Genomic DNA, 57,671 nt, shown 5'->3' on the forward strand with positions numbered 1-57,671 from the left:
GCGGTGTCATCGGCGTACCTCGCTGCCTGCAGATAACACCGTCGCCCACATATCCCGAATCCGTGGAAGGAAGCCCAGGATGATGTCAACGGCACTACCTACTAGCTACGGATTACATGTAGTCGCACTCTCGGACGCCTGGCAGAAGGGCGCACAACAGCTCGATACACAGACGCGAACCAATCTGGCCAACGACCCTCGAAACCTGCGCGCTGTCGACGGGCCCACGAACCAGAAGAAGTCGGATTCCGACGCGGCGTCGTGGCTGCCACCCAACAAGGCCTACCGCTGCCAGTACGTGACTGCTCAAGTGGAAGTCAAAGCGGCATACGGTTTGTGGGTCACCCAAGCCGAACACGACACCATCGCAGACATTCTCGCGACCTGCTGAACTCTTGCGATGATCAGCGGCCCTTGATCAGATACCGCACAATCGCCATTCCGAGCGCGAGGCCCACTACGGTGGCGAGCGCTGCAACCAGACCGTGACCGGTCAGTGCGACGAACACACCGGTGATGACTGCGACGACGGCAATGATCCCCGCGTCCACTCTGCTTTGACCACGTTCAGGCATGGCACTCTCTCGTGCCGTCTGGTCCGTCCGCTCCCCTCGTAGCGGACGGACCCAGCGGCAATCTGTCGAAATGCGCGAACTCCGGTGGCCTCACCGGGCTGACTTTGCGGGCGGTCCTGCGAGGCCGGCACGTCCCCCGGAGCCAACTCACATCGGTTCACGAAGTCCGTACATTCGCAGAATATACCGATTGGTAGGTAATTACCGAGGGCTAAAGTCCCTGGTCATGGACTCATGCGACGAGTGGTCGGAAACTCGAGACGAACGAGCACATCCGCGAGGCGAGCGTTAGCCGAGATAGCAGAGGTCCGTGGCCACGGCCAGAGGCCCATCTGGAATCAGAGCGGAGACGTCTATGACCCGAAAAGTGATCCGAGATCCAACGATCCGACTGACGACACTCGCTTCCAATCAGCGCAATATGCGGTGGTGAAGCGAGAATCCGTCAAGAGAATCGTGACTGTCGCCGGTTCGAGGGTGCTTTCGAACTCGAGGACATTCAATTCACCATCGCCGTCGACCTTCGCTCGGCCGTATATGCACGGCATGTCAGCTGATACGGGCCCAGACGTCGTGTAGGTTCCCGGCAACACCTCCCACGGCACGTCGAACAGTCCGTGACCAGGAATCGTTCCCGGCGCTGCTGAGGCCGCAGACGTCCCGATCATTGCCACACCGACAGCTACTGCTGCAGCGGACGCGAGCAAACTAACCTTGCGCATTTTCCCTACCTTGTTCATACCTGAACCGCAGCGGCGAGTTCGAAGGCTTGTTGATGTAAGAACCCGCGGTTCGCGCAGTTCTTCAACTAACGGTAGTAAAAGGGCACCAGTTTTGGTGAGCTACCTTTTGTGGTTCTGGCCCGATTTACGTGACAGAGACTCCCATTGAGAAAAACTGGGAACGCCGGCGTTGCGGCTCTCGGCATGATTCGAACCTGTCATTCCAGTATTCGATCACACACCCGTCTTCGAGCCGAAACGTCGACGCTCCCCTGCCGTTTGGGTGACTCAGCCTCCGAGTGAGCCCGTCGGCAGCTTCGAGAAGATGTCCCCGAGGCTTCCGGTTCCACCAGGAGTTTCCGGTTCCGTCGGATCCACCGGCTCGACGACGATGACACCAGGCACGGTGACGGTCACGGTCTTGTCCGCAGATTCCGAAGAACTGAACTTCTTGGTACCCAAGAACTTTGCGGTGATGCGATGCTCGCCCTGGTCGCGGAACGGCCAGACCAGTTCTGCATGGCCATTGGAATCGACTGTGGCGCTGCCGATCTTCGTATCGCCGTCGAAGAACTCGACCGTTCCCTCACCCGGGTTCGGGTCGATACTCGCCGCAATCTTGACGTCTTCGCCCGTCAGTGCCTCCAGTGCGACAGCGACCATCGTCTCGGTCTGGTTGGTCGTGAAGACCTCGGTAGTCGAGAGGGCGCTGCGTCCCTCGCCCGCAGCAACACAATACCCAGCGGCATTGACCCACCGGGACTCACCGAAACTCATGCTCGTGTCTTTGATCTTGATACTCGGGCTCGTCGCCCCGGCGCGCAGGTGCGTCGTCGCGTTTCCCTCGTCGGACCGAGCTTCGAGTTTCAATTCGACTGCCGGCAAACGAAAGTCCGTGTTGGCCTTGACTTGCAGCCCTTCCTTGGGCTTGTTGTCGTTCGCACTCGGACCGTCGTTGACTGTCTTGTTGCCGGCACCGGTAATTCGCAGGTACTCACCCGCCGGGTTTGCGTTTCCGTCTGCGCCCACCCGGAGCAGCACCGCAGTCTCGCCGGTCAAGTTGGACGACGAATCACCGACGAGGGAGTACGAAACCAGGGTTGCCCCTTGCGGTAATGCGATGTCGTACTTGATACGACCGGTATCCGAATCCGAACTACGCATGGTGCCTGGATGCAATTTCACTGTGAACTGTTCGCCGGGACGCACGGACGTGGGTGCCGTTACCTCCATGTTGTCGGAGAACGACGAATCCCAATCGGTGGCGCCGTCGACCCGGCACTTGTGTTCGAAGGAAACTGTCCGCGTCACGGTATCGGAAGCCGCTGCCACCGGCGCGGACACAGCGAGGAGTCCGGCCGCGAGTGCTGGTACGACAGCGCAAACTGCCAGAGTGCGGGGGTTCATGTGTTGCCTTTCAGAAGAACTCGGCCATTGAAAGTTCAGTGAGGTAGGACCGTGATCACTTGCCACCGAGCGAACCCGTCGGCAGCTGCGGCAGAACGGACTCGAGGCTGCCGAGACCGCCCGGAGTGCCCGGATCGGTCGGGTCGGGATCGACCGGACCTGTGGTGTCACCGGTCACCGTGAGTACGTGTGCCGCCGACATGTACTTCGCCTCGTCTCCGGTAGCGGTGAATACTGCAGTCACGGACTTGGTACCCGCCTTACCGAAGGTGAGATCCAGGCGCGCAATACCGCGAACCACCGGCCGCGGGTCACCGACGGGTTTGCCGTCGACCATGAACTGTACTGTTCCCGTTGCGTTTTCCGGATCGACGTGAGAAGCAAAAGACACCTTGGTACCGGTCGCGGCGGTAGCCGGTCCTTCGAGCTTAGTCACGATGTCCGCGCCTGGCTCAGGATCAACGGGCCCCAGGTCCCCGTCGATCTTCGTGGATGCCAGGGCGCCGGCACCGGCATTGAGGGGGCCGGTCTCAGCGTCGCGCGGCGAGCAGGATGTGGGCGCCCAGATGGTTCCCGCGAGCCAGTGACCGACCTGAGGGAGGAAGGTCAAAAATGACTCCGGCCCACCGAAAGTACCTGCAGCACCGGAAGTCCGGACATTGGTTTCGACTGCGCCGGAAGGCCCGGCTTTCACGGTGATTCTGATCTTCGGAAAGACGATGTTCGTCTCGGCACCGGACTGAGCATTGATCGCCAGCCCACCGTGCGCACCCGACGACGATGACGGGCTGTTGCCGATCGCTTCGTTTGCGCCGGACAACCGGAGTATCGGACCGTCCGCTGCGGGAGCACCGTCTTCGTTGACACGAATCACCGAAGCAGGTTTCCCGGCAATAACATTGCCCGGATCGGTGACCGTCGCCGAAACGAACTCCGCGTTGGTCGGAATCGGCAGATCGATCTTCAGACGCGAGATCTTCTTGACGCTTGCGCCGCTCACATCGTTCGGGATCTGGACGCTACCCGGATCCACGTCGATGTCGAAGACCTGACCTGGCGCGACTACCGTCGGAGCCGAAACCCGCACCGTGGCAGGCTTTCCGTCTGACGAAGGACCGGAGAACGCACTCGGAACTGCGCGGCACGTGACCTGAAACGTTGTCGACGTGGTTTCTGCAACGGGCGCCGCGGTCGCCGGAATCACGGCCACAGCGGTTCCACCGGCAAGGAGGCCGGTAAGGAGCGCAGCATTCAGTAGGCGTTTTGACATGATGTCCTCTCGGAACAACCTGATTGACGTTTGCCGCCGAACTGTAACGAAGTCAGCGCCCGAGTTGACCCTTTTTCAATAAACAAAAACCACACAGTAGGTAAATGCTTGGTAAGGGTTACTGGTCGTCACATCTGACCTCCACCGCGAGCGTTGCCCCTCTCGATCAATCTCGCGATTCGAAATTCACTGCGGGGAAACACAATTCGACAGAAATCCGCGCCATAGTGAGAACTCCGTTCATACTCTACCTTTACAGGAGGGTAGAGTATGAGAACCTCGTCAGGACGGAATCTCATGGCAGTAACCATCGCTTCATCCACCAACGACAATTCGGTTCGGGCCGCGCTCCGGTCACCTCACCGTCTCAAAACGGAGGTTTTGGCCGGACTGGTCGTGGCGTTGGCACTGATTCCCGAGGCGATCTCGTTCTCGATCATCGCCGGCGTCGATCCGCGGGTAGGACTGTTCGCGTCGTTCACGATGGCAGTGACCATCGCCGTCGTCGGCGGACGACCCGCAATGATCTCCGCAGCTACCGGCGCCGTCGCACTGGTCGTCGCTCCACTGACGCGCGAGTACGGAATCGACTACCTGATTGCGACAGTCCTTCTGGCCGGCCTTCTCCAGATCGTGTTGAGCCTCCTGGGCGTCGCAAGGTTGATGCGCTTCATTCCGCGCAGCGTCATGGTGGGATTCGTCAACGCACTCGCCATCTTGATCTTCATCGCCCAACTCCCCCACCTGATCGATGTTCCGTGGCTCGTCTACCCACTCCTTGCAGTCGCACTTCTGATACTCGTATTCCTGCCGAAACTGACGAACTCCGTCCCGGCTCCACTGGTGGCAATCGTGCTACTGACAACCGCCACAGTCGTTTTCGCGTTCAATGTCCCCAACGTCGGCGACGAGGGCGAGCTTCCGTCGAGCCTACCGACGCTACTGTTCCCCGACGTCCCCCTGGACATGCACACACTGTCGATCATTGCGCCGTACGCATTGGCCATGGCGCTCGTCGGACTCCTCGAATCGTTGATGACGGCCAAGCTCGTCGACGACGTCACGGATACTCACTCGAACAAGACCCGAGAAGGGTGGGGCCAAGGCGTCGCGAACATCGTCACCGGCTTCTTCGGGGGCATGGGAGGGTGCGCGATGATCGGCCAGACCATGATCAACGTCAAGGTCTCCGGCGCTCGCACTCGAATCTCGACTTTCCTGGCGGGCGTGTTCTTGCTGATACTCGTCGTCGGCCTCGGCGATGTGGTGGCATTGATTCCCATGGCCGCATTGGTGGCCGTCATGATCATGGTCTCGGTCGGCACTTTCGATTGGCACAGCATCAATCCGAGGACCCTGCGCCGCATGCCGATCGGCGAGACAGTGGTCATGTTGGTCACCGTGGCAGTCACCGTCGCGACCCACAATCTTGCCTACGGCGTGATCGTCGGAGTGATCACCGCGATGGTCATCTTCGCTCGCCGCGTCGCGCATCTCACCGAAGTGATCGACGTCGCGCATCCGGACGAGGACACCCGTGTCTATGCGGTTCGAGGCGAACTGTTCTTCGCATCCAGCAACGATCTGATCTACCAATTCGACTACGCCGGCGACCCGAAGAACATTGTCATCGATCTGTCCGAGTCTCATGTCTGGGACGCGTCGACCGTCGCGACACTGGACGCCATCACCACCAAGTACGCGGCCAGAGGCAAGAATGTCGAGATCGTGGGGCTCGACGACGCATCGGCCGAGCGCCACCTGCGCCTGTCCGGTCGCCTGGGTGACGGTCACTGAGAGTATGGAAGCCCAGCGCGAGGAAAGTGGGAGTGATGTCTGAGCCGGAACATGCGGGCCAAGGGCCGAACATGCAGATCGGACAGGTTGCCGAACGCACCGAACTGTCGATCAAGACGATTCGTCATTACGACGAGGTCGGTCTGGTTACTCCGTCCGAGCGGAGCGCCGGAGGATTCCGCCTCTATACCGACGCCGATGTCCAACGGCTACTGGTAATCCGACGAATGAAGCCGCTCGGATTCAGTCTCGAAGAAATGAAACAACTTCTCGATTCTCTGGCAGTGCTCGGCGACGAAGCTTCGGACGCGCCAACGCGCACCGCTGCAACCGAATTCGTCACCGACTGCCACACCCGGGCGGAAGAAAGCTGCACACACTTACGTAAGCAACTCGCCTACGCCGAAGAGCTGACGGGTTTGCTCGCCGACCACAGTCTCAACGGTGAACGGCATTCGTGATCTGCAAGCTGAACTAAGCTGAGTTGATGGCCCGATACTTCGACGTTCACCCGGAAAACCCGCAGCCGCGCGCGATCAGCCAGATCGTCGAAATGCTGCGCAACGACGCGGTCATCGCCTACCCCACCGACTCCTGCTACGCCCTGGGCGCCCGAATGGACAATCACTCGGGCACCGATCGGATCCGCGAGATCCGTCATCTGCGTTCGGACCATCACTTCACGCTGGTCTGTGCCGATTTCGCGCAGCTCGGGCACTTCGTCCACGTCACCAACTCGGCGTTCCGCGCGGTGAAAGCGGCTACGCCTGGGCAGTACACGTTCATCCTTCCCGCCACGAAGGAAGTTCCGCGTCGGCTGGCACACGCCAAGAAGAAGACCGTCGGAGTGCGTATCCCCAGCCACCCGGTAGTGCGGGCACTCTTGCAAGAGTTGGGTGAACCCATCCTCTCCAGCACCCTTCTCCTGCCCGGCGCCGAGGAACCGATGACGGACGGCTGGCAGATCAAGGAAGAACTCGACCACCAACTCGACGCCGTCATCGACTCGGGTGACTGCGGAACCGAACCCACCACAGTCGTCGACTATTCGTCCGGTGTTCCCGAAATCGTGCGCGTCGGCGCGGGAGATCCTTCTCGTTTCGAATGATCCCCCGCCCGGGCCACATCATGGAGTCGACCAGTCACGGCGTGACGATATCGAACCACAGATCGAAGTCCTCCAGCAGCGAGATGAACGTCTCCAGTTCGGACTGATCTCCCACAGCTTTTGCCGTTCCGGCCTTGATGGATTCGGTGAGCGAGGTCGTTCCCAGATACACCTCGTTGAACACGGCACGGGTCAAGGTCAGAGTCAGAGCGGCCGAAGCATCTGCCTTGTCCATGTCGTAGTTCAGCACGCCGTTGCGCACTGTGACCAGGACGTTGTCCGCGGTGTCCGACAACACGAATCGCAACGACAGGTCGACGTCGGCGGCCTTCGGGCCATCGAGGCGAACTGCCCAGAAATCCAGCATCTGTTCGAGCGGCATCACTGCGACCACGGCCGGGCCAGTGGGGTTGTTGGACGGCATCGGTGCCAGCGGATGCCGCAATTCCATCGCTCCGACCAGGTAGAAGTTGCGCCACGTACCGTTCTCGGCTTGGTAGCCGAGTTGTTCGTACGTGTCCGCCAACAACTCTCGCGCTTTCTGATTGCTCGGATCGGCGAACACCAGATGGTTCACCAGCTCGGCCGCCCAGCGGTAGTCGCCGTCGTCGAACGCCTGCTTGCCCTTGGTCAAAAGTGCGTCCGGTCCGCCGACGGCTTCGACGTAGCGCTTGCCGTTCTCCACCGGCGGATGGGGATTGAGGTGAGCGGGAACGCCGTCGAACCAACCGAGATAGAAGGTGTAAATCGCTTTGACGTTGTGACTGAGCGAACCGTAGTACCCGCGGTTGTACCACTGCTTTCCGATGGCGTCGGGTACCTCGATCTGGTCGGCAATCTCTACCGGTGTCAGTCCCTTGTTGGCAAGGCGCAACGTCTGATCGTGCAGATACTTGTACAGATCTGCCTGATCCGACATCAGCTTCAAGATCTTGTCGTTGCCCCACGTGGGCCAATGATGCTGCGCAAAGATGATTTCGACGTCGGGGAACAGTTCCAATGCCAGACGCACGTAGTGCGACCACGCTTTGGCGTCGCGAGTCTTGGCGCCGCGCAACGTGTATAGATTGTGCATCGTGTGCGTGACGTCCTCAGCTGACCCGAGCGCCTTGAAATCTGGTAAATAGAAGAGCATTTCGGATGGCGCTTCGGTTCCCGGCGCGAGCATGAACGTCACGCGCACACCGTCGATGACCTCTTCGTGCACCGGTTCGGTGATGACGTCGGTAGGCACGGCGAACGTCGAAGTGCCGTGCGAAGTGGACAGGCCGAGACCACCGGATACCTGCCCTTGTGGCCCCGGACGCAGGAACGATCCGTACATGTACATTCCGCGACGTGTCATCGCCGTGCCGGCAAGTACGTTCTCGGAAATCGCTTCCTCCGTGAAACTGTCTGGTGCGTAGACCTTTACGGCACCGGACTCGATCTCTTCGTCGGTGACAAATCCTTTGACACCGCCGAAGTGATCGCCGTGGGAGTGCGTGAAGATGATTGCCTTGACCGGAACCTTCGGGCGGTGCTGGTAGTACAACTCCAGCGCGAGAGCGGCTGTTTCCGCGGACATCAGAGTGTCACCGATGATCAACCCGGTGTCGCCCTCGATGATCGTCGTGTTCGACAAGTCCTGGCCGATCACCTGGTACAGACGATCAGCCAGCTTGAACAGTCCACCGCCCTTTCCCATCAAAGTGGCTTGGCGCCACAGACTCGGGTTGACGGTATCCGGTGCATCGCCGTCGGCGAACCCGTAGGCGTCGTACGAGAAGATGAACTGCCCTCTGTCACCTTTGACCAGTCCGCCATCGATGAGCGGTGCCACGAGACCTCGAGAAATCAGTTCGAAGTCGAAGGTGTCGCCGAAAGGAAGGTCACGGAGAACCTGGGCATTTGCCAGGCGAGTCGCTTCGGTGGCGGGCTTGGGGTCGAGTTCGGACGGTGTAGTCATCTTCTCTTACGCTCCTCGGGAACTCGCGGTGACCTGTGTCGGGATATCGGTTCATCCTCGATCCCCACGCAGCCCTCGCACATCACCCGGAAGGGATGATCAGGTGGCCCGTCCAGCAATCAACAGCGCAACGACGAACTCACGCACCAACGTCCGCTCGTCGTTCTCGTCCGCCCCCGGCACCATGAGCAGCGAGAGGATCACCCGCACGATCCAGCGTGCCCGCGACGCTGTGCCTGCTCCGAGTTCACCGAGCATCGCGACACCAAGTCCGTTGATGACGTCGGACGAATTGGCGAGTTCACCGGCAAGACTCGCATCGCCCGGGGCGAACCATGCAGCCAACGTCGGAGTGCTACGCACCGCGGACACTGCAGTGAGTATGGCCGTCTCCAGACGCTCACTCGGATCGTCGATGGTCGCTACCGATTCCGCGATCGCAGTTCCCAGCCTGCGAGCTTCGCGGTGAACGAACGCAATGTGAAGAGCCTGCCGATTCTCGAAGTACCGATACAAGGTGGCTCGGGAACATCCTGCAGCAGAGGCTATCTCCGCCATACCGACCGCGTTGACGCCTTTCTCGACGAACAATTGTGCCGCACTGTCGAGGATCTTCTCGGCTGCCGCCAAGGCGCGCCCCTCGCCGAGCCAGTCGTTGCTCATGGCCGAGTCACCGACATCGGAGCCGAGAGCGGACGGCGCACGTAGTTGCCCGGCGCGTATTGCATCGCGTCGATGTCGACATGGAAGTCGGGAATCCGGGAGAGTAACTCTTCCAACGCAACTCGAGCCTGCATCCGAGCTGCCGACGCCCCCAGACAGTGGTGGGCGCCATGGCTGAAGGTGAGGATCTTCTGCGGTCGACGCAAGACGTCCAACTCCGCCGCGTCGGGTCCGTACTTCTCGGGATCACGATTGGCCGCACCGTACATCAGCAGAACCTTACGTCCTGCCGGAATCACTTTGCCACCCAAGGCCACATCTCGCGTCGTGGTGCGTGCCAGTCCTTGGACCGGTGAGGTGAGTCGAAGCAACTCGTCGACCGCGTCGGTGATCAATGCGGGATCGTCCAGCAGGATCTGACGCTGGTCGAGGCGTTCGGTCAGCATCGCCACCGAACCACCCAGCATTCCTGTCGTGGTGTCGTTTCCACCGGCCACCATGGTGAAGGCGAAGCCCAGAATCGACAGCAAGCCGGACATGTCGCCGTCTTCACCGAGTCCAGCGGCGAGTAAGTGCGAAATCGTGTCGTCACCCGGTTCGTCCTTGCGGCGTTCGATCAGCGAAGCGAAGTACATCATCAGCTCACCGGTGGCGGCCTGCGCCGTCGTCGCTGCCGCGGCCACACCACCTGCCGAATTGGCAGCGACAATGGCTTCGGTCCAGCCGTCGAACTGGTCACGGTCCGATTCCGGCACACCCAGATAGTGTGCGACAACCATCGACGGCAACGGTTTGAAGAGCTCGACGACGATATCGCCGCTGCCACGCGCTTTCAGCGCCTCGATACGTTCGACGACAAATTCGCGAACCATCGGCTCGACCGCCGATACCTGACGCGGAGTGAAACCCTTCGACACCATGCGCCGGAACTCCGACTGCACTGGCGGATCCTGCATCACGAACGGCGGATTGTCCTGCATCCCGATCTGTTCGAGTTCACCGTAGACAGTGGTCAATCCCTTTGCCGACGAATACGTCTCGTAGTCGCGAGCGGCGTTGTAGACGTCTTCGTGACGGGTGAGCACCCAGTAGTCGTCCTGCGGCGCAGCTTCCGGCACAACGTTGTGCACCGGGTCGTTCTCGCGCAATGCGTCGTACATGGCCCAGGGCGAACGCCAGGACTCCCCGGTGGAAGGTACAAACCGTGGCGAATGTGACACAGAAGTTGTCATGACTCGACTATGAGACAAATAGCCGAATGTGTCAACGTTCTACGATCAACCGTTCCCACGAGCAGCATTGAGTAACTCGCATACACGCAGAGCACTATCGTGTGTCGGGTGATCACGGATCCGAAGAATCATCCGAACAGCGCTGACGCCGGGCGCCGCGCCGTGGTTGCGGTCCTGCTCCCCCGCGAACATCTCCCCTTCATCAGAGACTGGTGCCTGCACCACATCGAGCAAGGCTGGGAGGTTGTTCTCTACGACAACACCGGTTCCGTCGGGTCCACCCGCAAGACAAGCGCATTCAGCCTCAACCGTTGGCACGGCCGCAGCGAGGACAAGAGAGGCAACTCTTACGGCGCCTTCACCCGATCGATGTCGGACAGTGAAGTTCAGGTCGCATTCCGCAAAGAACTGCACGACCTTCCGGTGACGATCGTCGACTGGCAACCGCGCGACGCGGACGGTCGGATCGTGCACGGACAGGTAGAGGCGTACGTCGATTACGTGAGCCGGTACCGCGACACCGTCGCATGGGCAGCATTCGTCGACGCCGACGAATACCTCCAACACGCACCAGGATTGGACTGGGAGGTTCTACTTGCCGGCGTTACTCAAGCGGGTTCGCACCGCGTCGTTCTCGATGCTCTGGTCTACGAATCCAGGTGGACGCGCGACGGGCAATTGCGAGACGTCGAGGAATTGAAATGCCTTGGGCTACAGAGCCATGGTTGCAAGAACATACTGAGGCTGTCGGAGATTTTGCGAGCAGACGTCCACTGGGGATGGAAGACAAGCGAACCGGACAGCCTGGTGCGGCCCGACCGATCCCTCTTCTACTTCCGCCATTACCGCGGTTCGGAGGCGGCACTCGACTTCACTCCGCTGCCGAACTTCGGACCCCAAGCCCACGAAGAAGGTGCGGATGTTCCGGCGGCAATTGACGTATCACAGAATTGAATGTGCCTGCAAGACACAGGTATTCATCTGCAGACAAACCTCCGGCCCGCATCCACGAAGGCAATACCTTCAGAATGCGGGCCGGGGGCCGTAAATCCGGTTCAGCGAAGCAATCAAGCCTTCGGCTGCGAGCTTCCTGCGCCACCAATTGCGCCGAGAAGACCTGCAACTGCGCCGATGCCGACGAGAACGCCGCCCAGGCCTGCAATGATCTTCTGGAAGTCGCCGAGAGTTGCGAGGTCCGTCTTGCTGCTGCCAGTGGTGAATGCCATGTCTAGCTCCTCATCATGGAATGTGTACGCGGTCCGCGCGCCCGGTATGTAACGGCGCTCACAATATACGTAAGACGACCGAAATTTGAAGCGGTGCCGCTGAGTGGGACGTAACTCACATCTCATCCAGCGGGAACCCACGAGTAACAATGCGCGATTCGGACAACGCTTCGGGAACCGTTGAATGACGAGCAGGAGAACAGCAGTGGGCAAGTTGGATGGAAAAGTGGCCCTGATCACTGGCGCAGGGCAAGGCGTCGGCCAGGGAGTTGCGTTTGCGCTCGCCAAGGAGGGCGCTTCCGTCGCGGTCGCGGGCCGCACTGAGTCGAAACTCGTCGTCACATGTAACGAGATCGCCGAACGCGGAGGCCGTGCCGAACCGGTGCTCATGGATATCGCCGACGCGGATTCCATCACCGGAGCCGTGGCGCGAACGGTGGAACTGTTCGGCGGCGTCGACATTCTGATCAACAACGCCAGCCTCAACCCGCTCGGCAACGTCCTCGACCTCACTCCGGAGCGCCTTGCCGACGGATTGACGTCCGGCCCCGTCGCGACTCTGCGAACCATGCAAGCCTGTTACCCGTTCATGAAGGAGCGCGGCGGCGGGGCAATCATCAACATGGTCAGCTCCGTGGCCGTCCGCTGGGACGCTGCCGGCTACGGCGGCTACGCGGCCGTGAAGGAATCCGTCCGAGCCCTCAGTCGCGCGGCAGCATGCGAATGGGGCGTCGACGGGATCCGGGTCAACGCGGTTGCTCCCCACGCGTCGTCGCCGGGGCTGCAGCGGTGGGCAGATGCACGCCCGGAGGAGGCTGCCGCCTTTGTTGCCGGGATTCCGCTACGGAGGATCGGCGACTGCGAAACGGACATCGGAACCGCGGTGGCTTTCCTGGTCGGCCCGGATGCCGCGTATCTGACTGGAGCAACAATTCCGCTCGACGGTGGTCAGTCACGCTGGGGCTGAGAGCTGGCGTCGTCGAAGGCAAGCACCGCCGACTTGGCTTCGGCGATCGGGCGGCGGAAAACGAAACCGACCAGAACGGATGCCAAAACCAAGGCGGCCAGAACAATGAGCCCGACCATCCACCACATGGTTTTCAGTATGCCCGAACCGACCTCCGCCGGACGCGCGCCACGGCCGCCGGAAAGCGGCGACAGCCTCGAAAAGTGCTGAACACCAGTCAAATTCCGTTTTGCCCGTTTCCTGAGCTTCTTGAGAAGCCGTGATCGATGACACATATTCGGATCCCGAACCGGAACGAGTGCGTGACTACGACGACACCTCGGTGCATCCTGGCAGGTATGGAATCCGCTGTTTCGGCCCAACTCACCGACGGAAGCACCCTCACACACCCGTGGGGCGGGACAAGCAACATCACCGATCTCGGCGGTGACGTTCACTGGATCGACTTCGGCGGTCCCAGCGGAGCGCCGCCCATCGTGCTCGTTCACGGTCTGGGCGGCTCGCACCTGAACTGGGTGCGGGTCGCACCGGCGCTGGCGGCGCGCACGCGCGTGTACGCACTTGACCTCGCCGGATTCGGACTCACCTCTGCCCGTGGGCGACACACCGGCGTCGACGCCAACGCAGTACTTCTGAATCGCTTTCTCGACACAGTGGTGGGTGAGCCCGCCGTCCTGTTCGGCAATTCCATGGGCGGAATGGTCTCGGCAATGTCGACCCATGCCAGTCCCGAATCAGTCGCCGGCCTGGTGCTGGTGGATCCGGCGCTCCCCCTGCCCGTCCAACTTCCCGATCTGACCGTCGCCGCCCAATTCGCGCTCTACTCGATGCCGTACGTCGGTGAGCAGGTTCTCGGCTTCGGACGCCGAAAGATGTCAGACCGGCAGTTGGCCGCTCAGATGACCAGATTGTGTTTTGCCGATCCGACGCGAGCCGACCCCGCGGTCCTCGACGCGGGCGCTGCCTTGACGGCGATTCGCCGCAACGAACCTACCCAGGATGCCGAATTCCTTCAGGCAGCACGGTCACTGCTGATGACCCTCGCCCGTCCTGCCTCCTATCGAAAGACATTGCGAGAGATCACGACTCCGACGCTCCTGATGCACGGCGATCGCGATCGGCTTGTCCCAGTCGAGGCCGCACGGGCAGCCGCTGCTGCACATCCACACTGGACCACCATCATTCTCGGCGACACCGGCCACACCCCACAATTGGAGATTCCGGACGAGTTCACCCGTCATGCGCTCGCGTGGCTCGATCGCACGGGGCTGATCAGGAGCTGACACGTACCAACACTCCCCGGTGGAACGCCCTTGCCGATCGAGCAAGTGCCCCATCAACTTCGGAGTATCAAGAACGATTCGGCGGTCGTCTACGTTGGCAGGTCCGGCCCACCGGGGAACGCGAAACGGACACATACCCCAAAGCTCTCGAACCCTGGGAATGTGTCGGGGTACGCGCGTAGCGTGAGATTCAGGCCTTCCTCGGCCAAGCATTTCCGCGTCCCCTGCTTGTGTATCCGTTTCGGTTAAGGAGAGTTTTCAGATGCCCGCACGCACAGCGCTCGACGGAACACCCTGTTGGATCGACCTCACCAGCTCCGACACCGAGGTTGCCAAATCCTTCTACACCAACGTGTTCGGCTGGCAGGCTGACACAAACGACGACCCGCAGTACGGCGGCTACGCGATCTTCAGCAAAGACGGGCAGCCCATCGCCGGGCTCGGACCCCAGCAGGAGGGAAACCCCTACGGCAACGTGTGGACCACCTACATCTCCTCGACTGATGCGGCAGCGTCGGCGTCCAAGGCCCAAGCCGCGGGCGGAACGATCATGATGCCGTCGATGCAGGTCGGTCCTCAGGGCAGCATGGCGATCGTGGGCGATCCGGCCGGTGCCGTCGTCGGCATCTGGCAGGCAGATCAGCATCACGGCTTCGGTTTGGTCGGCGAGGCCGGAGCGCCGGTCTGGCACGAGACCTTGTCCAAGAACTACGCCGCGGTCCTGCCGTTCTACACCGACGTGTTCGGCTGGACTTACGAGTCGATCGGTGACAGCGACGAGTTCCGGTACTCACAGGCCAAGCAGGGTGACACCGTCGTCGCCGGTTTGATGGATGCCAGCTCGTTCCTCCCGGCAGAGGCGCCGTCGTTCTGGCAGGTGTACTTCGGGGCGGACGACACCGATGCGGCCGTCGCCAAGGTCGTCGAATTCGGCGGCAGCGTCTTGCGCGATCCCGAGGACACGCCCTTCGGTCGTCTCGCGTCGGTGGCCGATCCACTAGGTGCCAAGTTCCAGATCTCCACGATCATGGAATGAATCTCCGCGCGGAGGCCGCACCGGTCCGCGGTCTCTGCGCGCTGATCATCTGGAAAGTCCGGATTTGACCGCACAGATTTGAACACTCGCCCAGAAGGTATGCAGTTTTCTGCGTCCAACGCCTAATCTCATGGGATGCCCGCCCCCGCCCCTCTCCTCGATGTGTACTCGCAGCCGACTCTGTCGACGCTTGCGCCGTCGGTACTCGCTTCTCTCGGAGTGAGCGGCGAAGCGAACCGTCTCGATCTACAGCCCAGCAAGAAGACCGTAATTCTGCTGGTAGACGGGATGGGCGCGAACTTGCTCGCCCGCAACGCCGAACACGCACCATTCCTGAATTCACTGATCGGAACGCCCATCCGGGCAGGCTTCCCCACGACGACGGCCACCAGCATCGTCTCACTGGGGACCGGTCTGCCTTCGGGAGCGCACGGCATCACCGGCTACCAGTCCTACGTCGAAGAAGCCGATTCGGTGTTCAACTGGCTGGGTTGGCACAGCGCGGGCAAGAAGGAATCTCAGACCGACTCCATCGTCCCGGAAACCCTGCAGCCGCAGGCCACGACGTTCGATCGCGCCGCCGCAGCCGGCATCACCGTTACAACCGTCGTACCGTCGAAGTTCGACGGCAGCGGCCTCACCCGTGCCGGGATGCGCGGTGCCCAGTTCGCCGGAATCCAGGCATACGGAGACCTCCTCGCTCGCACCGTGGCGGCGTCGAAATCTGCCGACCGCACGTTCACGTACTGCTACATCAGCGAGATCGATGCACTCGGCCACGTCTACGGACCCGAGTCCGAGCCGTGGATTTTCCAACTGATGCTGGTCGATCGACTGGTCGAGCAACTCGCCGCGGCTCTCGGCCCGGACGTGAGATTGCTGGTGACGGCAGACCACGGAATGGTCGACGTGTCGGACGAGAACAAGATCGACTTCGACAACACTCCGATTCTGTCCAAAGATGTACTCGCTCTTGCCGGTGAACCTAGATGTCGTCACATCCACACCCGAGAAGGCGCTGCACAAGATGTTGCGGACCGCTGGCGCGCCGAACTGGGTGACCGCATGTGGATCGGGACGAGGTCCGAGGGCATAGTCGCAGGATTGTTCGGGCCTGCAGTGCATTCCGAGTATCACGGCCGGATCGGTGATGTCATCGCCATTGCGTCCGGGGACGTGGCCGTCGTACGTCGATCTGTCGAATCGGGACTGTCCGGACTCCGTGGACAGCACGGCGCCCTCACTCCGGACGAACTGCTGGTACCGCTCTTGTCCTCAGGACAGCAGTAGGGTTCGCGCCCGGCGAATCTCGGGAACACCGACGACCTTGCATGCACCCAACAGGACAACGGCACCGACGGCCGCACCCGCCGACAATGAAATAACAGCAGCAAGCCTGGGCTCGGGAACTCGGTTCTGAACCGCCACCACCAAAGCGAGCGCACAACCACCTGCCAGAATTGCCGCCGCCGAAATCCTTCCGACGGTGGCCTGCACGCGACGGAATCCCAACAGCCCGTATCGCTTTCGAAGAAGGATGTGGCCGAGCACCGCTCCACACACGTAGGAGAACGAGCCGGCGGCACAGACGGCCAGGACCAGCCTTTCGTCACTCGCCGACAGTGACGCAAGAAGGACGAGCACAGTCTTGGCGACCACCATCACCAGGGCGATCACCGCGGGAGTTCGGGTGTTGTTGTCGGCGTAGAACACTCGCAGCTGAAGCATGACCATCGCAAAGGGCACCAGCCCGAATGCACTGACCGCAACGGCCGTCCCGATCAACCGGGCACTGCTGCCGTCGACCCGGCCGAAGAAGATCAAGGTGGTCAACGAGGGGCCGAACACCATGAGCGCCACAGTGACCGGAATCAGCGCCACCACTGAATACCGGGCTCCCCGGCCGAGATCGGATACGACGCCGACGTCGTCACCCGCAGCAACCGACCTGGCGATCCGCGGCATCAGCACCGTCAACAACGACACACCGAGAATGCCGTACGCCACTTGAAACAGCAGATCCGCGTGCGTGTACATCGAGTAGACGTGACGGGAGAGAGTGACCTTCATCGTCACCCACACACCGATCTGGCCGGCAACGACGTACACAAGTACCCAGCCGAGCAACGGCGCCCCGACGCGCACCGGGCGCCAGGTGTGCGGTACGACCCGCACGCGAAGGCGCCACCGAAACCCGTTGCGGTGCAGCGCTCGAGCAACGACGGCGGTTTGCGCCACGATCCCGAGCAGAGTGCCGATACCGATCACCAGAACCTGCGCGGTGGTCATCGACTCGGGAGTCAGAGCCACCGGTCCCGGGATACACAGGAAGACCGCGACCGTCACCAGAAGGACGACGTTGTTGATCACCGGTGCCCAGGCCGGCGCGCCGAACACCGATCGAACGCTGAGCACAGCCGTCATCATCGCCGTGACGCCGTAGAAGAAGATCTCCGGAAGAAGCAAGTACGCGAAGAGCGTCGTGAGCTCTCGTTGAGCCGGATCATCGATCACGGCCGAGACCAGAGGCGGCGCGCACACCACGGCCACTACCGTCACGAGCGCAAGAGCCAGCGCTCCGACGGTGAGAACGCGCTGCGTCTGCTCTCGTTCGAGCGTCCGCCCACGGCTCCGTTGCCGCGTCAGATACGGAAGCAGGACGCTGGCGAGAATCCCGCCGAGGAGGAGCTGATAGACCATGTTCGGGAAGCTGTTGGCCGCGTTGTACGCATCACTGACCAGGGCGATGCCCAGGACCGCGGCAAGGGCAAGGGTGCGGACGAAGCCGGTGATGCGACTGACCGTGCTGGCGAGCGCCACTTGCCCGCCCATCTTTGCCAAGCTGCCGCCCGTCACACCATTACGTTCGGACTCCCCCACGTTCTCGACCATCTCGCCAGAGTGCCACATCGCAGACGTTCGACGATCCGGACGGAAACGGAAGGGCGCCCCGAACCGTGGGTTCGAGGCGCCCTTCCGTAAGGAACAATCAGGCGGATTCTGCTCCAGCCAACGGCGGCATGACGACAACCTGACCGGCGAAGGACAGACCCGCACCGAAGGCGAGAAGCAATGCCTTGTCGCCCGGCTTGCACTGGCCGTCGCGCAGCATCTGCTCCATGGCGAGCGGGATCGAGGCCGCGGACGTGTTGCCCGTCTCGGCGATGTCGTTGGAGACGGGGAAGCCCTCGGGCAGCTTCATGCTGCGAGCGATGACCTCGTTGATGCGCTGGTTTGCCTGGTGCGGCACAAAAGCGTCGATGTCCTCGATACCCAGCCCCGACTTCTCCAGGGTGCGGGTGGCGACCTTGCCCATCTCGAAGGCAGCCCAGCGGAACACCGCGGTACCGGCCATCTTGATCCACGGACGAGGTCCGGTCGGGTTCTTGGTGTAGTCGAGCCAGCTCGGCTCCTGAACGATGGCGTCGGACTGGCTGCCGTCCGAACCCCACTCGACCGGGCCGATTCCGACGGTGTCGCTCGGGCCGACGACAACTGCGCCTGCGCCGTCACCGAAGATGAAGCGCACGCTGCGATCGGTGGGCTCGGTGGCCTCGCTCATCAACTCGACGCCGACGACGAGTACGTGATCAACCGTGCCACCGCGAACGAGGTCGCTGGCCACTGCAAGAGCGGTACAGAAACCGGCGCAACCTGCCGCGACGTCGAATGCAGCCGGACCCTTGATGCCGAGTTCGTGGGCGACGATGGACGCAGCCTGGGGAGTCTGCAGGTCCCACGTCGACGTCGCGATGATCACGGCACCGATCTGCTCGGGTGCAATGCCGCTGACGTCCAGTGCTTTACGGGCCGCGCTGATCGACATCGCGAGGATGCCTTCACCTTCGCCGGAGAACCGGCGCGACTTGATACCCGATCGCGTCTGGATCCACTCGTCGGTGGAATCGATCAGCTCACAGATCTCGTCGTTGGTCACGACTCGCTCTGGGCGGTGAACGCCGAGCCCGAGAAGGACGGACTGCCGACCTCCGGCCACACTGGCAATCGGCTTACCCATTGATCGATCTCCTCGTTGGTTTCTGGTGATGACGCGCATTCGACATCACACGTTACGTACAGGACATAAGCCCCTGCCTCTCAGGTCACCGTTCGATCACGGCAACAACATGAGGCTGGCTCACATTACGCTTCGGTCAGGTATGTAGTCCAGATCCACGATCAGGCGCGCAAATGAGCTAGAACTGCCAAAACACGACGATGCCCGCTTTCGGAAGCCGACAGGCCGAGTTTTGCGAAGATATTTCCTATGTGCTTGCTCACAGCGGTGTCGCTGACGACCAGTTTCCTGGCGATTTCCTGATTTCCCAACCCCTCCGCCATCAGTCCGAGAACCTCGGACTCGCGTGGAGTCAGCGATCTGATCGGATCGTCGGCGCGTCGACGGCTCATCAGTTGGGATACGACCTCGGGATCCATCACCGTTCCACCGTCGACGACCCGGTTCAATGCGTCGACGAACTCGGCTACCTTCCCGACTCGTTCCTTGAGCAGGTACCCGACCCCGCCGGCGCCTCCTGCCAACAATTCACCGGCGTAGCGATCCTCGACGTAAGCGGAAAGGACCAGGACGGGAAAGCCCGGGCGAAGCTTGCGCACCTCGATCGCCGCTCGAAGTCCCTCGTTGGTGAAAGTAGGAGGCATCCGGACGTCGAGCACCGCGGCGTCGGGGGCAGTCTCCTCGAACACCGTGAGGAACTGTGCGGCGTCGGAGACGGCAGACACCTCGAAGCCCTCGCCGCGAAGCAGCAGGGCCAGCCCCTCTCGCAGAAGAGCGTCGTCCTCGGCAATCAGAATCCGCACGGTAGTTCCACCCTCATCGTTGTCGGTCCACCCTCCGGGCTCTCCAATACTGCGGTTCCTTCGAAAGCCTCGACCCGGCGTCGAATACCCGCCACGCCGCCGCCCGGGCGTTCGTTCGCGCCGCCGTGACCGTCGTCGATCACGTCGATGAGCATCGTCTCACCCGACGAGTCGTCCGACGTCTCCGTCCGTGCCGTGACGGTGACCCTGCGGGCTCCGCTGTGTTTTGCGACGTTGGTCAAGGCCTCGGCGACGACGAAGTACGCAGCAGCCTCGACGGCAGCCGGGGCACGGCGGAGCTCGTCGATCTCGAGTACGCAGGGCACGGCGGAGCGCCCGGCGAGCGCCGAGATCGCGCCCTCCAGACCCAACTCGTCGAGGATCGGCGGGTAGATGTCGTGCACCAACGTCCGGAGTTCGCTCAACGCCTCGGTGGCCGCATCTTGGGCCCGATGCAGTTGTGGCAGAGCCTGGTCCGGATTGTTCTGCAACGACCGCTCGGCCATCCCCAACATCATCACCACCGCGACCAGACGGTTCTGCGCTCCGTCGTGCAGATCCCGCTCGATGCGCTTGAGTTCGGCCGAATGCGCGTCGAGCGCCGCAGCGCGGCTGGCCGTCAGGGCGGTGACGCGCTTCGAGAGGTCCGAACGCGTATCCGGCGCAAGCAAAGTCGTGGTCGACCAGCGGATCCATTTCGCCATCGCGGGGATCAACCACCACGCGATCAGGAAGTACAGGATGCCGATCAACGGCATTCCGGCAGCGCCCAGCCACGACGTCACGGGGTACGGATTGTTGACGGGTTCACCGGCGGGCATCTGCTGCCAGTACAGCGGGACTGCAATCGCATTGAGCGCACCGAGTGGCAGAGCAATGGTCAGCATCGCCGCGACGAAAGCACCCAGACCATGAATCGACAACCAGGCCGCGTCGCGCCTCGTCGACTGATCGGTGAGGAACCGGCTCCAGTCCCCGAATGTCGGATTGCTGGGCATCGGTGGGTATCGCTGCAGAACAGGGCGTCCGGTGTACGCAGCGGTGCGTTTGCGAGCCAGGCCGGCCCACCACCGGAGCACTCGCACGTACGACGGCAACAGCAACCAGCCGACGATCAGAATCGAGAGCGACAACAGAATGAGACCGACCATCAGCAAGAACAGGGAAACCACAGCTGCCGCGCCCTCGACGAGCACGTACACCGCAGCCCTGGTTCTCTTCTTCACTGCCCCAGCATGCCGCACCACACCGCACGATCCACTACAGCTGGCTACACCATTGATTCGGGACTCTGCTGGATGTCGACGAATGGCGAATCTCCATAGCGTTCTTCCCATGAAGAATCGACACTCGGTCCTCGCCCCGCCGGCTCCTGGTGCCACGGGAGCTCGAACATCTGCCGTGCGACTCGAAGGGGTCAGCAAGGTCTACGGCAACGGCCGCGGCGCCGTGACCGCCCTCGACAACGTCAGCCTCACTCTGCCGCGCAGCACCTTCACCGCAGTGATGGGCCCGTCCGGATCAGGTAAGAGCACTTTCCTGCACTGCGCCGCGGGCCTCGACCGACCGAGCAGCGGATCGGTGTGGCTGGGCGACACCGAAATTTCACAACTGAAGCCGAAGGCCCGCAGCATCTTCCGTCGCGATCACATCGGTTTCGTCTTCCAGGCCTACAACCTGCTCGGCGCTCTCGACGTCGAGCAGAACGTCACGCTCCCCCTACTCCTCGCCGGGCGACGAGCCGACAAGCAGTACCTGACCTTCGTCCTCGAATCCGTCGGACTCGGATCGCACCGCAAGCGCAAACCCTCCGAGTTGTCCGGCGGTCAGCAGCAACGCGTCGCCATCGCACGCGCCCTCGTCACCCACCCCGACGCACTCTTTGCCGACGAACCGACCGGCGCCCTCGACTCCCGCAGCGCCAAGCAGGTTCTGGAGTTGTTGCGCCGGACGGCTGCCGAGTTCGACCAGACCATCGTCATGGTCACGCACGACCCGGTGGCCGCGTCGTACGCCGATCGTGTGCTGTTCCTCGCCGACGGGAAACTTGTCGGGCACATCGACCGCCCGACCCCGCAGCAGATCGCCGAGCGCATGACACACCTCGGGGACTGGTGATGATGAAAGCGCACACCTTTGCGCACCTGAAAGCGCATCGCTCCGGTTTCGTCGCCGTGTTCGTCTCCGTATTCTGCGCAGCGCTCCTCACCTGCGGTCTGGGTGTGCTGCTGGAATCGGGAGTGCGAGGCGGTGTCTCACCACATCTCTACGCCGGTGCCGACGCCGTCGTGAGTGCACCACAGGCGCTCGAGGTCAAGGAAGACGCCGATCAGCCCTTTGCCGAGCGAGTTCTCCTCGACGGCGATACGGTCCGCAAGCTCGACACACTCGATGTCACGGTGGTTCCCGACATCTCCGTGCCGGTCAGCACGGCCGAGGGCGTCGTACTCGATGTACATCCTTGGAACACAGCACAATTGGCGCCGTACTCGCTCACCGAGGGGCGCGCTCCGCAGAGCCGCGACGAGGTGGTCTCGACCACGGGCGCCGCGCTCGGCGAGCGAATCACGCTGGCTCACGGCGCGGTAACGGACGAGTACACCGTCGTCGGCACAGCTGATTCGGCTTCGGTGCCGTCACCCGACCGTCCGGCACTCGTCTTCCTCGACGACGCAGAGGCCGAACGGTTGTGGCCGCACCAGAACGCTGTCACCGCAGTCGGATTGATCGCTCCCGAAGGCGTGGATGCTGCCGCTCTCGCCCGCGATGCACTCGCCGGAACCGGTGCGGAGGTCTCGACCGGCACTGCACGCGGAGGCATCGAATTCCTCGACGCCGGTGCTGCGCGGACGCAGTTGATCGTGCTCTGCGCGTCGTTTGCCGGTCTCGCGTTGATGGTCAGTATGTTCGTCGTTTCCAGCACGCTGTCGCTCTCGATCAACGCCAGGCGCCGAGAGTTCGCTCTGTTGCGGGCAATCGGGGCCACCACGCGGCAAGTGCACGTCATGATCGGACGTGAAGTGCTGCTCGTTGCTGCTGCGGCGGCAGCTCTCGGCGCGGTGCCCGGATACCTGCTCGCCCGAGTACTGGGCGCGCAGTTCGCCGACGCCGGGGTCATGCCCACCGATTTCGCGCTGGCCTACAGCCCGCTTCCGGCGATCGCAGCTTTCCTGATCTGCGTACTCACTGCCCGCGCGGCAGCGGCGATCGCGGCACGACGACCGGCGAAGCTCGACCCCGTCGAAGCGCTTCGCGAATCCGAAAGCGGCCCGGCGAAACTGAGCCGCGGACGCATCGTCACCGGGCTGATCTTCGGCGCCGCCGGCCTCAGCGCCTGCGTCCTCCCTGCTTTCCTGCCCGGCAGCGTGGCGGCCGCTGGAGCCGGTTCGAGCGCACTGTTGTTGATCTTCTCGGTCGCGCTGCTCGGCCCCTTGTTGGTGCGCGGCATCATCAAGGTGATCGGCGGTCCGCTGCGCCGCAGTGGGTCGGCGTCCAAAGTTCTCGCTGCCGCCAACGCCGAATCCAATTCGAGACGGCTCTCGTCGGCGGTTGTTCCGTTGGCTCTCGCAATCGCACTGGGCTCGGTGCAGTTCTTCAGCCAGAGCACCGTCGCCGCCGAGGCGACCAACCAGTCGATCAAGGGCGTCACCGCCGACCTGATCGTCGGCGCACCAGCCGGTATCGCTCCCTCGCTCCTCGAGTCGATCGCATCGGTGCCCGGAGTGAGTGCGGCAAACCCGGTGGTCCGCAGTCAAGTCCTCCCGGTACCCAGCGGAGAGGAAGGCGGCTCAGCCGACAGCGCGATCGCGGCCCAGGGCATCGACGCCGCCAGCGCCGACGCGACCCTCGATCTCGCGGTGACCGAGGGCGACCTCAGCGCTCTGACCGGCGATACCGTTGCCGTGAGCGAAGACGGCGCCTTCACACTCGGAGCCAAGGTAGGCCAGCGCGTCGACCTCTATCTGGGTGACGGAACACTGGTACATCCCATGGTCGTCGCAAAATATGGTCGCGGCCTCGGATTCGGGGACGTGACCATGCCGATCGAGACTTTGCGTCAGCACTCCACCGACGCTCTGATCGACACCGTTCTGGTTGCTGCCGAACCCGGACGGTCGGCCGAAGTCCAGCAGTCGTTGCGCTCGTTCCCCTCGATCGCCGCGATGAACCAGGACCAGTTCGGGGCCGCAGGCGAAGATCAGCGTCGCATGCAGTCGTGGGTCAGCATCCTCGCCGTCCTCGTCCTGCTCGGCTATCTCGCAGTCGCAGTCGTGAACACCCTGGTCGCCGCCACTGCCGAGCGTTCCCGCGAGTTCGCGCTCCTTCAACTGGTGGGCTCGCGGACGAGGCAGGTCCGAGCAATGATGCGCATCGAGTCGTTGATGGTGGTGGGAATCGCCGTCGTGGTCGGATCACTGATCGCCCTGCCGCCTCTGATGGGCATTGCCGTAGCGGTGTCCGGGCAGCCGATCCCGGCGATTTCACCGGCGATCTACGGTTCCATCGTCGCGGTGACCGCTGTTCTGGGATTTGTCTCCATCGCGATCCCGACGCGCGCCGCTCTACGCAAGAACCCGATGGACGGAGTGCGTAACCACTGAGTGGCACTACCGTCGTCATCTATGGATGCGGCGGCCTGGGACAAGAAGTACGAAGAAACCGAGCTCGTCTGGGGCGCTCCTCCCAACGAACTGCTGGTGGAATACGCGACGGCCCTCCCCCACGGCCAGGCACTGGACCTGGCGTGCGGCGAGGGCCGTAACGCGTTGTGGCTCGCGACCCGCGGTTGGGAGGTCACCGGCATCGACTACTCGGCCGTCGCGATCGAGAAAGCCCGCACGATCGCGGCCCGCTCACCCCGATCGGTTCTCGACCGGCTCGACTACCGATGCGGCGACGTCACCGTCGCGGATTACGCCTCGAGGAACGAGCAGGGATACGACTTGGCCCTGCTTCTTTACCTTCATCTGCCCGCACCACAACGCACCCTGGTTGTGAACCGTGCCATAAATTCTCTGAAACCTGACGGAATCCTCATGATTTTGGGTCACGACCGAAGCAACATCGACTACGGCGTCGGCGGGCCACAAGATCCCGAAATCCTTTACACACCAGAAGAATTGATGCAGGAGTTCCGCGGAAAGCTCGAGTTCGAGATCGCCGGAAATCCCCACAGGCACACCGAAACGGGAATCGCGGTCGACGCGCTTGTCATCGGACGCAAATCCGGTGTTGGCAATGCAAAGAACGGCTAGTAACATGTATTAAGTTACCGACGAGTAATAAACTTCGGGCGGTACTAGGAGTGCTGGACCGCACCACCTCACTGGGAGAAGCAGAAGACATGGGCCATTACAAGAGCAACGTTCGGGACCTGGAGTTCAACCTCTTCGAGGTTCTCGGACTGGAGAAGCCACTGAGCGAAGGCGCTTGGGGCGACCTGGATGCCGACACTGTCCGCAACATGCTGGCAGAGGTCGCACGCCTGGCCGAGGGACCGCTTGGCGAATCTTTCGCCGATGCGGACCGCAACCCCCCTGTCTTCGATCCCGAGACGCACACCGTTGCACTTCCGGAATCCTTCAAGAAGTCGTTCAAGGCTCTGTGGGACGCCGAGTGGTACCGCATGGGATTGAGCGAAGAGGTCGGCGGCGTGCCGGTTCCCCGCTCCGTCGTGTGGGCCATCGGTGAGCTGATCCTGGGCGCACAGCCTGCAGCGCACATGTACCAGGCCGGACCCGCCTTCGCGGACGTGCTGTTCAACAACGGCACCGAAGAGCAGAAGAAGTGGGCAGCCACCATCGTCGAACGCGGATGGGGCGCCACGATGGTCCTCACCGAGCCCGACGCCGGCTCCGACGTCGGTGCCGGACGCACCAAGGCGATCAAGCAGGACGACGGCTCCTGGCACATCGAGGGCGTCAAGCGCTTCATCACCTCGGCCGACTCGGACGACCTGTTCGAGAACATCTTCCACCTCGTTCTCGCTCGCCCCGAAGGCGCCGGACCGGGCACCAAGGGCCTGAGCCTGTTCTTCGTCCCGAAGACGCACTTCAACTTCGAGACCGAAGAGTTCGGCGAGCGTAACGGTGTCTTCGTCACCAACGTCGAGCACAAGATGGGCCTGAAGGTCTCCGCCACGTGTGAGGTCACCTTCGGCGGACACGGCATCCCCGCACAGGGCTGGCTGGTCGGCGAGGTCCACAACGGCATCGCCCAGATGTTCGACGTCATCGAGCACGCTCGAATGATGGTCGGCACCAAGGCAATCGCCACCCTCTCCACCGGTTACCTCAACGCTCTCGATTACGCCAAGCAGCGTGTGCAGGGCGCAGACCTGACCCAGATGACCAACAAGGCAGCACCGCGCGTGACCATCACGCACCACCCCGACGTGCGTCGTAGCCTGGCAATGCAGAAGGCATACGCCGAGGGCCTGCGCGCGGTGTACCTCTACACCGCAGCACACCAGGACGAGGTTGTCGCCCAGCTCGTCTCGGGCGCAGACAAGGACACCGCGTTCCGCGTCAACGACCTGCTGCTCCCGATCGTCAAGGGCGTCGGCTCCGAGCGTGCGTACCAGTACCTGACGGACAGCCTGCAGACCCTCGGTGGCTCCGGCTTCCTGCAGGACTACCCGATCGAGCAGTACATCCGCGACTCCAAGATCGACTCGCTGTACGAAGGCACGACGGCCATCCAGGCTCAGGACTTCTTCTTCCGCAAGATCGCTCGTGACCGCGGCGTCGCGCTCGCTCACGTTGCGGGACAGATCAAGACCTTCATCGACAGCGAAGCCGGCAACGGTCGTCTGAAGGCGGAGCGCGCACTGCTCGCCACCGCACTCGAAGACGTCCAGGCCATGGCTGCCACGCTCACCGGCTTCCTCATGGGAGCTCAGGAGCAGCCCACCGAGCTGTACAAGGTCGGCCTCGGCTCCGTCCGCTTCCTGATGTCCGTCGGCGACCTGCTCATCGGCTGGCAGCTGCTCCGCCAGTCCGAGATTGCTCTCGCAGCACTCGACAACGGCGCTTCCGACAAGGACAAGGGCTTCTACGAGGGCAAGGTCGCCATCGCGTCCTTCTTCGCCAAGAACGTCCTGCCCGAGCTCACCGCTTCACGCGAGATCATCGCGAACACCGAGAACGACATCATGGAGATCGACGAAGCAGCATTCTGATTCGTTCCTGATTCATGAAAAGTGCCGGTCCCGAGAACGTTTCGGGGCCGGCATTTTCGGTTGTCGGCACTCGGTGGTGACTGGTGTCATCTGCGCTCGATGGTCGGGCAACTGATCTGCGCGGACAGTACCGACGTCGTCGGTTGCTCGCCCGGTCGTGCCGCCGTACCCGCCAGGGAAAGCGCCACGCGCCTGCGGTCCGGAGAACTGACTATTTCGACGGACTTGTCGTCGCCACCGCCGAAGGACACGAACTGTCCGCTCTGATCCGAGAACTTCATGATCGCGGACCCGTGCTGACCTGGTTCGGGTTTCTCGTTCACGTAGACCTGCAACTGGAAATCACGTCCCGGATATTCGCCGCCGCCGTCGTACTCGTAGAAGGAACTCGTGTGCACCTCGTAGGCCCACTGACGGTGACCGGCGGGCAGCGAATCCGCCCAGTTGTGCTCGAAACACGTGACGGATCCAGGCAGCGAGACATTGGCTGCGCCGCTCCACCCACCGGACAGGGTGATGGCTCCGTATGGCGCTGCTTCGGACTCGTGCCGATCGGAGGGCAAGGGCGGCACCGTCAAGGGTCCGACATTGCGACCGGTGAACTCGAAAAGCCTTTCGCTCGACACGAACGGGGGCGACTCGCGCTCACCGGCACAGGAGACAACCGACAGGGTGGCCATGACCAGCACCGCGCACATCCCGCGTCTACGAACCGGCACCTCGACTCCCCCGTTCCGTTTCCAACAGAATACATACCGTTCGGTCTCCAAGTTGCCGGACGTGTCCGACACATCCCATTCATGGGACAGCTCGCCCGCTACCGATGTGATTGGGTGAGCACGAACGTCCACTGAACCAGCACTCGGTTCTTTCGAAGGCCGAGTAGATCAACAGACAGGTGATCATCGTGGTCGCACCAGAGCACGCACAACCCGATTACGCCCCTGACCTGGCATTGACCGCCACGGACTTGGCGCTCGACGGCCCATGGGGGCCGGTGTTCGGACCCGTCAATCTCGAGATTCGTGCGGGCGGTGTGACCATCCTCGAAGGCTCGGCCGGTTCAGGACGTACGTCCTTACTTCTGACACTCAGCGGGCGAATGAAAGCCAGTTCCGGATCACTGTCCGTCTTCGGTCGAACGCGTCCCCGAGAGATCTTCGAGATCGCCGGGATCGCCGGGTTCGAGGACATCGACGAGCTTGCCGAGTCCGTCACCGTCCGCGATCTGATCACCGAACAAATTCGCTGGGATGCTCCCTGGTACAAACTCGTCGGACGCGCCGGAGACCGCGAACTCGAAGCGGTGTGCGCTCCCGTCTTCGGCGATCATCCGTTGCCTGCGCTCGGCCGATACGTCAGCGATCTCGGGGAACTCGAGGCGACCCTGCTGCGTATCGCCGTCGCGAACACGAAGAAGCCGGCCTTGCTGGTCGTCGACGATCTCGAACAGGTGCGGCGTGACTCCGAGCGCGCATATCTCGTCGAGCGACTGGTCGAGATGGGGAGCTACCAGACCATCATCGCGTCGACCGTCAACCCGCTGCCCGACGGATCACCCATCGATGCCGTCACCCTGCTCCAAGAAGTCACCAATCCCGACCAAGAAGGGGCGAGGTAACCGCGATGCTCGCTGGAATGTCTCTCGGAACCGAACTCAAGCGGTTCTCCCGCGGCGCGATGCCCAGGATCGCACTCGTCACCATCATCTTGATGCCACTGCTGTACGGCGCGATGTACCTGTGGGCCTTCTGGAATCCGTTCGGTGAGGTCAACAAGGTCCCCGTCGCGCTGGTCAACACAGACCGCGGTGCGATGGTGCAGGGTCAGGAACTCAACGCGGGCGACGAGGTAAGCCAAGCGCTGCTCGATTCCGGTGAGCTCGATCTCCACCTGGTCTCACAGCAGGAAGCCGCTCAGGGAGTCTCGGACGGCACGTACTACTTCTCTCTCACCTTGCCTGAGAATTTCAGCGAGGCCGTGGCCTCCCCGACGACCAAGGACCCCCACAAAGCTCAGTTGCAGTTCACCTTCAACGACGTCAACAACTACCTCGGCACCATCATCGGCCAAAACGCCGCCCAGCAGGTCCTCAGTCAAGTCAGCGACAAGATCGGCGCGCAGTCCGTCGAGACGGTCCTGGTCGGATTGACCGACGCGGGTGCAGGTTTGAAGCAGGCCGCCGACGGAGCACTCCAGCTCTCGGCCGGAGTGAACACTGCCAACGCCGGAGCCGGCGAATTGGCGTCGGGCTCGAAAACGCTGGCCGACAACATGGTTACCGCACGTGACGGCGCAGCCACTCTTGCCGGCGGTACAGCGCAACTCTCGACCGGTATCAATACCGCCACGGACGGTGTCCTCGCACTGACCGACGGTTTGGGGCAGCTCGATCTCGGGGCCGTCCAACTGGGCGACGGCGCAAGCCAACTCAGTGGTGGCGTCACCCAGGTCGTCGACCAGCTGAGCGTACTCGGGAACACACAAGCAGACGTCGCACAGCTGGTCGGTCAGGCAGTGGCCAGCCTTCGACTGAACCCGGATCCCGTCAGCCAACAGATCGCCAACGCCCTCGCGCCTGCCCAGGACATGCTGCGCACTCAGGGCTTCGGCGAAGCGACCATGGGTCAACTGGGCGAACTCAAGAGCGGCGCACAACAACTCGCTTACCAACTCGACGATCCCTCGAGCACCTTCCGCGCCGGGCTCAGCGCCGCGGCCAACGGCGGCGGTGAACTCCGCAACGGCCTGGTACAGCTGCGTGACGGCGGTCAGCAAGTCAACGACGGCGCTCAAACCCTCAGTAGTGGACTGGTTCAACTCACCGACGGCAGCGTTCAACTCTCCGATGGTGCAGCCAAACTCGCAGACGGCACCGAGCAACTCCGTGCCGGGTCTGCCGAACTCGCAACCAAACTCACCGAGGGCGCCGGCCAGGTTCCCAGTTGGACCGATCAGCAGCGAACAGCAACCGCTCAAACCCTCTCCAGTCCGGTCGAGCTGCAGGAGACCTACGAGAACCGGGCAAGCACCTTCGGTACCGGTTTTGCTCCGTTCTTCCTGCCCCTCGCACTGTTCGTGGGCGGCATCATCACCTGGATGCTGCTCAAGCCGCTCCAGAACCGGCCTATCGCAAACGGACTCGGCGCGCTGCGAGTGGTCCTCGCCTCGTACTGGCCGGCCTTGCTCATCGGCATCTGCCAGGTGATCGTGATGTACCTGGTCGTGCACTTCGCCGTTGGCCTGCACCCCACGCACGCCCTCGGCACCGTCGGATTCCTGATGCTCATCACTGCCACGTATATGGCGTTGATCCAGGCGTTCAACGCCATCTTCGGAGTCTCCGTCGGACGCGTGATCACCCTGGCGTTCCTGATGCTGCAACTGGTTTCGGCCGGCGGCATCTATCCCGTGGAAACCACCGCGAAACCGTTCCAGATCATCCACCCGTTCGACCCCATGACCTACGCGGTGAACGGGCTTCGACAACTCACCGTCGGCGGCATCGACTCGAGGCTGTGGGTCTCGATCGCCGTCCTCGGCGGCCTTCTCGTCGCCTCACTCGGGGCCAGTTCACTTGCTGCACGCCGAAATCGGCAATGGACCATGGACAGGCTGCATCCGCCGATCGAAGTCTAGGTCAGGGTCTCCGGCCAAGGCTCCACGGTCAGCGCAGGCCATTCCCTGCGCCACCGTGCTGCCTTGGCCTCGTAAACCTCTCGCGGCGCCAGCACCGGGAGGGGCGGACGATCATGTTTTGAAGCTGCCTCGCACGTGATGCAGACCCTGCCAGGAACCTTTACGACAGGGTCTGCATTCGGCTATCTCAGATATCGTCGGAGCTGCCGATCAGCTCACGTCGAATATTCTATTTCGCGCTCATCGATCGAGGCTTGCCCACCCGCCGCCTTCCATTGATGCGGTCCACAACCCGACCAACGTCAGCCCGTAAAACGCTAGCGTGTTCTTGACACTTCCGGTCCAGAAATCAGACGACATGAGTTCACCCTTCTTTACGAGAGTCCGACAAGGAATTGTTGAAGCGGAAACCTAAGGGCGTAGAACGTCATGGTTGCAAGTTCAGCCAGGTCCGTGCTCATTGCGTTGAGCGACATCTAGTTTCTCCTCAGATTGAACAGGGTCACCGGGGGTAACCGAATGACAGTTGGAGCGGGATATCCATCAGATATGTAAATAACATCGGAAGCATCTGTTCTACGGTCTGCCCCAGCGACGCGGTACCTTGCTGCACGGATCCCATCAGCCCTCTCCTCCACTCGCGGACATGTCGAGCGAGATGGCGTTCAATCCATCAAGCCCGTCGCCTAACGATGTTGCAAAGGACGGGATAAATGCCCGCAGGAGGGCCATGAACTGACCTAACATTTGTTACTCCGTTTCCAGTAGGTAATTGCTCTGACTGTGGCGCGGGGCCAGGTCGGTTTATCCGGCACAACAGTGGTTGCCAAGCGAGGTTTTGGGGAAGCCCGCAACTCCTCGTGGTGCCGACAACTGTACCCAAAATTTGCAAATTAGGAACTCGTTCTAGGAATTTTTCTTGCCATAGATGGAATTCATTTAGTTAGCACTAAAGTCCTAGTACTATAGTTCGGTTCATTAAATCTTTAGGACTAGAAATTTTGCACCGAAAGCGAGATGGAACCGCTTGCAGGATCAGAAAGCCACCCGAATCACGGATTCAGGTCGCGCAGCCAACTTCCCGATCACGGCTTCACGAACACTATTCGGTGGCACAAGAATTGATTGCGAGCCAACCTTACGGCGATTGCCCATAAGCCATGACTTCGAGACGATACCGATGCCGTCCAATCCGTGCCGGACGACCGAATTACATCGAGCAGGCTGCGAGACAAAGCCGCAGAGACAGGCCTGCATTCGTCACAGCCGAAGCAGCATTCGCCATCTCCCTGGCGACACCCGCGCCCATTGTCACAATTGCCGAAACACACACCCGAACTCGCAACACGGCGTCATACGGCGAACGGGTTGGAGCACGGAGACCCGCACTCCAACCCGTCCAGGTTCTTACGATCAACCTTGCAGCCGATCGACTTACTGGTAGTAGAAGTTCACCTTCGAGGCCCTATCCGAAAAGATGAACGCATTGCCATGGAGGAGGAACTCCCCTGCATCGATGACGGCGTCCGCCCCGCCGCCCGACCACTGCCCTGTGCGAGTTGTTGTGCCGTCCAACACGGTCGGAGTGTCGGTGGACATCCTGACCTCACCACCGCTCGTCACGGTGCTAGCCATCGCCGAGTCACCCTGCATGCACCATCCACCCGCGGCATTCGTTGTGGCGGTGAAGGTCGTGATCGGAGTCGTGCTGGAGGATGAGCTGTATAGCTTGCCAGTGACCTGGGCGCCCACTACCGCTTTGGCACCAGAAGGCACGCCCGCCACGTGGGCGTCCGGGCCGACGTAGAAATTGCCACATACCTGATACGCAGAGGATGCGGAAAGAGTTACGGCGGAGCCAGCAGCGCCGACGGTGGCAGCGGATGCAATACCGGTTCCGGCGAGCACCATCGCACCGGCTGCGGTACCGAGCAGGACACCTCTGACGGAATTCTTGGCAGTCAACTTCACGAGTTCTTCCTTCGGTTGAATTGATAGACCCCAGGCGTTCAATTCATAGGCGAGAGCGCGGAGTCCTTAACGCTCCAACCCGATCTGTTCTGACCATCTCTTATCACCAACCGACCTGCTATCTTCGGGGCTATCGCCAACTTCGCATTTATGGCCCTGCTCGCAGGGCTACAGCTTTCCCTAAAAGGGAATGCCCTGGTGAGAGCTCGCATTGAACAGGACCCGAAGCTCTGGTGACGTGAGTCACTGTACTCACATTTTGTCCATCCGGGAACAGGTTCTAGAAATTTTTCTTCCAACCTCGATATTTTTCTCAATGAAATTTCGAGCATCGAATGCAAAGCGCTTAAACCGACAATCCAAATAGTCGAGAAGTTTGAAAAGCCACGACAGTCGTCGAGCAGAAAATATTCCGATATATCGCACGTTGCACGAAAAGTCACATAGACAAACCACACTTTCACCGTAGAATGTTCATTTGTTAGTGATGATTGCTATTCACATGGGAGAAACCTTATTAGCACTAAAGAATTAGACGTAAAGCATTAGAAACAATCCACCAAATATCGGAAGAGATTTTCACCATGAGGGGACCCAGACAATCATGGATGAACGTCGCAGCACACTGAAAGTTCGTGAAATTAGCGCAGACGATTCCGAAAGGCGCAAGGTCTTGCGGGGGTTCAACTACCAGAACTACAGCTGGATGCGTTGAATCCGGCCGGTTGTCTCCATGCACGGACGGACGAGACAGCAGGGTCGACACGGATCGGCCACAGTTCGTGGCCGTGGCGGACGCACTGCGACCAGGGAAGACACGCCTCTCACGCCGAAATCGGCAATGGACCATGGACAGGCTGCATCCGCCGATCGAAGTCTAGGTCAGGGTCTCCGGCCAAGGCTCCACGGTCAGCGCAGGCCATTCCCTGCGCCACCGTGCCGCCTTGGCCTCGTAAACCTCTCTCGGCGCCAGTACCGGATTGGGGCGGACGATCATGTCGAAAAGGTCGTCGTATCCATGCGGGGCATACACGTCGACGGTGCCGTCTGATCCCTTGGTGATCCCGAAACAGCAAGTTGTGGAAGCGAAGTGGTCGATAGCGTCGCGGCAACTGGTGAACGGAACGCCGGGAATCCCGAAATGCTGCTCGTACCACAGGTGCACGCGGGCTTCGTTGCGTACTTCGACATCGGCATCCACATCGGCGAACAGTTCTGCCGCCGAACGAATCACACGGTCCTCCGCGTCGTAGCTCAGATCGCCGGCGTCGAAATAGAAGAGGTCGTAGTCCTTGATCCCGGCGCCGAGGTCACGGCCGTCGATGTGATTCCAGACGGTTTGGAAGAGCCCACCCGCCGTCAGGTACCACTCCGGCAATCCCAGCTTCGGCGCACGATCCACGATCGTTGCGACCACCGGATTGGCCAGGGCGATCTCGAGAAATCGTTCACGCATGCTCTTCAGCCTCTCATATGACAAGCAAACTTGACATCTAGTGACAAGTATTCTTTACTTTTTGCATGACTGGAAAGGCTGGCGACAACAACGTGCGGGAGCACCGACGCCTCGCCGGCCTCACCCAGGCGCAACTGGCCACGGCAGGTCAGGTGAGCAGACAGAGCATCGTCTCCGTCGAACGCGGCGACTATGCACCGAGTGTCTACCTGGCACTTCGCCTGGCCCTGGCGCTGGGGACCACCGTCGAAGCGCTCTTCCCCTTACCCGAATCGGAACTCACCACAGAAATTCCAGAGGAGACGGCATGAGCACCATGATGAAGGCAATGCGGTTCGTCGGAGATCTGGACGACGACTTCTACAAGGACGAGCGTCAGCGCGACGTCTGGAACGAAGCCTCGGCGGTGGGACTCCAGAGTGTCTTCTGGGCAATATTCGTCAGCTCGGCGATTCTGCCCTGGGTCGCCGGCCGAACAGGGGCGTGGATCTCGCTCGCCCTGCTGATCGTTGCGTTGTTCGGCTCGTTGATCACGATCATCTATGCACTTCGGTGCGACGTCGATGTCTACGTATTGTCCACCTACGGCCGCCCTCGCGTGGTGATCAGCATCGCGCTCTACCTCGTGGCCGCTGTCGGAATCATGGCCCGTCTCGAATTCGATTCGTACGAAGAATCGTCAACCTGGGTCGGCGCGCTGGTAGGCGCCATCATCGGCGGTGGCATCGCAATCGCGGCAGTCAAGCTTCACCAGCAGCGAGCCAAGCGACGCGAAGCGGCCGAAGAACTTCTCTGAATTCCGGAAGTCTGCCCAGCACAACGGAATCCATAGAGTTGGTAAAATCGTGCCAGGTCAACCGATCGCGAGTAACGTCGAAACGGTGAGCACTCGCCTCGGATACCAGATGCCCAACTTCAGCTACGGCGGTCCGGTCAAGGACCTCTTCCCCACCGTCATAGCGCAGGCCCGCGAAGCCGAAGCCGCAGGCTTCGACACTGCATTCGTGATGGATCACTTCTACCAACTCCCCGGAATCGGAGCGCCGGACGCCCCGATGCTCGAGGCCTACTCGGCGCTCTCCGCGCTGGCGACGGCCACCGAGACCATCCAGTTGTCTGCACTGGTCACGGGAAACACCTACCGCAATCCGCCCATGCTCGCCAAGACCGTCACCACCCTCGACGTGGTGAGCGGCGGTCGGGCCATCCTGGGCATCGGCGCCGGTTGGTTCGAACTCGAACACAATTCGTTCGGATACGAGTTCGGAACGTTCACCGAGCGCTTCCAGAAACTCGACGAAGCACTGCAGATCATCGCGCCGATGCTCCGCGGTGATCGCCCCACCTTCGACGGCAAGTGGTACCACGTCAAGGACGCCATCAACGAGCCTCGCGTCCGCGACGACCTGCCGATCCTGCTCGGCGGTGGCGGTGAGAAAAAGACGTTCGGCCTCGCCGCTCGCTTCGCGGATCACCTCAACATCATCTGCGACCCGTCGGAACTGCCGCGCAAGATGGAAGCACTTGCGGCACGCTGCGACGAAGCCGGTCGCGATCCCGCAACCCTCGAGACCAGCTTCCTCACGTTCATGATGATCGACGAGGACGGCGACAAGGCTCGCGCCCATCAGCGAACGTTTCTCGCGGAGCGTGGCCTCGACATCACCACGGCGCCGGAAGACGTGGTCGCCAAGGCCACCGAACGCCATTTCGTCGGCAGCCCGGACGACGTCGCCGAGCAGGTTCAGACGCGCATCCTCGACCACGGCATCGACGGCGTCGTGATCAACCTGATCACCAACGGCGAAGAGCCAGGCATCGTCGACCTCGCGGGCCGCACCCTCGGCCCACTCGTCGGCAAGTAGTTCCCTACTCGCACTTCACGATCGGCACCGGGTCGTACTTGACGGTCCGGGTGTTCGAGGAAATCTCGGCGCCACTCGCGTGGTCGGTGATCACGCGAGTGTCGCTGACCGTGAACCCGGGCGCACCGCTCGAAGCCACACAGCCAGGCCCCTCCGGCAAGGTCACGGTGTTCGGCGACGTCGGCGACGTCCGCGGGCCGGTCGTCGACGTGACATCGACAGTTTTGGTTCCCCAGATCCGAACGGTGATGTTCGACGACGTCGCAATCGTCTCGATCATCACGCCGGTCTTCGCCGGATTACGGAACTGCAGGTCGATCGCACCATCGAAGATGGTCGCCTCACGAGCCTCGGGGTACCGCGAGATGTAGTAACTGTGCTCGGTGTGCGCGACGTCGTCCATACCTGCGAAATACGTCGCGTTGTAGAGCGTCGTCGCGAGCTGGCTGATACCGCCGCCGACAGCCTTGTCCGGGCGACCGTTGTTGATGATCCCCGACTCGATGTATCCCTGCGCCGCACCGCGCGGGCCCGTGTACTCGTTGAGCGAGAACGTATCCCCGGGCTTGATCACGGCCCCGTCGATCTCCGACGCGGCCAGGCCGATGTTCACACCAGACGCGTATTCGAAACCACCGGTAGTGAATTCGCCGATCACCTCGTTGATGCCGAGGGCCTCCGCGGCTTCGGTGGTCAACGCCGGCGGGACCGGTCCGTAAACGGCGGGCGTTGCCCGAGAAGCCGTGCTGCCCAACAGAACCGGAAGTTCCTTGACCGTGTCCGGCCAGTTGATCAGATCACCGACGACACCGGGCACAACCGACGGTTTGCCACCGGCGAAGGTGAACGACGCGTCCTTGGGTTGTACTTCCGTCGACGCCAACTGCGGAGTCAGAATCTTGATCGCAGCATCCGTGTTGTACTGCGGAGTCAGCCCACCCGAGCCGTCGGGTGTGAAGGTCAGAACCTCGCCGATCTGATCGACGCCGAGTGTCGCGACCTTGCCGTCACGGCCGTTGACCACGACGTCACCCGAGACAGCTGGAATAGCGATCTCCTGCAGCGCACGATCGACACCGGCCTGAGTGACCGTCACCGGAACCTCGTCGACCGGAAGATCGACGACGCCACCATCGGACCATTCAGCGGCGAAGGTCGAACCCGCCTGCTGCGTTTCGAGCGCCTGACCGGCAGCGGGCGAAACACCAGTCGCCTTCCCGTTCTCGAACACGACTGCACCTTCGACGGGCGCACGATCGCTGTTCGCCGCGAGCTGCGCCATCGACGCATCCAACGCACCCTGGTCGATTGCCGACACCACGGGCACCTCGCGGGAGCCGAAGAACGACGTGATGCGGGTGATCGGGTTGATGGGCTGAGCGTTCACGCCCGACAGCGTCGCCGACCAGTCGACGTCCACACCCGCAGACGCGGGAACGATCTCGGAGTCGACGCCGCCTGCATGTACCGCTACCGGTTCGACGAGCCTCGGGCCGAGTTGGGCGCGCAGCGTGGCTTCCGCGTCGGCGGGCGTGAGATCACCGATGTCCACCCCGGCGACCTGAGTGCCGCGTGGTGTCTTCCCGGACGAGGTGAAGATGTCCACTCCGTAGGCAATCGCTGCGACGGCAAAGATGGCGCCGACTGCTATCGCCGGTTTGACCCACTTGCGGGAAGACTGCGAAGCGGGCACCACCGGTTGTTGTGGCGCCGGGGGTGCAACTACCTCTGGTTCTCGGACAACAGGCTCGTACTGCTGCTGGATGGGTTCGAGTTGCTGGGTGTCGTACTGCTGCACGAACTCGGGACGCGGCGGCTTCGGGGGAACCACCACTGCCGGGGGCTCGAACTGCTCTGTCTGCTCGTCGATGGCTTCTGTCGCCGGAACCTCGTCGACTACTTCCGACGGCGGTGCGTCCTCCGCTGGGACGACAGGGATGACGGTGGTGACCTCGTTTGCCGATTCGTCGACTGTCGCTTCCGTGGAATCGCTTGCTTCTTCGTCGACAGGCCTTGGTGCTTCGGCTGGTTCAGGTTCTACTGATTCAGCCTCGACAACGGCCTCGGTGTCCTCAGGGGCCTCGGGTTCCTCGACCGACTGGGGTTCCTCGACCGACTGGGTTTCCTCGACCGACTGGGTTTCCTCGACCGACTCGGTCTCTTCGACCGCCTGAGGTTCCTCGACCGACTCGAGTTCCTGTTCTGGGAGGGACGAGTCCTCGCTGTTCGTCTTCTCGACGGACGGGCCCTCTTCGTCACTCACCTGTTGGCTCCTCGCTGCATCAACCGTCGCTGCGGCGCTCACCGACAACTCAATACAGGATATCCGGACATACGAGAGCCCCGCGCTGCTGCCAGGTCGGGGGTCAGGCAGCAACACGGGGCTGTCATGAATATCGGTAGCTATTCTGCAGCGTTACACGCCTGCGCGAAAAAGTTTGCAAAGAGTTCGGGGATCCGGCCACCCCTCGTGGCCGGATCCCCGATTACGCATCCCCTCGCGACGATCACTGCAGGTGAGCGCAGTTTTCAGTCGCATGGGGAGATTGTGGAGCGGTTACCGCTCGATGATCGCCGTGACACCCTGGCCACCGGCCGCACAGATCGAGATCAGGCCGCGGCCCGAACCCTTCTCCGCGAGCATCTTTGCGAGGGAAGCCACAATACGTCCGCCGGTCGCCGCGAACGGGTGACCTGCAGCCAAGGACGATCCGTTGACATTGAGCTTGCTTCGGTCGATCGATCCCAATGCGCCGTCGAGGCCGAGGCGTTCCTTGCAGTACTCGTCCGACTCGAAGGCCTGCAGGGTTGCGAGAACCACCGAAGCGAAGGCTTCGTGGATCTCGTAGTAATCGAAGTCCTGCAAGGTCAGACCGTTGCGGGCCAGCAAACGCGGGATCGCGTACGTGGGAGCCATGAGCAACCCGTCTTTGCCGTGGACGTAGTCGACGGCAGCGGTTTCGGAATCGACGAGGTGCGCCAGAACCGGAAGATTGCGCTCGGCTGCCCACTCGTCGGTGGAGAGGAGCACTGCAGAAGCGCCGTCGGTGAGCGGCGTCGAGTTGCCTGCCGTCATCGTCGCGTCGCCGAGCTTGGTACCGAAGACGGGCTTGAGCGTCGACAGCTTCTCGACGGTCGAACCGGGACGGAGGTTGTCGTCGCGGGTCAGGCCGAGGAACGGGGTGACGAGGTCGTCGAAGAAGCCGCGGTCGTAGGCAGCTGCCATGTTCTTGTGGCTGGCAGCGGCAAGTTCGTCCTGGTCCTCGCGCTTGATGCCGAATTCCTTGGCAGTGATCGCAGCGTGGTCACCCATCGACTTGCCGGTGCGAGGCTCGCCGTTGCGCGGAATCTCCAGGCCGAGCATGCCCGCACGGACGTTGCCGAGCAGCTTGATGCGGTCGCCCGTGGACTTCGCGCGATTGAGGGAGAGCAGGAACTCGCGCGCCTGATCGTTGACGCCGATCGGGGCGTCGGACGTGGTGTCCGTGCCGCCGCCGATGCCCGAATCGATGCGGCCGGCCGAAATGGCGTCGCCGACGGCGATGATCGACTGCAGTCCCGTGCCGCACGCCTGCTGAAGGTCGTACGCCGACGTGTACGGGCTCAGCGCGCTGCCGAGAACGGACTCGCGAATGAGATTGAAATCACGGCTGTGCTTGAGCACCGCACCGCCGACGACCATGCCGAGCTTCTCGCCCTGCAGATTGAATCGGCTCACCAGACCGTCGAGCGTCGCAGTGAACATGTCCTGGTTGGACGCCTGTGCGTACGCCTTGTCCGAGCGTGCGAACGGAATGCGATTTCCGCCGACGATCGCAACCGGACGGCGCTGACCTGCAGAATTTGCAGCGGCTGCGGCCGGTGCAGTGCGCGGTGCGGCGGGCTTTGCATTTGAACGGGCTTTGCTTGTCACTTGCGTCTCCAAGGATGGTGCGATTACCTGTTGAAGACTATTCTTACTCAGTAGTAAGTTACTTGTCTATCGCCGCATTCTTTCGATTGCCCGGTGAGAGACAACCCGAAACACAACAGAAGGTAGGACCGTGGCAGCCAGCAAGGGAGCTCCCGACCTCTATTCACAGTTCCTCTCGTCCGCCCCCGGCGCATTCATCGCGTCGAAGGCCGGCCTGCCCAGGCCCGAGAACCTGCGTCGCTACAAAGCAGGGGAACCCGCACTCGCCGGACCTGTCCTCATCGGCGGCAAGGGTCGACTCGCAGAACCACTTCGCGTACTGCTCTCCGACTACCCGGCGGCTCAGGCACACGACAGCAGCTTCGGCGGACTCGTGTTCGACGCCACCGGAATCACTCAGGTCAGCGAGCTCGAGCAGCTGTTCGAGTTCTTCCAGCCCGTGATCCGCAACCTCGCACCGTCGGCTCGCGTCGTCGTTCTCGGCACGACGCCGGAAGAAACGTCGAGCGTCGACGAGCATGTCGCGCAGCGCGCTCTGGAAGGCTTCACCCGCAGCGTCGGCAAGGAGATCAAGCGCGGCTCCACCGCTCAGCTGGTCTACGTCTCCCCCAAGGCATCCACCGGACTCTCCGGCGTGGAATCGACTCTGCGCTTTCTCCTTTCGGCAAAGTCCGCCTTCGTCGACGGCCAGGTCATCGTCGTCGGCGCTGAAGATTCCGTCGCGCCCGCAAGCTGGGACAAGCCACTCGAAGGCAAGGTTGCCGTCGTCACCGGCGCAGCCCGCGGTATCGGCGCCACCATCGCCGAGGTCCTGGCCCGCGACGGCGCGCACGTCGTCTGCGCTGACATCCCGGCCGCCGGCGAAGCGCTGTCCGAGACCGCGAACAAGGTCGGCGGCACGTCCCTCGCCCTCGACGTCACGGCAGCCGACGCAGCCGAGGTCCTCGCAGCTCACCTCCTCGAGCGTCACGGTGGAGCGGACATCATCGTCCACAACGCCGGCATCACCCGCGACAAGACCCTCGCCAACATGGACGAGGGCCGCTGGAACATGGTCATGAACGTCAATCTTCTTGCACCGCAGAAGATCACCGAGCACCTCGTCGAGAAGGGCGCCCTCAAGGAAGGCGGCCGCGTCGTCGACGTCTCCTCCATCGCCGGCATCGCGGGCAACCGCGGCCAGACCAACTACGGCACCTCCAAGGCCGGCGTCATCGGTCTCGTACACGCCGAAGCTCCCGTCCTGGCGAAGAAGAACATCACCATCAACGCCGTCGCACCGGGCTTCATCGAGACCGCCATGACCGCAGCCATCCCCTTCGCCACCCGCGAAGCCGGCCGCCGCATGAGCTCGCTCCTGCAGGGCGGCGAGACCGTCGACGTCGCCGAGACCGTCGCATACTTCGCCAGCCCGGCCTCCAATGCCGTTACGGGACAGGTCGTTCGCGTCTGCGGCCAGAGCCTCCTGGGCGCATGATGGCAACAAAGACCGTCGCGCTCACCGAGCAGCCGAAGACCCTCGACATCTACTCCCGCGCGGTACTGGGATTGTTGCCGTGGAACAAGTCCAACTCGCGCTCGGTGCCACAGCAGACCTTCACCCTCACCGGATTGAAGGTCGACACCGACAATCTGGCGGCGTACTGCCGCGTGACCGGACTGCGGTTCGGCGACACTCTGCCGATCACGTACCCCTTCACCTTGGCCTTCCCGACCGTGATGAAGCTGATGGTGTCGAAGGACTTCCCCTTCGCCGCCGTCGGCTCCGTTCACGCCGAGAACGTCATCGAATCGCTGCGGCCCATCTCCGTCAGCGAACCGCTGGACCTCTCGGTGCATGCCGAGAACCTGCGTGAGCACCGCAAGGGCCTGCTGATCGACGTGATCACCGAAATTCGGGTGGGACGGGAACTGGTCTGGCGACAGACCTCGAGCTTCCTGAACCAGCAGAAGACCTCCCTGTCCGGCCAGCCCGGTCCGGAGCCCAAGGCCGACGAGGTCCCCCCGATGCCGATGAGCACCATCCGCGTCGACCAGACCACGATCAGCAAGTACGCCGCTGTCTCCGGCGACCGTAATCCGATTCACGTCTCGTCTCTGGGCGCGAAGGCTTTCGGTTTCCCGAAGACCATTGCTCACGGAATGTGGAGTGCCGCGGCAGTTCTGCGGACCGTCGAGGGGTCCGTCGCGGACAAGGTCACCTACAGCGTGCGTTTCGGCAAGCCGATTCTGCTACCGGCGACGCTGAATGCCTACGCTGATCGCACCGACGACGGCTGGGATCTGTCACTGCGCCACCCGAAGAAGGGTTACCCGCACGTCACTGCGACGCTGCGCTGACCTGAGTTTTGTCGGGTTCCCACCCTCCCCAATTGAGCGAACGTACCTTTCGGCGCCTTGGATGCGCTGAAAGGTACGTTCGCTCAGATTGGTTTGAGAGCTATTCGGACTTCTTCTTGCCCGACAGACCGCGCCACGCGAGGGATTCGAGTAGATCCGCTGCGGCATCCACTTCGATTTCCCCACCCGCAACCCGGTCCGCTACCGCCTCACCGGCGCCGACGAGCGCGATGGCAATGATCCCGTAATCGTGCGCGGCATCAGGATCCTTGGTGCTGGACTCGAGCAGATGTGCGGTCAACTCGATCAACCGATCGCGACTGGACTGCACGGTGCCCGCAAAAGCCTGCTGCCCGACGGCCTGACGGTAGAGCACCATCCACGACTTGCGGTTTGCGCCCACGAACCCGAGGAAGCCCTCGAGAGCGGCGCGCAATTGTTCACGCGGAGTCAGGTTCGGCGCGCCGGCCGGGGCGAGGGCCTCGAGGAAGCGGAGCCCTTCACGATGAATGCACGCCGCGAACAACTCTTCCTTCGAGCCGTAGTACAGGTACAGCATCGGCTTCGAGATCTCGGCCTTGGCTGCGATGGTGTCCATCGAAGTTTCGTGAAACCCCCTGTCGGAGAACACGTCCACAGCCGCGTCGAGCATCTGCTGCTCACGCACTGCGCGTGGCAGTCGCTTGGTACCGCCGGCCATGCTTCCTCCAACCACAGGGTAAATGTCGATCTTACTCTACGGTAAGATTGCGCGTCGAATCCTGACTTCGACTCAGCAGGTCACGGCACCTTTGGCAGCGGCAACTGTGACCACGGCCTGATCGACCCGCGTCTGCGGAAGCTCACCCGACGCGACGGCCTGCTCGAGATGATCGAGAACCCGCGGAACGTCGTCGGTTGTCAGCCACAATGCCTGATCGACTCCAGCCACCAGCGCAGCCTGAACCGCGTCGGCAATATCGTATCGGTCGGTGATCGCCTGCATGCCGCTGAGGTCGTCGGTGAACACCGGGCCGGTGAACGGCGCTGCGCCGTAACCCACTCCGTCGCGAAGCAACGCAACGGCTGCGGGGCTGATGCTGGCAGGGGTACCGGGCTCGGTCAGACCGGGAACCTCGAGGTGACCCATCATGACGCCGACTCCGGTTCCCGACAGCTCACGGAAGGGAATCAGGTCCGACGCGATCAGATCCTGTAGCGGCGGCGTGGTCACCTCGCCCCGGTGCGAGTCACCCGACGCGCTGCCGTGCCCCGGAAAGTGCTTGATCACCGGGAAGATTCCGGCGTCGCGCATCCCCTGCGCGTACGCACCGGCGTAGGCAACCACGGTCTGGGGGTCGTCGGAGTACGAGCGGTCCCCGATCACGGAGTCGTCGGGTTGGCTGCTGACGTCGACGTCGGGGGCGTAGTTGACGGTGATCCCGAGATCCTTCAAACCGCGTCCACGCTCGAGTGCCATCTGGTACGTCTGTTCCACTGTCATGGTCTGCGCCGTTTCCCTGGCCGACGGATCGGGCCCGAGGATGTCCGCGACGCGCGAAACCCGTCCACCTTCTTCGTCGATCGTCACCATCAACGGCAACTTCGACGCCGAAGCAACCTGCGGCACTTCACGATTGGTGAGCATCGACTGATCGGTCCAACTTCCGACGAAGATGCCGCCGATCTCCTCGTTCTGGACTATCGACAATGCGTCGTCGGTCCCGGTGACGCCGACGTTGAGCAGCTGGGCAAGTTTCTGACGCAGGGACAGCGAAGCCAGAAGGTCGCTACCGCACGATGCGGCGACGGGTGCGGAGCTCGATGCCGCAGGCGTCGACGTGATCTCGGTGCTGGTGCTGGTCGGGGCGCTCGAAACCGGATCGGCGGTCCCGTTTTCGCCCGAGCATCCCGCAACCAACCCTCCGCACAATGCAATGGTCGTTGCAGCCTTCAGAAACTTGATCCGCATACCTCGACCGTAACGGACCCGGTACCCATACACTCCCTCACGGGCACATCGGGACGGTAGCCTGGAAGAGAACCGATTCCCCCGCTGACGAGGAGGTCGTGATGCCACAAGGTCTGATGCTCATCGCGTACGACGGTTCCGACAACGCCAAGCGTGCAGTCGACTATGCGGGGCGTTTCCTCTCCGCCAATCGTGCTGTTCTCGTCACTGCCTGGGAGCCCATGGTTCGCCAGGCCGCTCGCATGTCCGGCCTGTCCGGGGTGATGCAACCGGAGTGGGTTCCCGACGACGACGTCGAGGACATCGCGTACACCGACGCCAAAGTCACCCTCGCCGAGGGCGTCGCACTGGCCGAGGCCGCAGGCCTGACCGTCGAAGGTAGAAGCGCCGAGTGCCGATCCGCGATCTGGTCTGCAATCGTCGAAACCGCAGACGAATTGGACGTCGACATCATCGTGACCGGCACCCGCGGCACCACGGGTTTGCGGTCGCTACTGCAGAGCAGCGTCGCGGATCATGTTCTGCGTCACAGTCATCGGCCGGTGTTGATCGTCCCTCCGGGGAAGTGACCTTCGCGCATTCCTGATCCGTGGCCGACTAGTGTCGAAAGCACCATGGACGGTTTTGTTCTCTCGCGCCCCGATCACAGCGTGGTCACCCGCGGCGTACAACGCAGCTTCGACAGCTCCGACGCGGCCACCCACGCTCTGTCGGCAGGTACGACAAAGCTGATCGTCGGAGCGCTCCCCTTCGACCCGGCTGCCGCAACGGCGTTGTACGAACCTGCCGAGGCGACGATCGCGTCGCGGCCGTGGCAACCGCGCGATCCCCAGGCCCTGCCCACGACCCGGGTTGACCGGGAGATCCCGTCGTCGTCGGAGCATCTTCGTCGGGTGGAAAAGTTGATCGGACGCCTCCGCAGTGGAGAGATCGACAAGGTTGTCGCGGCTCGCACTGTGGAACTTCGCACGCAGACCCCGATCTCCCCAACCGCGCTCGCCGCACGCATGGCGGCGCTCAATCCCGTCGCCAACACCTTTGCCGTCGACCTCTCTGCTGCGGGAGCCGAATTCGAGGGCCACAGCCTGGTCGGCGCGACGCCCGAAGTATTGGTCAGTCGACGCGGGCGCGTCGTGACGTGTCGCCCGTTGGCCGGGACCACCAAGCGATCCGCCGACGCCGATCAAGACCGCGAGGCAGGCGAAAGCCTTCTGCATTCGACGAAGAATCTGGCCGAGCACGCCTTCGTGACGTCGTGGATCCGCGAGGTCCTGCAACCGATGTGCAGTGATCTGTCGGTGCCGCCAAGTCCCGAACTGACCAATACTCACGAGGTCTGGCACTTGGCCAGCCCGATCCGCGGCACACTGCGAAACGACACTACTGCGCTCGACCTCGCCATCGCGCTGCATCCGACGCCCGCGCTGTGCGGAACACCCACTGACGCGGCGCTGAAAGTCATCCGCGAGACCGAGGAGCCGCGCCGTTTCTACGGCGGCGCCGTGGGATGGTGCGACGAGGCCGGTGACGGCGATTGGGTGGTTGCCATCCGCTGCGCCGAGATCAGTGCAGACGGCCGCAACGCCTGGGCCAGCGCGGGTGGTGGAATTGTCGCCGAATCGGATCCGCAGGACGAACTCGACGAGACGTCCACGAAACTGCGCACTCTGTTGACCGCGCTTGGCGCCGAAACCCTCGACTGACCAGCACGTCACGAGGGTAATCGTCCGGATTCTCGAGTGCGGGTGATACCTTGACCCGAGCAGTTCGTACGGGCCGGTAAGTCCGTCCGACCGCGAACGACCGACTAACGACCAATTGGGAGATCCGCGATGACGAAGTTCCTTGTCCCCGGTGTGGCCAGCGCTGTCATCGGTGCCGTTCTGGGTGCCGGCGTCATCTTCGGTGTCACGGCCGCCGCGTCGGACAACACTCGTCCCGAGATCGACCGCAGCGGAAACGCAGATTCTTCCGTGCTGAACCAGGTTGAGTACGGCAGCCGCTGAGAGCGCAGGCCTCGCGAGTTCCCGTTCTTCCGCCGACGCAGCGGTGTCTTCGGTAGACACCGCCCCGTCGGCAGAGCCCCTGTCGAAGCGGTGGCTGTTCGGCGCCTCCGTCGTAGCGTTTCTTCTCACTTTTCTGCAATCGCCGGGTCTGATCACCGCTGACACCAAGTACGACCTGACGCAGAATCCGTTCGGTTTTCTCGAACGCGCGTCGCATCAGTGGAGTAGTCAGGCCCCGCTCGGCCAGGTTCAGAACCAGGCCTACGGATATTTCTTTCCGCACGGGCCGTTCTTCGCGCTCGGCGAGTTGGCGAACGTTCCGCCGTGGGTCACCCAGCGCATCTGGTGGGCGCTGCTTCTGATCGCGGGTTTCTGGGGCATCATCCGCGTTGGCGAGGCTCTCGGAATCGGCAGCCGTAGTTCGCGCGTCATCGCAGCGGTTGCCTTTGTTCTCTCTCCCCGCGTGCTGACCACTCTCGGTTCGATTTCCTCGGAAACCCTGCCGATGATGTTGGCGCCGTGGGTGTTGTTGCCGGTGGTTTTGGCCTTCGGCCCTGTGCGTGGAAAAGGGGTCCCTGGACTCCCTGACCACTCACGGGGGTTGAGGCGGTTGGCCGCACAATCCGCACTTGCCGTCGCACTCATGGGTTCGATCAACGCCGTCGCCACCGCCGCGGCCTGCCTGGTCGCGATCATCTGGTGGCTCTCGCACAAACCCAACCGAACATGGCTGACGTTCACCGCGTGGTGGGCGCTGTTCGTCGCTCTCGGCACCCTCTGGTGGATCGTGCCGCTACTTCTGCTCGGCAAGATCAGCCCACCGTTTCTCGACTACATCGAGTCCGCCGGTGTCACCACTCAGTGGGCATCGCTCGCCGAGATACTTCGCGGCACGGACAGTTGGACCCCGTTCGTCTCCCCCGAACGCATTGCCGGCGCCGTCCTGGTCACCCAACCCGCAGCAGTCGTCGCCACCGGCCTGGTTGCCGCCGCCGGCCTCGCCGGGCTCTGCATGCGGTCCATGCCTGCTCGCGGCCGGCTGACGCTCATCCTGTTCGTCGGTATCACCGGCCTGGCCGCGGGTTACGTGGGTGAACTCAGCTCGCCGGTGTCGGAGTCGGTGCGCCTGTTCCTCGACTCGGCAGGCGCGCCGCTGCGCAACGTCCACAAGCTCGAGCCGTTGGTCCGTCTGCCGCTGGTGCTCGGACTCGCACACCTGCTGGCCAAAGTGCCACTGCCGGGATCGGTTCCACTCGCCCGATGGCGCCGCGCGTTCGCCCATCCCGAGCGCGAACCGATGGTCGCACTGACCAGCCTGATCCTCGTTGCCCTCACCCTCTCGACCGCCTTGGCCTGGACGGGAAAGCTCGCTCCCCGCGGTGCGTATCCGGACGTCCCCTCGTACTGGAACGAGGCGGCGCAGTGGCTCGAGGACAACACCTCCCCCGGATCGGAAGCCGAACGTGCCCTGGTCGTCCCGGGAGCGCCCTTCGGCAGCCAGGTGTGGGGTCTGACGCGTGACGAACCGCTTCAGGCGTTGGCGAGTACGCCGTGGGCAGTACGTGACTCGGTCCCGCTGACCCCTCCCGGCGCCATCCGAGCGCTCGATTCGGTGCAACGTCTCATCGCCGACGGACGTCCGTCGGACGGCCTCGCACAGACCTTGCTGGGGCAGGGCATCCACTACCTGGTGATGCGCAACGACCTCGACGGCGAAACGTCGCGCTCGGCCAGGCCGATTCTCGTGCACCAGGCGGTCGAAGGCTCTCCTGGAATCGAACGAGTCGCGCACTTCGGTGAGGACAACAGCCCCGAACCGATCGAAGGGCTGGTCGCGGACAGCGATCTGCGCCCCGGTTACCCGGCCATCGAGATCTTCGAGGTCACCCCGCCCGACGGCACCGCGGCGGTCAGCGGACCGTACTCCGTCGACCTGAACCAGGTTCCGCGCATACAAGGTGGGCCGGAATCGTCTGTGCGACTTCACGAAAGTGGGCTGGTTCCGGGGACCGGGCCGATGATTCTTGCCGCCGACGCCGAAGCTGCGGGACTGCCCGTCGATTCTGTCACCGTCACCGACACACCGCGCGATCGGGAAACCGATTTCGGTCAGGTCGACAACCACAGTTCCGCCCTGCGCACCCCTGACGACGCTCGTCGTACCTACAATCTGGTGCCCGACTACCCGGTTGCGAACACGCCTCTCGTGGAAGGCCGTTGGATCGGAGCTTCGATCACCGTCTCCAGCGCCGCCTCGGATGCCACCCAGCTGGGCGGCACTTCACCGTCGAGCAGTCCCGCGTCGACGGTCGACGGCGATCCCGCCACCGGCTGGTTCAGCAACGGCATCGAGCGCGCACTGGGCCAGTGGTTGCAGATCGACTTCGACACACCGATTTCCAGTGGGTTGCTTCATCTGACCACCAGTGCCGCGGCAATCGGAGCTCCCGTCAAATGGCTCGAGGTCTCGACACCGAACGGCAGCACAGCGGTGAAGGTGGAGCGTCCCGGTGAGCCCATCACCGTCTCGATCCCGGGCGGCACCACTCCGTGGGTACGCATCACAGCGACTCACACCGAAAACGGATCGCCTGGAACACAGTTCGGCATCAGCGAACTCTCCGTCGAAGACTTCTCCGATCGCAGCGCACCGAAGACCGTACCGATCCGTTTCGACACGGTCCTGCCGAATACGCCGACGGGCGCATCCGTGAACGCCTGGAATCTGAGCCAGGAGTTCCCCGGTCGCAACGCGTGCGCGGACTCGACCGACCGCGTGCGGTGCAGCAATGCATTCATGGCGATACCGGAAGAGCCGAGCCGCTTCCAGCGCACGCTCACGGTGCCCGAAAACACAGTCGTTACACCGACACTGACTGTCCGAGCGCGTCAGGGCAACGCCCTAGAAGATCTGCTTGCCGTCCCAGGCCGAATCACGGCTTCGGGTTCGAGCGACATCGGCGACACACGCGGATCTGCCTTCGCTGCCACCGACGGCGACGCACGCACCACGTGGTCGGCGCCGCAGAGCACCACAGAACCGGGCGGCCCGAAACCGACGCTGACTCTCAATCTTCCCGAGCCCACCCTGGTCACCGGCCTGGACATCACCCGGGGACTCGGCACCCTGCCGTCGCTGCCGACCAGCGTCGCGGTGAATCTCGGCAACGGGCCGCAGGTGCGAGAGCTGCCCGAACCCTCGGACGACACGCCTCGAACCAGTCGAATTACCCTCTCCCCCTTCGTCACCGACAAGATCGTCCTGAGCATCACCGATTGGGAACCGGTCCTCGATCAGACGGCGCTCGGCTTCGCCCAGGCGCAGCCCACCGGCCTCGCCGAGGTCGGCGTCATCGGTGCCGACGGAACCCCGATCGCCGGTTCGGGAGTGCAGGGCTCGGACTCATTCGACAACCGCACCGTCACCGTCACCTGTGGCGACGGCCCGACCATTTCGGTTGCCGGACAGCAATTCCCCACCTCGATCACGGCGACGGCGACGCAACTTCGGACCGGCGCACCCGTCGAGGCACGTGTGTGCGGTCTGGACGCTTCGGCGACTTTGCCGGCGGGCCAGCCCGAAGTGGTCGTCGAACCAGGACCGGCATTCTCGGTCGACAACCTCGATCTGACGGCGGTCGGTCCTTCAGCCGCGCAACGGAATACACCGCTCGAATCGACCTCGTGGACGGCGAATCACCGGGAACTCACCGTCACGAACTCGTCCACCGATCAGCTGATCGTCAATCCCGAGAGCACCAGCATCGGTTGGATCGCCACGGCGCCGGACGGTTCCGAGCTGACGCCGGTGGTCGTGAACGGTTGGCAGCAGGGCTGGATCGTGCCGGCAGGCACCGCGGGAACCGTCACCATCGACTTCCCCAGCGACCGTTGGTACCGCCTCGGCATATTCGGCGGGCTCGTGTTGCTGATCCCGCTGCTGTTCGCGGCACTTGTCCCCACTCGCCGAGAGCCCAAGTCCCTCACACCACCCCGTCCGTGGCGCAGCGTCGCGGCAGGATGGGTCGGCGTGCTCGCGGCGGCCACCGTCATCGGCGGCGGAGTGGGAGCGGCGATCGCAGTTGTGTGCTCGATCCTCGGACTTGCCGCGCTGCGAATCTTCGGCCCGGCTCGGACCGCACGCATTCTCGTCGGCACCGCCGGCGTGGCCGCGATGATCGGCATCACGCTGCTCTCGACCGGACCGTGGCGAGCACCGGGCGGCTATGTGGGCGACTCGTTCGCGATTCAGTTCTCGATGTTGGTGGCCTTGGTCGTGACCGGGTTGGCCGCGTTGCCCTTTGCCGGTTCACCGATATGGCGGCGCTTCTCCCAGCGCGTCACCGCGACGCGCGCCGGTTCCTCCACCAAGGCGTAACTGGCCGAGGCCACAGCGACGCTCAGGACGACCGTCAACGCCAGGACGTAGAAGAAGCTGCCCGAGAACGGAACTATGCCGAACACGGGGAACACAGCGTTCAGTACGGCCAGGTGCCAGATGAACAGGCCGTAGGACCAGCGTCCGATTGCCAGCGCCAGCGGGCTCGCCAGGAATCGATGCTGCGATTGATCGCGCAACACCAATGGCGCGATCAACGAAAAACTGATGATCGCGCCGAGTGCAATCTTGATCGCGTACTGCCACGGCTCCGGCCGCACCAGACCTTCGGGCCCGGCCAGATCGGTGCACGAGAGAACGAAGGCCACAAACGCAACAAAAGTCAGGAGCACCCGCCGGTGCGCGAGGCGATGCATCCACGTCGACGGGCCCACGGCCAACTCGGCCAGCACCATGCCTGCGCCGAACCACGGCAGGTAGCCCGGCAGCCAGTTGTCGTGGTGAATGGCGTCCGGAGTCGGGATCGGAATGAAAGCCCACGTCAGCGCCAACACTGACACCCCGAGCAGAAGCGGTAGCCGGAACCGGGCCGAGTTTCCGCGTAGTCGCACCATCAGATACGCGAACAGCGGCAGTAGTACATAGAACGCAACCTCGACCGACAGGCTCCACATCTGCGTGAGGCCCTCGGTGAGTGTCAACGGCACGAACACCTGCGCCAACCCGAGATTCGCCAGCCATACCTGGTAGCCCCCGCCGGCTCCGGGCAGGAACAGCAGGATCAGCACCACCGCCACCCAGTACGCCGGCAGGATTCGCGTTGCACGGGAGATCCAATATCGGACCGTCGGCTGCGGTTGCCCGATTCCGCGGGCCTTTGCCGCGTGGGGGCGCCACAGGAGAAATCCGGACAAGGCAAAGAACACCGCTACGGCGAGATCGAGTCGACCGAACGCGCGCCCGATCGCGCGGGACTGCGCTTCACCGGTTTGGAACGCGACATGGGTGACGAGGACACCGAGCGCCGCCAATCCACGCATACCGTCCAAAGCCGGAACGAAGCCCCGAGCCTGTGGCGGGACCGTCTGAGGGGAATTCGTGGAACTGATCATCACGGATAAGTGTGCACCCCAGGCCGATTGAGGGAAACCACCAGGGACTCACAACAAAATGCCTGGCCAATTCATGCCCTCATGCGACAAACCGGGCCGGTGGACTGTTAGTGTTCTGCCACACATGGTGTCCATCGGGGGCCCCATGCGATCTGCGCAGCTCATATTGTGCCGGTTGGGGAACCTCGAAAGACTTAACGGGTTAGGAGTCACAGCATGGCGGAACGCTCAGGGCCGAGCCGGATACTTCCTTGCATTCTGGTGGGCCTCGGTGCCTTCCTTTTGGCCATCGCCATCCTCATTCCTACCTACACGGTAGGCAAGCTGGAGAAGACGCCACTCGACCTCGAGGTGACCACTGTCGCCACAGGCACCGGTAGCGTCCTCAACTCGGCGGCCCTCCTCGGCGGAAAGGCACAGGTCGACACCAACGTGCCGATCGTCGCTCAGCGCTACGTCACCACGCAGGACCCGTCCGACGCGGACATCATCACCGTCGAAGCCGGCCAGACCGTCCGTCGTACCGACAAGCAGGGCGACACCGGGCTGCTGACCGCAACCCTGGACCGCGTCACGCTCGATCGCGTCAGCTCTATGCCGACCAACGATCCCGTCGGAACCGTCCAGACGTCCAGCGACCAGCCCGCCGAAGAAGTTTCCCGCGACGGTCTGCAGTACAAGTTCCCGTTCAACACGGAACAGAAGAGCTACCCCTACTTCGACCTGAACGCTCGCGCCACGAAGGACATCGACTTCGTCGAAGAGACCGAGATCAACGGTCTGAAGGTGTACCACTTCCAGCAGACGATCGATCCCGTCGACCTGTCGAAGGTCGTCAACTCCCCCACCAACAAGCTGAGCCTGCCCGCCGACACCTGGGGCGTTCCCGGTGGCGCTACTCCGATCACGATGACGCGTTGGTACACCAACGTCCGTGACCTGTGGGTCGAGCCCAAGACCGGCGTCGTCGTCAAGGGCCAGGAGCAGTTGCACCAGTACTACGGACGCAACAAGGACTCGGTCGACGTCGAGGTTCTCAAGGTCACGCTGCCCTTCGACGAAGCAACCATCGAGTACCAGGTCCAGCAGGCACGTGACGGCATGGACAAGCTCTCGCTGTTCGGCCGCACAGTCCCGATCGTGGCAGGTGTCCTCGGTGTCATCGCGCTGATCGCCGGTATCTTCCTCGGCATTCGCGGCGGCAAGGGCGGAACTCCGGCCCGCGCTGCACACGGCGGAACGAACCAGAATCCCAGCGGCCAGGGCTCGCCCGAGCCGGCTCCGGGTGAGCACGACTGGACCTCGGACGACACTCAGGTGATTCCGCGTCCGGATCTGCGCAAGGACTGATTCAGACAGTAAGCAGAGCGCCCCTTCCACACGGAAGGGGCGCTCTGCTGCGTTTCGGGGCTTTGTTGCCGGATCGGCGTACGGATTGGCGCAACGGGTCGTTCCCTCCGCGTGGTTGCGGGCTTAGCGTTTTCTGGAAGTCCAGACCACCCCGAACACGAGGAGCCACATGCCCGCATCAACAGTTCTGGGTTCGCACATCTGTGTCAGCGATCTGACGCGACGGAGATTTGTTGTCGGCACGGCTGCATTCTCCGGGCTGTTCGCCGCCGGTTGCGCGAGGTCCGCCGGTACCGAGGGCGATTCGGCCGGGATGCGCACGGTCACGACCTCGCTCGGAACCTACGACATTCCGGTGACACCGAAACGCGTCGTCGCCATCGACTCCCGACTCGACCTCGAACCAGCCGTTGCGATGGGCCTGCCGGTCATCGCGTACAGCTTCGACGCCGCCGAGCCGTGGGTTCCGGCCGATCCCACGGCACAGGTGTTCGAGGCACCGGTCAACGTCGAGGCAATTCTCGCGCTGGAACCGGACCTGATCATCTGCACCGACATCGGTGAGGCCTCCGACATGTGGCCGCTACAGCAGTTGAGCCAGACAGCGCCTGTGCTTCCGATGGACTTCACGCGCCCGTGGCGCGAGAACATCGATCAGCTGGCGAGTTGGCTGAATCGCACCGAGAACCCCGACGTCCGTCAGGTCATCGGAGCGTACGAGGACAAGGCAGCCGGATTGAAGGAACGCCACGCCCCGAGCTTGGCGAGCAAGCAGATCGTGCTGCTGAACTACGTGAATCAGAAGGTCAACGGCGTCAACCGCAAGGGCATCTCCACACAGGTGGCCGAAGACCTCGGCGTCCAACTCCAGTGGCCGGTCGAGGGACAGAAGGAGATCTCTACCGAAAACCTCGTGACTGCTCTCGACTCGGCCGACGGAATGATCGTCACCACCGCGCCCGGCGTGGATCCCGTCAGCAACGACCGCGCGATGTGGAACCGTATCCGCGCAGTACAAGGCGACAACGTCGTCTACACGGGCGGGAACATCAACTACGGATCCGTCTACACCGCGATGCGTACGCTCGACTACTTCGACGATTTGTTCACGCGTCTGGAGAACTGACGCCGGTGTGAGGTGCCGGCCGGGCGCGGTCGGCACTTCGCACTGCGGCGACGGACACCGACAACGCCGTCGTCGACGCAACCACCACGGCAACGCCGATCAACTCTCCCGGCGTCTTCGCCCACACCAGCATGACCGTCGCCTCCACAACCAGTCCTGCCCACGCCAGAAGGGCCACTCGCGTGCGTTCTGACGCGATTGCGGACAGCAAGGCACCCTGGAGTACCGCTAGCGCTGCACCGTGCAGGGCGAAGGCCCACAGCATCGGAGCCACGGCGGCGTACGCGTCGCCCACGAGCATCGGCACCAGCGGGCCGGCAACCGCCGCCCCCAGAACCAACACGGCGCCGATGCCGACGAGCACCGCCAACGCCGAGCGAACCGCTTGCGCCGAGTGCGCCGGATTCGCCATCTTCGGGTACAGCACGACGCCCACTGCCTGTGGCAGCCAGAACGCCACCTTCGTCGCGACGGCGCCGAGTGCGTAGACACCGGCGTCGTACTCACTGAGGACGACGCGGACGATCAGCAGGTCCAGCGAAGACAACGCGATCAACGCAAGCTGGACTTGTGACGCCGCGAGCACGGAGACGACGCCGATACGCACCGGACGGTCCTCGCTCACCGAGACGGTTCGGTCGACCACTCGAACTATCGCCACCAGCAACGCAGTTCCGGCCGCGCCGGCGACCAATGCCGCGCCTGCTCCGCCACCGAAAGCCAGAACGATCACTGCCGGAAGGACTTTCATCACCCCGGCTCCGGCCAGCACGGCACTGAGAGTGCCGAACCGACCGTGACCCTGCAACAACCCCTGCTCCGTTGCCAGTAGAACCAACATGGGCGCAGTCACCAATGCCGAGAACGACGCCACGATTCCGGTGTCGAGCAGCCACGCCATCGCCGGAGCGAGCGCCACCGCGAGGACGGCGACGATCGCGGTGCATCGATACCCCAACGACCGCAACGCATCTGTGCTCTTGCCACGCACCGCCTCGCGGGCGACCACCGTCTGCAACGCCAAAGCCGGAACCGCAAGTACCAACTGGGCGGCAAGCAGACTCGCGAACTCGCCGTAGCCGACCGGACCCAACCATCGGCTGGCCAACCATGCCAACAGGTACGACGCGACATTGGCCGTCATCGATCCCACCAAAACCATGCCGACCCCGGCCGCGGCGGCGCGATCGAGTGGTTGGCGAGGCATGGCAGTAATGATGCACCACGTATCGTGCGCGTCATGACAGTGCAAGCCGGATACCGCCGTTACCTGCCTGCGGCGTACAGCCTGGCGCTGGCACTGTTGATCCTCGGACCGCTGCTCGGCCCCGGCTACCTCCTGCTGCGCGACGCCGTCAGCACGCCGCGCTCGTACTTGACCGACTCCGCCCTCGGACTCACCGACGCCGCAGCCCGCGCCGTTCCCCAGGACGCGCTGATCGCAGCGTTGAGCACCGTGATCGACGGCGGACTGGTGGTCAAGTTCATCCTGCTCGTGGCGCTCTGGCTCGCCGGTTGGGGTGCGGCGCGCATGGTCGCCGTCCTGCTGCCGACGGCCGGTCTCGGTCCACAACTGGTCGCGTCGACGGTGATGCTCTGGAACCCCTACGTGGCCGAGCGCCTGTTACAAGGACATTGGAGCCTGCTGACCGGTTATGCCGCACTGCCGTGGATCGTGTGTGCCGGAATCGGAGTTCGCCGAGCCACGCCCGGGTCCTGGTGGGCGTTGGCCGCGTCACTGGCATACGCGGGTCTGACACCTACCGGCGCTCTGCTCGCTCTGACAGCCGCGCTGGTGGTGGTAGCCACCCCAGGAGGCCGAACCTCGGCCATGCGGCGTGTCTGCGGCGCTATCGGGCTGTTCCTCGTCGCCGCCTCGCCGTGGTTGGTCGCCACCTTCGTATCCGGAGCAGCAGGCGACGGTTCCGATCCAGCGGGAGTCGCCGCCTTTGCCGCCCGAGCAGAACCGGGACTCGCGACGCTCGGCAGCGTCGCCGGGCTCGGCGGTATCTGGAACTCGGCAGCGGTACCGTCCACGCGCACAACACTCTTCGCGTTGGTCGGAACAGTTCTTCTGCTTGTCGTGGTGTTTGCCGGTGTGCCCGCTCTGTGGCGCCGACGCCGGAATCCTGTTGTCGGTGGACTCGGACTACTGGCCCTGTTCGCGGTGCTCGCTCCGACCCTGGGCGCTACTCCGTGGGGGCTCGACGTCGGCCGATGGTCGGTCGAGGTGTTCACCGGCGCCGGTCTACTGCGTGACGCCCAGAAGTGGGTCGCGCTGGCCGTACCGTTCTACGCACTCGCTGCCGCCGCCGCGGTGATGTGGGCGGGCAATCGGTTCTCCCTTCCCCGCCCGACATTCTCGATCGCCGCCGTCGTGGTGACAATCGTGGCGCTACCGGATCTGGTGTGGGGCGTTGGCGGCGCGTTGAAGCCCGTGCACTATCCCGGGTCCTGGACCGTGGTGGCCGAGCAACTACGAGACGAAACCGGTGACGTTGCAGTGCTTCCCGCCGGGATGTTCCGCGCCTTCCCCTACAGCGGTGATGCGCCGGCACTCGATCCAGCACCACGCTTCCTACCCCTCGACGTGCTGCAGACCGGCCAACTGGTGGTTGCCGGTGGTGCTGTCGGCGGCGAGGGGACTCGGGCAACTCGGGTCGAGGACCTACTGCTGGCCGGCGGAAGTCCTACGCAGTTGGCCGATCTCGGAGTCGGATGGGTACTGATCGAGCGCGGGACACCAGGTCAACTCGGCAACTCGGCAACCACGCTCGACGGCTTGGAACAGGTCTTCGCCGACAACGATCTCGCGCTATTCCGAGTACCGGGAGACATTGCCACGCAGGAAGCCTCGACCAGTGCCCGAACTGCCGTCATCGCTGCGCATCTCGCGTGGGTCCTGATGGGTGCGATCGCGCTGATCTCAGTCGGACTGAACCAGAACCGAATTCGACTCGCGCGGCGCGGCCAGTCCTGAGACCCACCGACCGTCCTTGTGCGCGGTCAGCACCTCGAGCACTCCGGTGCCGGTCTGTTCCCAGGAGAACTCACCGGACCACACGCGAGCTTTCTCACCGAGCACCATGCGGAGTTCGTGGTCGCGGAGCAGAGTGCCGGCAGCCTGCGTCAGATCGGCGATGTCGCCCTCGCCGGCGTTCTCGCCCCCGACCAGAAGGCCCGTCACTCCGTCGACGATCGAGTCGGTCAGACCCTTCGAACTGCGGTAACCGATCGTCGGAACACCGTGCTGCGCAGCCTCGATGACCGCCAGGCCCCACCCTTCCTTCCGCGAAGGCATGAGGTGGATCCACGATTGCGCCAGCAGTTCGTGTTTGCGAGCCTCGTCGACGTGGCCGTAGAACGAG

At 62.9% G+C, this 57,671-nt stretch carries 48 protein-coding genes and 2 pseudogenes (1 of these 50 running past the window's edge); 27 read left to right on the forward strand and 23 right to left on the reverse strand.

Annotated elements, in window-relative coordinates; all coding sequences use genetic code 11:
- Positions 1 to 115 precede the first annotated feature (115 nt).
- Positions 116 to 379: pseudogene (locus ASU23_RS27500) on the forward strand (HNH endonuclease family protein); the annotation flags it as partial.
- A gap of 25 nt (positions 380 to 404) precedes the next feature.
- Here ASU23_RS27500 and ASU23_RS34375 read toward each other — a convergent pair.
- The 4 genes from ASU23_RS34375 to ASU23_RS27515 all read right to left on the reverse strand — a co-directional run bounded on the left by ASU23_RS34375 (position 405) and on the right by ASU23_RS27515 (position 3,974).
- A complete protein-coding gene (locus ASU23_RS34375) occupies positions 405 to 575 on the reverse strand; it encodes a hypothetical protein (protein ID WP_007734610.1) in 171 nt (56 codons plus the stop codon).
- 353 nt (positions 576 to 928) lie between these two features.
- Positions 929 to 1,297, reverse strand: a complete 369-nt coding sequence (locus ASU23_RS27505) for a hypothetical protein (RefSeq protein ID WP_029537646.1) — start codon at positions 1,295 to 1,297, stop codon at positions 929 to 931.
- 288 nt (positions 1,298 to 1,585) lie between these two features.
- On the reverse strand, positions 1,586 to 2,704 hold the full coding sequence (locus ASU23_RS27510; protein WP_058039130.1) for an Ig-like domain-containing protein: 1,119 nt from the start codon (positions 2,702 to 2,704) through the stop codon (positions 1,586 to 1,588).
- A 55-nt stretch (positions 2,705 to 2,759) separates the two neighbouring features.
- Positions 2,760 to 3,974, reverse strand: a complete 1,215-nt coding sequence (locus ASU23_RS27515; RefSeq protein WP_058039295.1) for an Ig-like domain-containing protein — start codon at positions 3,972 to 3,974, stop codon at positions 2,760 to 2,762.
- A gap of 297 nt (positions 3,975 to 4,271) precedes the next feature.
- Here ASU23_RS27515 and ASU23_RS27520 point away from each other — a divergent pair, with 297 nt between their 5' ends.
- From ASU23_RS27520 to ASU23_RS27530, 3 genes are read left to right on the forward strand one after another with little or no spacing between them, the layout of a single operon-like run.
- A complete protein-coding gene (locus ASU23_RS27520) occupies positions 4,272 to 5,771 on the forward strand; it encodes a SulP family inorganic anion transporter (RefSeq protein WP_172827104.1) in 1,500 nt (499 codons plus the stop codon).
- 35 nt (positions 5,772 to 5,806) lie between these two features.
- On the forward strand, positions 5,807 to 6,232 hold the full coding sequence (locus ASU23_RS27525; protein WP_054781349.1) for a MerR family transcriptional regulator: 426 nt from the start codon (positions 5,807 to 5,809) through the stop codon (positions 6,230 to 6,232).
- Between the two features lie 26 nt (positions 6,233 to 6,258).
- Positions 6,259 to 6,879 (forward strand): L-threonylcarbamoyladenylate synthase, encoded by a 621-nt coding sequence (locus ASU23_RS27530; RefSeq protein WP_003945756.1) that lies wholly within the window; start codon positions 6,259 to 6,261, stop codon positions 6,877 to 6,879.
- A 34-nt stretch (positions 6,880 to 6,913) separates the two neighbouring features.
- Here ASU23_RS27530 and ASU23_RS27535 read toward each other — a convergent pair whose 3' ends face one another.
- The 3 genes from ASU23_RS27535 to ASU23_RS27545 form a co-directional block, all read right to left on the reverse strand.
- On the reverse strand, positions 6,914 to 8,827 hold the full coding sequence (locus ASU23_RS27535) for an alkyl/aryl-sulfatase (protein WP_058039132.1): 1,914 nt from the start codon (positions 8,825 to 8,827) through the stop codon (positions 6,914 to 6,916).
- A 99-nt stretch (positions 8,828 to 8,926) separates the two neighbouring features.
- A complete protein-coding gene (locus ASU23_RS27540; protein WP_042452540.1) occupies positions 8,927 to 9,490 on the reverse strand; it encodes a TetR/AcrR family transcriptional regulator in 564 nt (187 codons plus the stop codon).
- On the reverse strand, positions 9,487 to 10,722 hold the full coding sequence (locus ASU23_RS27545) for a cytochrome P450 (protein ID WP_058039133.1): 1,236 nt from the start codon (positions 10,720 to 10,722) through the stop codon (positions 9,487 to 9,489). The genes ASU23_RS27540 and ASU23_RS27545 overlap by 4 nt, the downstream gene beginning before the upstream one ends.
- Positions 10,723 to 10,830: 108 nt before the next feature.
- On the opposite strand from ASU23_RS27545, the gene ASU23_RS27550 reads away from it, so the two are divergent.
- Complete coding sequence (locus ASU23_RS27550) at positions 10,831 to 11,676, forward strand: hypothetical protein (RefSeq protein WP_058039134.1); 846 nt, start codon at positions 10,831 to 10,833, stop codon at positions 11,674 to 11,676.
- Positions 11,677 to 11,789: 113 nt separating this feature from the next.
- Here ASU23_RS27550 and ASU23_RS34065 read toward each other — a convergent pair whose 3' ends face one another.
- Entirely contained in the window at positions 11,790 to 11,948 is a 159-nt protein-coding gene (locus tag ASU23_RS34065; RefSeq protein ID WP_156423205.1) for a hypothetical protein, read from the reverse strand.
- Positions 11,949 to 12,153: 205 nt separating this feature from the next.
- Here ASU23_RS34065 and ASU23_RS27555 point away from each other — a divergent pair, with 205 nt between their 5' ends.
- On the forward strand, positions 12,154 to 12,915 hold the full coding sequence (locus ASU23_RS27555) for an SDR family NAD(P)-dependent oxidoreductase (RefSeq protein ID WP_042452547.1): 762 nt from the start codon (positions 12,154 to 12,156) through the stop codon (positions 12,913 to 12,915).
- Here ASU23_RS27555 and ASU23_RS34990 read toward each other — a convergent pair.
- On the reverse strand, positions 12,897 to 13,034 hold the full coding sequence (locus ASU23_RS34990; protein WP_003945592.1) for a hypothetical protein: 138 nt from the start codon (positions 13,032 to 13,034) through the stop codon (positions 12,897 to 12,899). The genes ASU23_RS27555 and ASU23_RS34990 overlap by 19 nt on opposite strands.
- A gap of 219 nt (positions 13,035 to 13,253) precedes the next feature.
- Here ASU23_RS34990 and ASU23_RS27565 point away from each other — a divergent pair, with 219 nt between their 5' ends.
- From ASU23_RS27565 to ASU23_RS27575, 3 genes are all read left to right on the forward strand, one after another.
- Positions 13,254 to 14,198: an alpha/beta fold hydrolase gene (locus ASU23_RS27565; RefSeq protein ID WP_042452549.1), complete on the forward strand. Its 945-nt coding sequence runs from the start codon at positions 13,254 to 13,256 to the stop codon at positions 14,196 to 14,198.
- Positions 14,199 to 14,460: 262 nt separating this feature from the next.
- On the forward strand, positions 14,461 to 15,234 hold the full coding sequence (locus tag ASU23_RS27570) for a VOC family protein (RefSeq protein ID WP_042452552.1): 774 nt from the start codon (positions 14,461 to 14,463) through the stop codon (positions 15,232 to 15,234).
- 135 nt (positions 15,235 to 15,369) lie between these two features.
- A complete protein-coding gene (locus ASU23_RS27575) occupies positions 15,370 to 16,524 on the forward strand; it encodes an alkaline phosphatase family protein (protein ID WP_042452555.1) in 1,155 nt (384 codons plus the stop codon).
- Here the strand turns inward: ASU23_RS27575 and murJ are convergent.
- The 4 genes from murJ to ASU23_RS27595 all read right to left on the reverse strand — a co-directional run bounded on the left by murJ (position 16,510) and on the right by ASU23_RS27595 (position 21,281).
- Positions 16,510 to 18,126 (reverse strand): murein biosynthesis integral membrane protein MurJ, encoded by a 1,617-nt coding sequence (murJ, locus tag ASU23_RS27580; protein ID WP_253741517.1) that lies wholly within the window; start codon positions 18,124 to 18,126, stop codon positions 16,510 to 16,512. The two genes, ASU23_RS27575 and murJ, sit on opposite strands and share 15 nt — an antisense overlap.
- A 97-nt stretch (positions 18,127 to 18,223) precedes the next feature.
- Positions 18,224 to 19,252, reverse strand: coding sequence for a beta-ketoacyl-ACP synthase III (locus ASU23_RS27585; protein WP_003945837.1), 1,029 nt, complete (start codon positions 19,250 to 19,252; stop codon positions 18,224 to 18,226).
- Positions 19,253 to 19,413: 161 nt separating this feature from the next.
- Positions 19,414 to 20,055, reverse strand: coding sequence for a response regulator transcription factor (locus ASU23_RS27590; RefSeq protein ID WP_003945784.1), 642 nt, complete (start codon positions 20,053 to 20,055; stop codon positions 19,414 to 19,416).
- Positions 20,043 to 21,281, reverse strand: a complete 1,239-nt coding sequence (locus ASU23_RS27595; RefSeq protein ID WP_253741519.1) for a sensor histidine kinase — start codon at positions 21,279 to 21,281, stop codon at positions 20,043 to 20,045. The genes ASU23_RS27590 and ASU23_RS27595 overlap by 13 nt, the downstream gene beginning before the upstream one ends.
- Positions 21,282 to 21,390: 109 nt before the next feature.
- Here ASU23_RS27595 and ASU23_RS27600 point away from each other — a divergent pair, with 109 nt between their 5' ends.
- From ASU23_RS27600 to ASU23_RS27615, 4 genes are all read left to right on the forward strand, one after another.
- The gene (locus ASU23_RS27600) at positions 21,391 to 22,173 is read left to right on the forward strand and encodes an ABC transporter ATP-binding protein (RefSeq protein ID WP_051649487.1); all 783 of its coding nucleotides are present in this window, start codon (positions 21,391 to 21,393) and stop codon (positions 22,171 to 22,173) included.
- A complete protein-coding gene (locus ASU23_RS27605) occupies positions 22,173 to 24,656 on the forward strand; it encodes an FtsX-like permease family protein (protein ID WP_058039136.1) in 2,484 nt (827 codons plus the stop codon). The genes ASU23_RS27600 and ASU23_RS27605 overlap by 1 nt, the downstream gene beginning before the upstream one ends.
- Positions 24,657 to 24,677: 21 nt before the next feature.
- Positions 24,678 to 25,310 carry a bifunctional 2-polyprenyl-6-hydroxyphenol methylase/3-demethylubiquinol 3-O-methyltransferase UbiG gene (locus ASU23_RS27610; protein WP_058039137.1) on the forward strand — a complete coding sequence of 211 codons (633 nt, stop codon included), beginning with the start codon at positions 24,678 to 24,680 and terminating at the stop codon, positions 25,308 to 25,310.
- 89 nt (positions 25,311 to 25,399) lie between these two features.
- Complete coding sequence (locus ASU23_RS27615; protein WP_007734578.1) at positions 25,400 to 27,235, forward strand: acyl-CoA dehydrogenase; 1,836 nt, start codon at positions 25,400 to 25,402, stop codon at positions 27,233 to 27,235.
- Between the two features lie 86 nt (positions 27,236 to 27,321).
- On the opposite strand, the gene ASU23_RS27620 is transcribed toward ASU23_RS27615, so the two are convergent.
- Positions 27,322 to 27,954: a hypothetical protein gene (locus tag ASU23_RS27620; RefSeq protein WP_223304492.1), complete on the reverse strand. Its 633-nt coding sequence runs from the start codon at positions 27,952 to 27,954 to the stop codon at positions 27,322 to 27,324.
- A gap of 179 nt (positions 27,955 to 28,133) precedes the next feature.
- On the opposite strand from ASU23_RS27620, the gene ASU23_RS27625 reads away from it, so the two are divergent.
- Entirely contained in the window at positions 28,134 to 28,856 is a 723-nt protein-coding gene (locus ASU23_RS27625; RefSeq protein ID WP_054826521.1) for an ATP-binding cassette domain-containing protein, read from the forward strand.
- Positions 28,857 to 28,861: 5 nt separating this feature from the next.
- Positions 28,862 to 30,874, forward strand: a complete 2,013-nt coding sequence (locus tag ASU23_RS27630) for a YhgE/Pip domain-containing protein (protein WP_058039138.1) — start codon at positions 28,862 to 28,864, stop codon at positions 30,872 to 30,874.
- Between the two features lie 1,434 nt (positions 30,875 to 32,308).
- Here the strand turns inward: ASU23_RS27630 and ASU23_RS27635 are convergent.
- Entirely contained in the window at positions 32,309 to 32,845 is a 537-nt protein-coding gene (locus tag ASU23_RS27635) for a hypothetical protein (protein ID WP_054781872.1), read from the reverse strand.
- A gap of 877 nt (positions 32,846 to 33,722) precedes the next feature.
- Positions 33,723 to 34,301 (reverse strand): nucleotidyltransferase family protein, encoded by a 579-nt coding sequence (locus ASU23_RS27640; protein WP_054781871.1) that lies wholly within the window; start codon positions 34,299 to 34,301, stop codon positions 33,723 to 33,725.
- 65 nt (positions 34,302 to 34,366) lie between these two features.
- Between ASU23_RS27640 and ASU23_RS27645 the strand changes: the two genes are divergently transcribed.
- The 3 genes from ASU23_RS27645 (at position 34,367) to ASU23_RS27655 (ending at position 36,166) form a co-directional block, all read left to right on the forward strand.
- A complete protein-coding gene (locus ASU23_RS27645; RefSeq protein WP_007734566.1) occupies positions 34,367 to 34,612 on the forward strand; it encodes a helix-turn-helix transcriptional regulator in 246 nt (81 codons plus the stop codon).
- Entirely contained in the window at positions 34,609 to 35,097 is a 489-nt protein-coding gene (locus tag ASU23_RS27650) for a hypothetical protein (RefSeq protein WP_058039139.1), read from the forward strand. The genes ASU23_RS27645 and ASU23_RS27650 overlap by 4 nt, the downstream gene beginning before the upstream one ends.
- A gap of 85 nt (positions 35,098 to 35,182) precedes the next feature.
- Complete coding sequence (locus ASU23_RS27655) at positions 35,183 to 36,166, forward strand: LLM class F420-dependent oxidoreductase (RefSeq protein WP_007734562.1); 984 nt, start codon at positions 35,183 to 35,185, stop codon at positions 36,164 to 36,166.
- 4 nt (positions 36,167 to 36,170) lie between these two features.
- Here ASU23_RS27655 and ASU23_RS27660 read toward each other — a convergent pair whose 3' ends face one another.
- Together ASU23_RS27660 and ASU23_RS27665 are read right to left on the reverse strand one after the other, a co-directional pair.
- On the reverse strand, positions 36,171 to 38,429 hold the full coding sequence (locus ASU23_RS27660; RefSeq protein WP_058039140.1) for a VanW family protein: 2,259 nt from the start codon (positions 38,427 to 38,429) through the stop codon (positions 36,171 to 36,173).
- A 294-nt stretch (positions 38,430 to 38,723) separates the two neighbouring features.
- Complete coding sequence (locus tag ASU23_RS27665; protein WP_003945465.1) at positions 38,724 to 40,079, reverse strand: acetyl-CoA C-acetyltransferase; 1,356 nt, start codon at positions 40,077 to 40,079, stop codon at positions 38,724 to 38,726.
- A 130-nt stretch (positions 40,080 to 40,209) separates the two neighbouring features.
- Here ASU23_RS27665 and ASU23_RS27670 point away from each other — a divergent pair, with 130 nt between their 5' ends.
- Together ASU23_RS27670 and ASU23_RS27675 are read left to right on the forward strand one after the other, a co-directional pair.
- Complete coding sequence (locus ASU23_RS27670) at positions 40,210 to 41,556, forward strand: 3-oxoacyl-ACP reductase (RefSeq protein ID WP_003945596.1); 1,347 nt, start codon at positions 40,210 to 40,212, stop codon at positions 41,554 to 41,556.
- On the forward strand, positions 41,556 to 42,419 hold the full coding sequence (locus tag ASU23_RS27675) for a MaoC/PaaZ C-terminal domain-containing protein (RefSeq protein ID WP_007734551.1): 864 nt from the start codon (positions 41,556 to 41,558) through the stop codon (positions 42,417 to 42,419). The genes ASU23_RS27670 and ASU23_RS27675 overlap by 1 nt, the downstream gene beginning before the upstream one ends.
- 100 nt (positions 42,420 to 42,519) lie before the next feature.
- Here ASU23_RS27675 and ASU23_RS27680 read toward each other — a convergent pair whose 3' ends face one another.
- Both ASU23_RS27680 and ASU23_RS27685 read right to left on the reverse strand, forming a co-directional pair.
- Positions 42,520 to 43,119 (reverse strand): TetR/AcrR family transcriptional regulator, encoded by a 600-nt coding sequence (locus ASU23_RS27680; RefSeq protein ID WP_003945885.1) that lies wholly within the window; start codon positions 43,117 to 43,119, stop codon positions 42,520 to 42,522.
- A gap of 72 nt (positions 43,120 to 43,191) precedes the next feature.
- The gene (locus tag ASU23_RS27685; protein ID WP_058039141.1) at positions 43,192 to 44,370 is read right to left on the reverse strand and encodes a glycoside hydrolase family 3 N-terminal domain-containing protein; all 1,179 of its coding nucleotides are present in this window, start codon (positions 44,368 to 44,370) and stop codon (positions 43,192 to 43,194) included.
- 101 nt (positions 44,371 to 44,471) lie between these two features.
- Between ASU23_RS27685 and ASU23_RS27690 the strand changes: the two genes are divergently transcribed.
- From ASU23_RS27690 to ASU23_RS35370, 4 genes are all read left to right on the forward strand, one after another.
- A complete protein-coding gene (locus ASU23_RS27690; RefSeq protein ID WP_058039142.1) occupies positions 44,472 to 44,939 on the forward strand; it encodes a universal stress protein in 468 nt (155 codons plus the stop codon).
- Between the two features lie 45 nt (positions 44,940 to 44,984).
- Entirely contained in the window at positions 44,985 to 46,073 is a 1,089-nt protein-coding gene (locus ASU23_RS27695) for an isochorismate synthase MenF (protein ID WP_058039143.1), read from the forward strand.
- 129 nt (positions 46,074 to 46,202) lie between these two features.
- Positions 46,203 to 46,376, forward strand: a complete 174-nt coding sequence (locus ASU23_RS33620) for a DUF2613 domain-containing protein (RefSeq protein ID WP_003945488.1) — start codon at positions 46,203 to 46,205, stop codon at positions 46,374 to 46,376.
- A 43-nt stretch (positions 46,377 to 46,419) separates the two neighbouring features.
- Positions 46,420 to 50,754, forward strand: coding sequence for an alpha-(1->3)-arabinofuranosyltransferase (locus ASU23_RS35370; RefSeq protein WP_058039144.1), 4,335 nt, complete (start codon positions 46,420 to 46,422; stop codon positions 50,752 to 50,754).
- On the opposite strand, the pseudogene ASU23_RS33625 reads toward ASU23_RS35370, so the two are convergent.
- Positions 50,712 to 51,827 (reverse strand): annotated as a pseudogene (locus tag ASU23_RS33625) (acyltransferase family protein); the annotation flags it as partial. The gene ASU23_RS35370 and the pseudogene ASU23_RS33625 sit on opposite strands and share 43 nt — an antisense overlap.
- Before the next feature lie 216 nt (positions 51,828 to 52,043).
- Between ASU23_RS33625 and ASU23_RS27710 the strand changes: the two are divergent.
- Positions 52,044 to 53,177 (forward strand): DUF3068 domain-containing protein, encoded by a 1,134-nt coding sequence (locus tag ASU23_RS27710; protein WP_007734539.1) that lies wholly within the window; start codon positions 52,044 to 52,046, stop codon positions 53,175 to 53,177.
- Between the two features lie 169 nt (positions 53,178 to 53,346).
- The gene (locus ASU23_RS27715; RefSeq protein ID WP_058039145.1) at positions 53,347 to 54,303 is read left to right on the forward strand and encodes an ABC transporter substrate-binding protein; all 957 of its coding nucleotides are present in this window, start codon (positions 53,347 to 53,349) and stop codon (positions 54,301 to 54,303) included.
- Here the strand turns inward: ASU23_RS27715 and ASU23_RS27720 are convergent.
- Positions 54,284 to 55,510, reverse strand: coding sequence for a lipopolysaccharide biosynthesis protein (locus ASU23_RS27720; protein ID WP_007734534.1), 1,227 nt, complete (start codon positions 55,508 to 55,510; stop codon positions 54,284 to 54,286). The two genes, ASU23_RS27715 and ASU23_RS27720, sit on opposite strands and share 20 nt — an antisense overlap.
- Before the next feature lie 33 nt (positions 55,511 to 55,543).
- Between ASU23_RS27720 and ASU23_RS27725 the strand changes: the two genes are divergently transcribed.
- Positions 55,544 to 57,283: a hypothetical protein gene (locus ASU23_RS27725; protein WP_058039146.1), complete on the forward strand. Its 1,740-nt coding sequence runs from the start codon at positions 55,544 to 55,546 to the stop codon at positions 57,281 to 57,283.
- On the opposite strand, the gene ASU23_RS27730 is transcribed toward ASU23_RS27725, so the two are convergent.
- Positions 57,230 to 57,671: the final stretch of a glycosyltransferase family 4 protein gene (locus ASU23_RS27730; protein WP_058039147.1), read on the reverse strand. The gene runs 773 nt beyond the window's last position; the window shows 442 of its 1,215 coding nt (coding positions 774-1,215); the start codon falls outside the window, past its right edge; the stop codon is at positions 57,230 to 57,232. The genes ASU23_RS27725 and ASU23_RS27730 overlap by 54 nt on opposite strands.

Origin of the sequence: Rhodococcus sp. KB6, from assembly GCF_001445685.1 — a bacterium.
GTDB lineage: Bacteria > Actinomycetota > Actinomycetes > Mycobacteriales > Mycobacteriaceae > Rhodococcus_F > Rhodococcus_F qingshengii.

Coding starts and splice junctions, on each gene's coding strand:
- ASU23_RS27685 (WP_058039141.1), bottom strand. CDS start 44,370: ATGCGGATCAAGTTTCTGAAGGCTGCAACGACCATTGCATTGTGCGGA.
- ASU23_RS27675 (WP_007734551.1), top strand. CDS start 41,556: ATGGCAACAAAGACCGTCGCGCTCACCGAGCAGCCGAAGACCCTCGAC.
- ASU23_RS27525 (WP_054781349.1), top strand. CDS start 5,807: ATGTCTGAGCCGGAACATGCGGGCCAAGGGCCGAACATGCAGATCGGA.
- murJ (WP_253741517.1), bottom strand. CDS start 18,126: ATGGTCGAGAACGTGGGGGAGTCCGAACGTAATGGTGTGACGGGCGGC.
- ASU23_RS27575 (WP_042452555.1), top strand. CDS start 15,370: ATGCCCGCCCCCGCCCCTCTCCTCGATGTGTACTCGCAGCCGACTCTG.
- ASU23_RS27545 (WP_058039133.1), bottom strand. CDS start 10,722: ATGACAACTTCTGTGTCACATTCGCCACGGTTTGTACCTTCCACCGGG.
- ASU23_RS27505 (WP_029537646.1), bottom strand. CDS start 1,297: ATGCGCAAGGTTAGTTTGCTCGCGTCCGCTGCAGCAGTAGCTGTCGGT.
- ASU23_RS27650 (WP_058039139.1), top strand. CDS start 34,609: ATGAGCACCATGATGAAGGCAATGCGGTTCGTCGGAGATCTGGACGAC.
- ASU23_RS27530 (WP_003945756.1), top strand. CDS start 6,259: ATGGCCCGATACTTCGACGTTCACCCGGAAAACCCGCAGCCGCGCGCG.
- ASU23_RS27540 (WP_042452540.1), bottom strand. CDS start 9,490: ATGAGCAACGACTGGCTCGGCGAGGGGCGCGCCTTGGCGGCAGCCGAG.
- ASU23_RS27570 (WP_042452552.1), top strand. CDS start 14,461: ATGCCCGCACGCACAGCGCTCGACGGAACACCCTGTTGGATCGACCTC.
- ASU23_RS27720 (WP_007734534.1), bottom strand. CDS start 55,510: ATGCCTCGCCAACCACTCGATCGCGCCGCCGCGGCCGGGGTCGGCATG.
- ASU23_RS27610 (WP_058039137.1), top strand. CDS start 24,678: ATGGATGCGGCGGCCTGGGACAAGAAGTACGAAGAAACCGAGCTCGTC.
- ASU23_RS27725 (WP_058039146.1), top strand. CDS start 55,544: ATGACAGTGCAAGCCGGATACCGCCGTTACCTGCCTGCGGCGTACAGC.
- ASU23_RS27690 (WP_058039142.1), top strand. CDS start 44,472: ATGCCACAAGGTCTGATGCTCATCGCGTACGACGGTTCCGACAACGCC.
- ASU23_RS27565 (WP_042452549.1), top strand. CDS start 13,254: ATGGAATCCGCTGTTTCGGCCCAACTCACCGACGGAAGCACCCTCACA.
- ASU23_RS34375 (WP_007734610.1), bottom strand. CDS start 575: ATGCCTGAACGTGGTCAAAGCAGAGTGGACGCGGGGATCATTGCCGTC.
- ASU23_RS27715 (WP_058039145.1), top strand. CDS start 53,347: ATGCCCGCATCAACAGTTCTGGGTTCGCACATCTGTGTCAGCGATCTG.
- ASU23_RS34065 (WP_156423205.1), bottom strand. CDS start 11,948: ATGGCATTCACCACTGGCAGCAGCAAGACGGACCTCGCAACTCTCGGC.
- ASU23_RS33620 (WP_003945488.1), top strand. CDS start 46,203: ATGACGAAGTTCCTTGTCCCCGGTGTGGCCAGCGCTGTCATCGGTGCC.
- ASU23_RS27695 (WP_058039143.1), top strand. CDS start 44,985: ATGGACGGTTTTGTTCTCTCGCGCCCCGATCACAGCGTGGTCACCCGC.
- ASU23_RS27640 (WP_054781871.1), bottom strand. CDS start 34,301: ATGCGTGAACGATTTCTCGAGATCGCCCTGGCCAATCCGGTGGTCGCA.
- ASU23_RS27645 (WP_007734566.1), top strand. CDS start 34,367: ATGACTGGAAAGGCTGGCGACAACAACGTGCGGGAGCACCGACGCCTC.
- ASU23_RS27585 (WP_003945837.1), bottom strand. CDS start 19,252: ATGGGTAAGCCGATTGCCAGTGTGGCCGGAGGTCGGCAGTCCGTCCTT.
- ASU23_RS27520 (WP_172827104.1), top strand. CDS start 4,272: ATGGCAGTAACCATCGCTTCATCCACCAACGACAATTCGGTTCGGGCC.
- ASU23_RS27605 (WP_058039136.1), top strand. CDS start 22,173: ATGATGAAAGCGCACACCTTTGCGCACCTGAAAGCGCATCGCTCCGGT.
- ASU23_RS34990 (WP_003945592.1), bottom strand. CDS start 13,034: ATGGTCGGGCTCATTGTTCTGGCCGCCTTGGTTTTGGCATCCGTTCTG.
- ASU23_RS27710 (WP_007734539.1), top strand. CDS start 52,044: ATGGCGGAACGCTCAGGGCCGAGCCGGATACTTCCTTGCATTCTGGTG.
- ASU23_RS27630 (WP_058039138.1), top strand. CDS start 28,862: ATGCTCGCTGGAATGTCTCTCGGAACCGAACTCAAGCGGTTCTCCCGC.
- ASU23_RS27680 (WP_003945885.1), bottom strand. CDS start 43,119: ATGGCCGGCGGTACCAAGCGACTGCCACGCGCAGTGCGTGAGCAGCAG.
- ASU23_RS27510 (WP_058039130.1), bottom strand. CDS start 2,704: ATGAACCCCCGCACTCTGGCAGTTTGCGCTGTCGTACCAGCACTCGCG.
- ASU23_RS27600 (WP_051649487.1), top strand. CDS start 21,391: ATGAAGAATCGACACTCGGTCCTCGCCCCGCCGGCTCCTGGTGCCACG.
- ASU23_RS27515 (WP_058039295.1), bottom strand. CDS start 3,974: ATGTCAAAACGCCTACTGAATGCTGCGCTCCTTACCGGCCTCCTTGCC.
- ASU23_RS27535 (WP_058039132.1), bottom strand. CDS start 8,827: ATGACTACACCGTCCGAACTCGACCCCAAGCCCGCCACCGAAGCGACT.
- ASU23_RS27615 (WP_007734578.1), top strand. CDS start 25,400: ATGGGCCATTACAAGAGCAACGTTCGGGACCTGGAGTTCAACCTCTTC.